We start from the raw sequence: 51,683 nt of genomic DNA on the forward strand, positions 1-51,683 counted from the left end.
TGGGCGAAGCAGATTGGGCTGAGCAATCCGATACGGTTTCAGGGGCAGTATCACGACCGTGAGACTGGGCTGCATTACAACCGGTATCGGTACTATGATCCTGGGGTTGGGAGGTTTGTTGGGCAGGACCCGATTAGATATCTTGGGGGCGTAAACCTCTATCGATATGCCGCGAACTCAATAGGTTGGACGGACCCTTTAGGGCTGGCTAGAGTTAAAGGAGTTACGCCCAACAATAAAGGTGCAAAGACAGTAATTGATTCGGATAATCTGGAAGCGCCGATGAATAGCTATAGCGCCAATGCAGGAGGGAAAGGTATTCATCACCCTGTGGTAGAGGAATACTATGATGACGCTAAAAGGGATGGTGTTGCCTCGCTATTTCATGGGCAATGCGGAGAGGCTGATGGTTTGAGTAAGATAGCTCATGAGCATGATGTGCAAAGTAAAGAGCAATTGAAACGTATTGTGGGTGGTGGTGTTTCAATAACTACGAGGAATGACGGCAAGTCTATGCCATACTGCTCTTCATGTGCTCATGTTATGAACGCTCTCGGTGTAAGGGATGGGTGTCAAAAAAATGAATGAAAAAGATTCGGATAAAATTGATTGCCTAGAACACAGGCTTATTGAAAAAGGCTGCGATGTAACTGAGCTCGCTGTCGCATTTTCTGAATACTTATTTCTCCTCTTGAGGGATGGAAGGGTAAGAGTGGATGGTTCTGTGCGTGATGTCATTGAGTATTCCTTGACTCGATCGGCAAAGCTCCTGGATGTCACGGTGACGGATGAGGAAAAAAGGGAGCTGAGGCAGAAAATGTGGGATCTAGAACTACGTTTTAGACGTTTGGATGATTTGACGTCGAATTTTGCAAGGTGTGCTGGGAATTGTCTTTTTGATCAGGCTGATTGGCAGCAGAATAATGATGGTTCAGATACGCCGCTCTATCATTATCTTCACTTTCTTGAACTCGTTATTCCTGGTGTTACTTCTGAGTTTTTAAACTACTTCAAAGGGCGCTTTGGTATTTTGGATGAGGATTCATGTGTGTGAGCTATTTTGACGGTTTGTTGGCTAGGGAATTCTGAAAAAGACTTCCTGATTTGGCAAAGTCTCCGGATACCAGTCGCCGAGCTTTTCGATGATGAAATAGATGTCCTTCGCCGACGTCGAGTACGCCGGCAAGCGCAAGCAGACCCGCAAGGAGTTGTTCCTGATCGAGATGGATCAGGTGGTGCCCTGGAAGGGTTTGATTGCGCTGATTGAGCCGCATTACCCAAAGGGTGAAGGTGGTCGTCCGGCTTACCCATTGATGGCGATGCTGCGTGTACATCTGATGCAGAACTGGTTCGGCTACATGAAGGCGATACCGGGCGCACGGTGCATTACCTGTATGAGCCCGGCAGTTTCGTACCGGTGGCGCAGGCGCTGCGCAAAGGGCCGGTGCGGCTGCACAAGCAACCTGACTGGAGCCAGCGCAGCTACGACTTCGACCAGGATCCGTTGTGGCAAACGCAAATGGAACCGCAGGCGTTGGATGCGATTGCGTGGTACCAGTGCGATCATCTGGGCACGCCGATGGAGCTGACCGACCACAATGGCGAGGTGGCGTGGACGGCGCAGTACAAGGCGTGGGGTGAGGTAAGAGAAGAGCGGTCGGGCTGGGCGAAGCAGATTGGGCTGAGCAACCCGATACGATTTCAGGGGCAGTATCACGAGCGTGAGACTGGGCTGCACTACAACCGATTCCGATACTACGACCCGAAGACCTTTCGCTATATTTCGAAAGACCCTTCAGGTCTGCGGGGAGGAATTAATTTTTATAATTATGCCTCTGGAAACCCGCTTGGTTATGTTGACCCTCTGGGACTAAACCCTGTTGCAGGATGTGTGCTCGGATCTTGGGCGGGGCCTTTTGGATGTGGAGCTGGAGCTATTGTTGGGGCCGTTGCCGGAGGTGTCGCGGTTGGTGCAGTTCTAACGACTTCAGGCGACTCGGCCAAACAGAGTGGAGAGATACGTGATGATGCAAATTTGAAGGTAAGCCCATTATCAATTGGTATGCCATCGCCGGGAAATTGTACCCCTGGTGAGCGCCGAAATATGCAAGATGACGTTGATAGGGCATGTAAAGGGGAACGTCGTACTTGCAGAGGAGTTACCGACCCTGTGCAAGCTTCAGTTCTGCGTGAAAGGAATTTGGAGTGTGCATTAGCTCGCGACGCCATAAATAATCGATGTTTCGCTGGTGGGGATCAGACTCACCGAAATCAAGCAATCAAAGCGTGGGAGAGTGTAGCGCTATGCGAGAAGAAGATTCGATGAAAATGGAGCAACGCAGAATTCGAGAACAAATAAAGCTCGCTTTTAAGTGCACTGCACCGCCGGAGGCCTCTCAAATTGTGGCGTCTCCTTATCCTGAGCCCCTTCAGATCAGGGATTTTTTCAAGGGTCGAAATTGGTGGGATGTTACGCTTGATTTGCTGGTTGAAGAGTATGTTGGAGATGCGTCTGCATGTTTATCATTTATGACGATCGTCGGGATGAGTTATTATTTACCAGCCTACCTTCTGATCGCATGTGAGCAATATCATGAGGCTGATGTAATTTCCAAAGAGCTGCCGTCAAGTTTGTTGATGTATGCCAGGAATGATGATCTTTATAAAATAAAATCTATGGATGACGCGAAGCAGGCGGCGGTTGCGCAGGTGCTTGAGTTTCTGGTTCAGGCCTATGACGATGAGGATGCATACGAAGCGTTAGAGTTTTTTTGGGGTAAATTTCTATGATAGTTGAGCGTGCCGTTGGTGAAGGTTGGTGGTTTATGATTCTGTTTGTTGAGTTTGGTTAATAGAGAAAACTAATGTGGAGGTGTGCGTTGCTTTAGTTGATCTGGTAGGGTGGGGTGCTTGTATGCATTCTGCTTGGTGGTGTTAGAACGGTAACGTCTGCTGGACTGGGCAATATAAGGTGTGGGGTGAAGTGCGTGAAGAGCGCTCGTCCTGGGCGGCGCAGCATGGCGTGGGCAATCCGATTCGTTTCCAGGGGCAGTACCACGACCCTGAGACGGGATTGCATTACAACCGTTTCCGTTATTACGAACCGCGAATGGCGCGGTATATATCAAGAGACCCGATTGGGATGCTGGGTGGGTTGAATGTGTATAGCTATGTCAGTAATAGGCCCGTTATGCGGGTTGACCCTTTGGGCTTGTTCGGCACGATGCCAGGCCTTGTGAGTAGAGCTTCACAGGGGAGTTGGATGATGCAGAATGGTGCGACGGCTGATGAGGTTTCCAACGCAATGGCACCGCCGCCGCCCAAGGCTATTATGACTGGGGAATGTAGGGCTTCTGCAGCGTTGACAGCAGGAACGGGCGGGGCAATAAGTGTGAGTGCGAACGAAAGGGCAGGTTTGTCGGGACTGGCTTCCATGCCTGTGATGAGCGCCGGTGCCCGTGCAACGGCGAGTTGTGGATTCAAATTTGGCGACCCCGATTCAAAGTCTCTTCCGGCAGCAGCGGGCGTTGGCGTCACTTTAGGTGTTGTGCAAATTGATATCACACAGACATCTACTTGGCCAGAGCTCTATATTGGTCTTGGTGGTGGGGTTGGTCCGGAAATCGAACTTCCTGTAAGTCCTGCTGTATCAGTTCCATTATTCTAGGTGAGCTATGTGCGATACGATTCAGTTTTTCCGAATTTCTTTGTTTGTTTTTTGTGGGGTGTTCATGACGGCGGCGGTGCTCTACGCAAATCAATACTGCAAGAAAAAAGGTGTCAATATGAATACTTTTTCTGGCATGTTTGAAATGTGGGCAATGGTTTTTAAGTTTGAGGAGAAAAAATTCTCATTCATTATGTTGGCAGCTACTTATGGCGGGGCACTTATGGTCGTTGCTATTTTCGTGTTGACGCTTTGGGGGCAGGGCCAGGGGTGTGTATTCCCAATCAATGATCGGTCAATTCGTTGAGTGTCAGAAGGGGCCTGCTATATCAAGGCTGAGTGCACCGCTGTATTGATGAAGTACTGTTATGTGTGCGTGGCTTAGCGTCATCATTAAAATAATGTTCTGGTTCGCGTTTGCAATAAGAACTGTTCAGCGAAGGTCCACCCCCGCCGGCAAGCGCTGGCGGCGAATGTGCAGGCTGGCGACCAGGCCAGGATGGTTGTCCTCAAGACGTAGCTCACCACCATGCAGTTCGGCGATGGCACGCACCAGCGTCAGCCCCAGCCCATGCCCCGGGGTGTGGGTCGGCGCGCCCAGGCGCTGGAAGCGCTCCATGGCGCGCTCGCTGTGGGCCTGGGCAATGCCGCTGCCGTGGTCGCGTACCTGCAGCACGCCATGGCCCTGGCGACCCACCGCCATCAGGGTGATCGGCAGCCCCGGCGGGGCGTACTTGAGGGCGTTGTCGATGAGGTTGGCCAGCGCCTGGAACAGCAACGCGCGGTCGCCAAACAGCTGGCAGTCGGCTTCCACCTGCATGTCCAGCGGGCAGCCACGCTGCTCGGCCAGCGGCAGGTAGTACTCGATCACGTCCTCGAGCAGCGCGGGTATCGGGATCAGTTCGAAATGGCAGGTCATGCGACCCGTCTCCACCTCGGCAATGCGCATCACCGCGCGGAACAGGTTCTGGATGCGCTCGCTGTCCTGCACGGCAGCCAGCAGCTCATCGCGTGCGGGGCCCTCAAGCATTTCGCTGGCGGTGAGCAGGCGGCTTTGCAGGCGCGTGAGCGGGGTGCGCAGTTCGTGGGCGATGTGGCTGGTGATGTGCTTGACCTCTTCCATCAGCTTGTTGATGCGGCGCAGGCCGTGGTTGATCTCAAGACCGAGCTGGTCGAATTCGTCGCCGTGCTGCACGGCCGGCGCCATGGCCGTGTAGTCCCCCCCGGCATAGCGTGCCAGCGCATCGCGGATGCGGTTGATGCGGTACAGGTTGCGCAGGCCGAACGGCAGCGCCGTGGCCAGGATCGACAGCAGCAGCAACAGCAGCCCGGCGCCAGCGGCCAGCGGGATGATGCGCGTGCGTTCGAGCATCGGGCGCAGGTCGTAGGCGCTGAAGTACTGGCCACCGTCGGGCAGCGAAATCGACAGGCCGAGAATCTCGGCCTGGTAGCCGTTGCGGTCGGTGATGCTCAGGTGGCGCCAGCGCGTGGTGCAAGGCGCCAGGCACTCGGTAGGGGGCAGGTAGTCGCGGTTGCCGAACAGCAGGGCACCGGTCTTGTCCAGGACGATGGCATGGCGCTCCTTGCGCACCTCCAGCAGTTGGCGGTGCTGCAGCGTCCAACTCAGTTGCGCGGCGTTGTTGAAGCGCCCCTGCAACTGCTGGCCGCGCACGTCGGTGAGGATCATGTCGCGCACATGGCTGCGCATCACCACCTCGAGCAACTGGTTGCTCAGCACGATGGAGATCAGGGAAAACAACAGGCAAATGAACGCGATGGTAGTGGCTTGGCGCAGGCTGCTGGTATTCAGGAGAGGGCGCAGGCTAGCCCAGGACATAGCCGATCGCCCTGACGGTCTTGATCAGCGGGTGATCGAAGCCTTTTTCCAGTTTGGTGCGCAGCTTGGACAGGTGCACGTCGATGAGGTTGGTCTGCGGGTCGAAGTTGTAGCCCCAGACCTTCTCCAGCAGCATGCCGCGGGTGACAATCTGGCCGTGGTGTTCGGCCAGCACCTGCAGCAGCTTGAACTCCTTGTCGGTCAGGTCGATGCTGCGCGTGCCGCGGCGTACGCTGCGCTTGCCCAGGTCGATGAACAGGTCGTGCACCTGCAACTGGTCGCTGCTGGCCACGTTGTTGTGGCGGCGCGCCAGCAGTTCCAGGCGCAGCAGCAGTTCGGTGAAGTCGAACGGTTTGCCCAGGTAGTCGTCGGCGCCGGCGCGCAGGCCTTCGACGCGGTCGCTGCTCTGGTCGTTGGCAGAAAGGATGAGGATCGGCGGGCGGCTCTGGCCGTGCAGGCGCTGCAGAACTTCGATGCCATCCATCTTTGGCAGGATACGGTCCAGGATCACCACGTCGAAGACTTCGTCGCCGATCATCTGCAGGGCACATTCACCGTTGTCGGTCAGCCGGCAATTGTGCCCGCTGGCGTGCAGTTTGCTGCCAAGCCAATGACTCACCGATGGGTCGTCCTCTACTACAAGTACCCGCATCTGCCGCTCCTCCTGGGTCATGGCGCCTTTCTAACAGCCGTATCACTATTTGGTTAGTTAAGAATTATTAAGGTATGGCAAGTGATAATCATTACCATTCAGTGTGCCATCATTGGTGTACAGTTGTGAACTGTATTTTTTGTGTGGGATTAGGTGGGGAGGTATCTGGGAGGGTGTTTTTGGGGGGGGAGCCACCAGGTGGCAGTCCAATACCTGCCACTTGTCGCAAGGCAGGCGACACGCTGTCGATTGCGCACCGCACAGATCGACTACAGGGACATCCCCCCCACCCGGAGAGCCACCATGTCCTACGTAGATGGCTGTGTCATTGCCGTACCCACCGCTCAACGTGAAGCCTTCAAGAAACACGCCGAAACCGCCGCCGCCGTGTTCAAGGAACACGGTGCACTCAGTGTTGTGGACTGCTGGGGCGACGATGTGCCAGAAGGCAAGCTCACCTCGTTCCCCATGGCGGTAAAGCTCAAGGAGGACGAAACGGTGGTGTTCTCGTGGATCATCTGGCCGTCGCGCGAAATACGCGACGCCGGGATGCAAAAAGCCATGGAAGACCCCCGCCTCAAGCTCGAGACCAACCCGATGCCCTTCGACGGGCAACGGATGATCTATGGCGGCTTCCAGATGCTGGTCAACCGCTAGCGTCAGACCGTGAAGCGCTGCACCAGCGCCGACAACTGCGTAGCCAGGCCCGACAGTGCCTGGCTGGCTGCACGGGTCTGTTGTGCGCCGTCTGCCGAGCGGCTCGACAACTCACGAATGTTGAGCAGGTTGCGGTCGACCTCGCGCGCCACCTGCGCCTGCTCTTCGGCAGCGCTGGCAATCACCAGGTTGCGCTCGTTGATCTCGCCGATGGCGCTGTAGATACCTTCCAGCACCTGCCCCGAAGCCTGGGTGATGCCCAGTGTGGACTGCGCCCGGCTGGTGCTGGCCTGCATCGATTGCACCGCCGCCTGCGTGCCCTGTTGCACGCTGGTCATCATCTGCTCGATTTCCTGGGTCGACTGCTGGGTGCGATACGCCAGGGTACGCACCTCGTCGGCGACCACGGCAAAACCGCGCCCGGCCTCGCCCGCCCGCGCTGCTTCGATGGCCGCATTGAGCGCCAGCAGGTTGGTCTGCTCCGACACCGAGCGGATCACTTCCAGCACCTTGCCGATGTCACGAATCTGCACCGCCAGTTGCTGCAGGCGTTCGCCACTGACCTCGACTTCACGGGCCATGGCCTGGGTGCCGTCGATGTTGTCGTTGACCTGCTGGCGACTCTGTTCGGCCAGTTCGTTGGAGGCGCTGGCCGCTTGCGAGGTGGAGACGGCATTGCGCGCCACTTCTTCCACCGCCGTGGTCATTTCGGTGACGGCGGTGGCGGCCTGTTCCAGCTCCTGGTCCTGCTGGCGCAGGCTTTGGGTGCTCTGCTCGGTAACGCTGTCCAGTGCCAGGGCCGCGTCGGCCAACTGGGTCGCGCAGGCCGTGATCTGGCCAAGGGTGTCACGCTGGCTGTGCTGCATGCGTTGCAGTTCGGCAAACAGCTGGCCGATTTCATTGCTGCTGGCGACCGCCACCGGCAGGCTCAGGTCGCCAGCGGCGATGCGCCGAAAGTGCGCACCGGCCTCCTGCAATGGGCGCAGCACGCGGGCGGCGATAAAGCTCCAGCACAACACCGCCAGCAGCACGGTGATCAGGCCCAGCGCCACACTGAGCAGTTGTGCCGTGCCCAGGCGCTGATCGGAAGCGCTCATGATCTGCTGGCTGCGCTCGGCCAGCGCCGCTACCAGTTGCTGGCGTAGCGCCTGCAATTTGCCCATGGCCTGGCCGGCCTCCACGTTGACGGTGAAGTAGTCGTCCAGCGAGCGTGCAAGGGTGGCCGCGCGCTGCCCGGCGACCGCCTTGGCATAGGCCTCGAAGGTGCGCTGCAGCTCTTCGGCCAGGGCCTTGTGGGCGGGGGCCTGGGTGTGGGCGACGAACTCGGCGACCAGCGTATGGCTGTTGCCGATCAGTGTTTCAGAAAGGGCCAGGCGGGCCTTGGCGCTGTCGGTATGGCCGCCTTGCTGTTCGATAAAGCCCGACGACACGTTGGCGCTGGCGCGGATCGCCATCAGCAGGGCGTTGTTGAGCCGATCGGACTGGTGCGCGGTCTGGTCCAGTTCGCGGATCTGCTGGTCGCTGCCCACCGCAGCGCGCCAGGCACTGACGGTGGAGAACAGCAGGGTGGTGCTGAACAGCAGCAACACCCAGAACATACCGGTGCGAATCTTCAGGTCGGCGAACATGCGGGCAATACTCCAGGCAGCCATGGGCGATCCCACGCTGGGGTGGGTAGCCTGCTATCGGAGTGACTGGGTGGGGACTTGAGGGGGGAAGCGCGGTTGTGTTCGATTATCGAACGGGCTTTGCAGGCGCGGCACTCACTGCCCCGCACACGCCAGTCGATAGGCCCCCGGCGTCACCCCGTACGCCTGCTTGAACTGCCGGTTGAAATGGCTCTGGTCGGAATACCCCAGGGCAAATGCCACGTTGAACGGCAGGCAATCGCTTTTCAGCAACTCGCGCGCGCGGCTCAAACGGCGCTGCTTGAGCCAGGCATGGGGGGGCAGACCGGTGGCTTGACGAAATACCCGGGCAAAGTGGAACGGCGACAAGTTCACCGCCGTGGCCAGCTCTTCCAGCGACGGCGGATACGCCAGGCGGCTGTCCATCAGTTCCTTGGCGCGGGTCACGGCTCCCGGCTCCTGGCCCGGTGCGCGTGCCTCGCGACCACCGGCATGGCGTTGCACCAGCAGCAACACCGCCTCGCGCCAGGCCGTTTGCTGCTCCAGCGCACTGGCGCCGTTTTCCGCCAGGCAATGCAGCCCGCTGAACGCCCGCGCCAGCTGCGGATCGTGCAGCACGCTGGCACGGAACGACGGCACCCCGTGGTGCTTGAGTTCCAGTTCATCCAGCACGCCGGTGATACGCGCCTGCTCGGGGTAGTAGCCGCGATAGCGCCAGCCCTGTTCATGCGCCTTGGCGCCGGTATGCAACTCGTCCGGGTTGATCAGCACCATGCTGCCCACCGGCGCCAGGTGTTCGCTGCCACGGTGCCAGAAACGCTGGGCACCGGACTCGATGATGGTGATCACATAGCCTTCATGCACATGCGGGGCGAAGCGTTGCTGCACATAGCGCGCATGCAGCAGTTCGATATCGCCCAGCGCCGGGGCGTGCCACAGGCGCGTCTGTTCCCGGGGAGGGTTTTTCATGGGGTACCGTCGAGCCACCAGCGCAGCACGAAGAACAACGCCATGCTCGCCAGCATGCTGAACAGCACGCTGCGCGTCCACAGCACCAGCACGATGGCCACCAGCGAGCCCATCAGGTAAGGGTTGCTCAGGCTCAGGTCGAGCTGGTGCTCGGGCAGGAACACGATCGGCCCGCAGATCGCGGTGAGCATGCCCGGTACGGCAAAGCCCAGGAACTGGCGCGCATTCGAACTCAGGCGCAACGGCAGGCGCGGTTCCAGAAAGGCATAGCGGTTGAGAAACACCAGCAGGCCCATGCCCAGGATCAACACAAAGATCATGTCCGCGCCCCCGTCAGTTTCTGGCACACGAACCCTGCGCTCATGCCCAGCAGCCCGGCCAGCACCAGCGCGGTTTCCCACTGCCAGAAGCTGAACAGCACCGAACTGAACAGCGACACGGCCACGCACACCACGGTGGGCAGGTTGCGCACCAGTGGCGCGATCAGCGCGACGAAGGTGGCGACGATCGAGAAGTCCAGGCCCAACTGGTCCAGGTGCGGGATGTTGCGCCCCAGCACGATGCCGGCCAGGGTGAACAGGTTCCAGGCAATGTAGAAGGTCAGGCCCACGCCCAGGGCGTACCAGCGGTTGAACTGCTGGCGGTCGTATTGGCTGGTCAGGGCGAAGAACTCATCGGTCAGCAGAAACCCCAGGCCCAGGCGCCAGCGCAACGGCAGCTCGGAAATCACCGGGCGCATCGACAGGCCATACAGCAGGTGCTGCGAGGTCAGCAGCAGGGTGGTGAGCAGGATCGAGAACAGGTTGGCGCCGCCCTTGAGCATGCCGATCGCCACCAGTTGCGCGGCGCCGGCGAACACGATGGCGGACAGCCCCTGGCCTTCGAGCGCGGTCAGGTTGGCTTCGATGGCCATGGAACCGGCAAGCAGGCCCCACGGCGCGACGGCCAGCGAAAGCGGCAGGATAGCGATGGCGCCCTGGGTAAAGGCGGCGCGGGCAAGGGCAGGGCTGGACATGAACGACACACGCTTGGAATCGGAGCCACAGGATGCCAGAGCCGCTGTCGCTTGCCTTGTACGATCTTGCTGTGGGCGGGCAAATCAGCGCTGGCTGGTCAGGCGTCGCTGCGCGGGCAGGCAGCCATTGATATCGACCGCTTTCTGGTAATAGGCCTGGTCGTGGCTGGGGTCGATGGCGCCGAGCAGGCGGTAGACCTCGGCCTGGAAGTCACGCTGGCGGCCCCACTGCATGTTCAACCCCTGTGGACGCTGGCGGATGCACTCCAGGCGCACCGCCGGCTGCGGGTAGTAGGCCGCATACAGGGTGGTCATCAGCGGCACGCGCTCCATCCCCTGGCGGTAGGCGTTGCTGTTGCCAAAGTCGCTGCACCAGGGCGTGATGCCCAGGGCCGCCGGGGCAAAGCCCTGGCCAATGCTGGCCTCGAGCAGCGGGCAGGCCGCGGCGGCAATGTCTTTTTGCGGCAGGTAGGTGATGTAGAACAACGCCAGGCGGTACTGCGCCACCGGATGCTGGAGTTCGGCGGCCTTGCGCAGCAGCGCCACGGCAGGCTCCAGGGTACGCCCCAGCGCCTCGACCTCGACGATCAGCTCCTGGTCGCCCGGGTCGGGGGCCAGCGGCAAGGCCTGGCTTTGCGCATCGGCCTGCTCCAGGAACGGCAACGCCTGGCGGTACAGCAGGTCGGCATGCGGGTCGATGCGCACCTCGTCGGCCAGCGCCATCAGTGGCAACAGGCACAACAGGCCGAGCAGGCGGCGGTCAGCAGGCACGTTCACGATCCATACGGTTAAAAGGTTTGGCGCTGTTCATGGTGGCAGTGGGGCGATCCATCGGCGTTGAGGGCTCCTGAGCCGGCATTCTAGCGGTTGGTGGCAGTTGGGCAAACAGCCGTTGCTCCATAAAGTCGATGAACACCCGCAGCTTGGGTGACATCTGTCGCCCCGAGGGCCACAACAGGTACAGGCAGCCGCGGTTGTCGAGGTGCTCGTCCAGCACCGTCACCAGTTCGCCCCGCGCCAATTGCGGGAGGATGGTGAAGTCGGGCAGGCAGGCGATCCCGTGGCCGCGCACGGCGAAACAGATTCGGGTTTCCAGGTGGTTGCACACCATCGACACCGGAATTTCGTAGTCCGGCGCGCCTTCGGCGCGGCGCAACGGCCAGCGTTGCAGCTTGCCGGTGGTCAGGAAGCGATAGTGCAGGCCATTGTGGCCGGCCAATTGCCCCGGGTGGTGCGGAGTGCCATGGCGCTCGAAGTAGGCCGGCGAGCCCACCAGCACATGGCGAAAATCAACCAGGCGGCGTGCGTTCAGGCGCGAGTCGGCAGGCTCGCCGGCGCGCAGCACCACGTCGAAACCTTCGCCCACGATATCCACCATGCGGTCGCTGAAGTCCAGGTCCAGCTCGACCTGCGGGTACTGTCCGATGAAGTCGCTGAGCAGCGGCACGATCATGCTGCTGACTTGCGGCAGGCTTACGCGCAGTTTGCCGCGAGGCGCCTGGCTGGCCTGCGAGAGTTCCACTTCGGTGGCCTCGATTTCGGCCAGGATGCGCCGGCTGCGCTCCAGAAACAGCGTGCCCTCGGCGGTCAGGGTGATGCTGCGCGTGCTGCGGTGAAACAGGCGCACCCCAAGCTTGCTCTCCAGCCGCGCCACGCGCTTGCCGATCGCCGAGGCGCTGACACCCAGGGCCTTGCCGGCGGCGACGAAGCTGCGGGTGTCGGCCACTTTCACGAACACCACAAAGCCGCTGAGGCTATCCACTGCCTGATCTCCCATTGCGGACACCGTGGTCCGTAGTGAGCGGAATTCTACCCGTCTTTTTCCGCAGTAGGGCAAGGATTACCGTGCACCCACTTTCTTGCAATCAGGAGCCAGACCATGTCCCAGAGCAGTTGCCCGGCGCAACCCGCTGCCATTCACGATGCCGAGCCGGCCTTCCCCTTGTCCGGCTTGCTGGCGCTGTCGATGGCCGGCTTCATCGCCATTCTCACCGAAACCCTGCCGGCTGGCTTGCTCGGCCATATCGCCAGTGGCCTGCGCATCAGCGAGGCGATGGCCGGGCAACTGGTTACCGCCTATGCACTGGGTTCGTTTGTGGCGGCCATTCCGTTGGTGACCCTGACCCAGGGCTGGCGTCGGCGCACTGTGCTGATGTTGGCGATTGTCGGCTTTGGTGTGTTCAACACGGTCACCGCACTGTCCGAGCACTACACCCTGACCCTGTTGGCGCGCTTCATGTGCGGGGTGGCGGCGGGGCTGGCGTGGGGCGTGATTGCCGGTTACGCACGGCGCATGGTCAGCGTCAGCCAGCAGGGCCGGGCCATGGCCGTGGCGATGATCGGCGCGCCGCTGGCGCTGTCGCTGGGCGTGCCGGCCGGCACCTGGCTGGGTGACCTGCTGGGCTGGCGCAGCACCTTCGTGCTGGTGTCGCTGGCGACCCTGGTGCTGATGGGGTGGGTGCTGCTGAGGGTGCCGGACTTCGACGGTTTGCCCGCCGGCAAGCGCGCGACCATCGCCCAGGTGCTTGGCACGCCGGGGGTAGGTGCGGTGCTGGCAGTGATTTTCACCTGGGTGCTGGCGCACAACATTCTCTACACCTACATCGTGCCCTTCCTGCTGGCGGCGGGCGTGGCCGGCAGCACCGGGCAGGTACTGCTGCTGTTCGGTTGCGCCGGGTTGGGCGGGATCGCAGTGGTGGGTGCGCTGATCGACCGGCACCTGCGCCGGCTGGTGCTGGGCAGCCTGGCCGGCTTTGGCGTGGCGGCGGTGCTGCTGGGCCTGGCTGCCGGCCAGCCGTGGCTGATCTACGTCAGTGTCGCGCTGTGGGGGCTGACCTTCGGCGGGGCTGGCACCTTGCTGCAAACCGCCAGCGCGGATGCGGCGGGCGAGGGCGCGGATGTCGCGCAATCGATGATCGTCACCGTCTGGAACCTGGCCATTGCCGTGGCCGGGCTGGTGGGCGGCGTGTTGCTCAGCCAGGTCGGTGTGACCCGCTTCCCGTGGCTGTTGCTGGCACTGGTGGGCCTGGCGCTGGCCCTGACCTGGCAAGCGCGTGGTCACGGCTTCCCGGTCGGCAAGCGCAATCACGCCTGAGTGTCGCGGGTCAGGTAGAATCCGCCCATTCAGACGGGTTCGAGGTTGCAGCGGTGGAGGTTCAACAGGGCTTTGTGCTCACCCGGCACTGGCGGGATACGCCAGACGGCACGTGCGTGGAGTTCTGGCTGGCGACCGACCAGGGCCCGCGCCAGTTGCGCCTGCCGTTGCAGACCTCGGTGGCGTTCGTCGCCGCCACGCAGCGTGCCCAGGTCGAGGCGCTGATGCGCACCGAGCGTGGCATCGAGCTACGTGAACTGGCGTTGTGCGACTTCCAGCAGCGCCCGGTGCTGGGTGTGTATTGCCGCCATCACCGTCAGCTGATGCAACTGGACAAGCGCCTGCGCGCCGCCGGTGTCGAGTTGCTGGAGGCCGATATCCGCCCGCCGGAGCGCTACCTGATGGAACGTTTCATCACCGCCCCGGTGAGTTTCAGCGGTACACCCGATGCCGACGGCCTGCTGCTCGACGCCCAGCTCAAGCCCGCCCCGGACTATCGCCCGACGTTGCGCCTGGTATCGCTGGACATCGAGACCACCGAGCGTGGCGAGTTGTATTCGATCGCGCTTGAAGGGTGCGGCCAGCGCCAGGTGTACATGCTCGGCCCGGCCAACGGCGACGCCGGTAGCGTGGACTTCGACCTGGCGTATTGCGACAGCCGTGCGCAGTTGCTGGAGTGCCTGAATGACTGGATGGCGCGCCACGACCCCGACGCGATCATCGGCTGGAATCTGGTGCAGTTCGACCTGCGCGTGCTGCACGCGCACGCCCAGCAGTTGCAGGTGCCACTGCGCCTGGGGCGCGGCGGCGAGGTGATGGCGTGGCGCGAGCACGGCAGCCGCACGCATTTTTTCGCGGCGGCGGCGGGGCGCCTGATCATCGATGGCATCGAAGCGCTGCGCTCGGCGACCTGGAGTTTCCCCTCGTTCAGCCTGGAGAACGTCGCGCAGACCCTGCTCGGTGAAGGCAAGGCAATCGACACGCCGTACCAGCGCATGGACGAAATCAACCGCATGTTCGCCGAGGACAAGCCGGCCCTGGCCCGCTACAACCTCAAGGACTGCGAGCTGGTCACGCGCATCTTCGCCAGGACCGAGCTGTTGACGTTCCTGCTCGAGCGCGCCACGGTCACCGGCTTGCCGGCCGACCGCAGCGGCGGCTCGGTGGCGGCGTTCTGTCACCTGTACATTCCGCTGATGCACCGCCAGGGCTTTGTTGCGCCCAGCCTGGGCGGGCGACCGGACGAAGCCAGCCCGGGCGGTTTTGTGATGGACTCGCGGCCCGGCCTGTACGAGTCGGTGCTGGTACTGGACTACAAGAGCCTGTACCCCTCGATCATCCGCACCTTCCTGATCGACCCGATTGGCCTGGTCGAAGGCTTGCGCCAGCCCGACGACGTGCACTCGGTGCCGGGTTTTCGCGGGGCGCGCTTCTCACGCACGCGCCATTGCCTGCCGGCGATCGTGGAGCGCGTATGGCAGGGCCGCGAACAGGCCAAGCGCGAGCGCAACGCGCCGTTGTCGCAGGCGTTGAAAATCATCATGAATGCGTTCTATGGCGTGCTGGGTTCCAACGGCTGTCGATTCTTCGACCCGCGCCTGGCATCGTCGATCACGATGCGTGGGCACGAGATCATGCGCCGTACCCGTGAACTGATAGAGGCCCAGGGGTATGCGGTGATCTATGGCGATACCGACTCCACCTTCGTGTGGCTCAAGGGCCCGCACGATGAGGCGCAGGCCGGCGCCATCGGGCGTGCACTGGTGCAGCAGGTCAACCAGTGGTGGCGCGAGCATCTGCGCGAGGCGTACGGCCTGGACAGCGCGCTGGAGCTGCAGTACGAAACGCACTACAAGCGCTTCCTGATGCCGACCATTCGCGGCGCCGAGGAGGGCAGCAAGAAGCGCTACGCCGGGTTGGTGCAGCGTGCCGACGGCGAGCACGAAATGGTCTACAAGGGGCTGGAGACGGTGCGCACCGACTGGTCGCCGCTGGCCCAGCAGTTTCAGCAGGCGTTGTACCAGCGCATCTTCGAGCGCCAGCCGTATCAGGCGTACATCAAGGACTATGTGCGCCAGATGCTGGCGGGTGAACTGGATGAGCTGCTGGTGTACCGCAAGCGCCTGCGCCGGCCGCTGGGCGATTACCAGCGCAACGTGCCGCCGCATGTGCGTGCGGCGCGGCTGGCCGATGAGTACAACGACACCCAGGGCCGGCCACGGCAGTACCAGAATGGCGGCTGGATCAGTTACCTGATTACCCTGGGCGGGCCCGAGCCACTGGAAAACCTGCGCAGCGGGATCGACTACGACCACTACCTGACGCGGCAGTTGCAGCCGGTGGCGGATGCGATCCTGCCGTTCGTGGGGGATGATTTCAGCACGCTGATCGACCGGCAGATGGGGTTGTTCTAGCCAGTGCCGGCAAAGAGGCCCCTGCAATCACCACACCTGAACACTTCAGCTATCCTCACCCCATGCGCAGCTGTCGCTGAAACCGGAAGTTACTTTTTGTAGCCGCCATCAGCGCCAGCAGTCGTTTAGGCTCCGTCGGATCTTTCGCTTCGATCTGTAGTCTTTGGTGCATGGAAACAAGAAGGAGATGCACATGCTTGTCCGGTCACTGACCCTCGCCACCTTGCTGGCTGCTGCCAGCCCTCTGCTCGCCGACGACGCGCCCCTGGCCGTGGACCTGGGCAAGTCCCGCCCGTTGATCGTGATTGCGCCGAGTACGGCCGACCCGACCTTGCGCACGTTGAACAAGGCGCTGGACGACCCGGCCACCAGGTCCAAGTTCCAGGAACGCAACCTGGTGCTGTACAGCGTGGCGAACATGGTGGGCAAGCGGGAGGACAAGTTCCTTGAGCAGCAGACCACCATGGCGCTGATTCGCGAACTCAACCTGGGGGCGCGCAAGGGGACGCAGGTGGTGCTGGTGGGCAAGGATGGCGAAAAGCATGTCATCGAGCATCACGGCACGGTGGAGCCTGATCAGATTTTTGCGGCGGTCGACCAGTTGCCGGCCAGTGAAAAGGCCATTGTCGCGCCGGCCCCTGCCGAGGCTGCGGCGGCCGAACCTGCGGCACCGGGCAAGGCGGGCAAGCCTGCCAAACCGGTCAAGCCCGCCAAGCCGGCGGCGCCGCCCAAGCCACTGGAAGACTGAGGCGGCATTTCCTCAGATCTGAAGCCAAGCAAGCGGGGCTGACAACGCCTATGGATCAGGCCATGGCGCGTTGCAGCAAATGTGGGAGCAACGCGCCACGGTCTGATCGGTCGGTGTTGTCAGCCTTCGTCTGCTCGTCTGCAGGTCGCGTCGGCGCCAACCCTGTGGGCGCTGGCTTGCCAGCGAAGCTGTTCAGGCCGGCAACTGTTCCAGCAGGTACACCCGCAACCGTTCGATGCTCTCGCGCCACGCACTCCCCACCGGCCACACCAGGTAGTACCCGTCCCCCGTGGCCACCGCGTGCTCGAACGGCAAGGCCAGCCGCCCGGCGCGCACGTCCTCGATCACCAGCGCCAGGTCACCGATCGACACGCCATGCCCGGCCATCGCTGCCGCAATGCCTTGCTCCAGTGTGTCGAACAGCATGCCGCGCCCAAGGTCGACCTGGCCCAGCAGGCCCACGCCACGCAACCAGCGTTGCCAGTCACGCCGGTCGGTCGAAGGGTGCAGCAACGGCGCAGCCGCCAGGCGTGTCGCATCCCACTCGCCATCCCCCAGCAGGCCCGGTGCGCAGATAGGGATCAGCTGTTCATCGAACAACTTGCACGCCTCGACCTGCCTGCCGAACTGCCCGTTGCCCAGCAGTACCGCGCAGTCGTAGGGCTCGTGGGCAAAGTCCACGCTGTCGACGTCCATCCATACGCTCGCCAGTTGCACCGCATCCGCCGCTGTGTAGCGCTGGATACAGCCCAGCAGCCAGCGCATGGTCAGGGTCGAGGGCGCCTTGAGGCGCAACTGTCGCGAGGCGCTGCGAAACGGCTGGCAGGCCTGCTCGATCAACGCGAACCCCGCGCCCAGCTGTTCGGCCAGGCGCTGGCCGGCATCGGTCAGGCGCAGGCGCGGGCCGTGGCGTTCGAACAGACGGCAGCCAAACTGCGCTTCCAGGGTACGGATATGCCGGCTGATGGCGCTCTGGGTCAGTGCCAGCTCTTCCCCGGCGCGGGTAAAGGAGCAACTGCGCGCCGCCACTTCGAACGCGCGCAGGGCATACAGCGGGGGCAGTCGATCAACCATCGGGCGTTCATCCATGATGAGTATTTGTCGTAGTAGGTCAGAGCATTTTGCGTTTTTCAAGTGCGCCGTGGGTGAGCAGAATCCACAACTCACTGCAATCGACACCCGAGGGGACCGTCTTGAACACCGCACTGCTGTTTGCCTACCTGGGCACTGTACTCATATTGATCGCCACCCCGGGCCCGGTCGTGGCACTGGTGATCGGCACCAGCGGGCGCGCCGGCACCTGGGCGGCAGTACGCACCGCGCTGGGCGCCAATGCGGCGTCGCTGGTGCTGGTGGGGGCGGCCGCGCTGATCCTTGCCGGCAGCCTTGCGCTCAGCCCGCAGGTGCTCAATGGCGTGGCGCTGCTGGGCTGTGCATTCATGGCCTGGCTGGGCTGGGATACGCTGCGCGCACCGGTGCAGGCGCAGGCCACACCGGGCAGGGCCGGGGGCTGGTGGCACGGTTTCATGGTGGGTATCGCCAACCCCAAGGACATCCTGTTCTTTGTGGCGTTCTTCCCACAGTTCATCCACGTCACGGCGTCATTCGGCAGCAGCATCGGCGTGCTCGCGCTGGTGTGGGTGGTGGTCGACCTGGGGGTGCTGGCGCTGTACATCGGGCTGATTCGCGGCGCCGTGGCGCAGCGACACCGGGCGCTGGTGGCCCGGTTCTCGGGGGCGGTACTGCTGCTGGTGGCCGTGGCCGGCGCGGTGTATTCCACGCAGGCGCTATTGTCGGCCTAGGCGCTGAGGCGCTTGCCTGGCGCCTGCACCTGCTGCAACAGCAGGTTCAATTGCGCGACTTGCTGCTGCAGCTGGTCGCGCTCGTCCTTCAGGCGGCGCAGCTCATCGCGGCGTACGCTGACGTAAAGGGTCTGGGGAGGGCTGGCTGGCAGAAAGGTTCCCATTGCACACCTCGCAAATGGTTTGATACATGGTTTAAAGCGTAGACGCTCGATCGGCCGCGATTCTGAATTCTTTTTCCCCGCAAGGGAACTTTTTTGTTTATCGCTGTCGTGCCGTTGGTCGATGAAACCAACGCCGGCCGGTCTGGACTAACCTTGAAGGCCTGAGCAGGCTATTTACACTTTACGGAGCATCGGCACATGCAACTGGGAATCGTGGGGCTGGGCCGCATGGGCGGCAATATTGCACGGCGCCTGATGCGCGAAGGGCACCACACGGTGGTGCACGACCGCAACGGGCCGGCTATCGACACACTGGTGGCCGAAGGCGCCAAGGGTGCCAACGACCTGGCGGCGCTGGTGCAGCAGTTGGATAAGCCACGCGCGGTGTGGGTGATGCTGCCGGCCGGCGAGCCGACCGAGCAGACCATCGCGCAACTGGCCGACCTGCTGGAGCCCGACGATGTGATCATCGACGGCGGCAACACCTTCTACAAGGACGACATCCGCCGCGCCCAGCACCTGGCCGAGCGCCAGTTGCACTACGTCGACGTCGGCACCTCGGGTGGCGTATGGGGGCTGGAGCGCGGCTACTGCATGATGATCGGGGGCGAGCAGGCCATCTTCGAACGCCTTGAGCCGCTGTTCGCCACGCTGGCCCCGGGCGAGGGTGACATCCCGCGTACGCGTGGCCGCAGCGGCCCCAGCGAGCGCGCCGAGAAGGGCTACATTCACGCCGGGCCGCCTGGCGCCGGGCATTACGTGAAGATGGTGCACAACGGTATCGAGTACGGCCTCATGCAGGCCTACGCCGAAGGCTTCGATATCCTCAAGACCAAGGCCAGCGAAAGCCTGCCGGTCGATCAGCGCTTCGACCTCAACCTGACCGAGATCGCCGAGGTGTGGCGTCGCGGCAGTGTGGTCACCTCGTGGTTGCTGGACCTCACCGCCGACGCCCTGGTGGCCGATCCGCAACTGGGCAGCTACAGCGGCTCGGTGTCCGACAGCGGCGAAGGGCGCTGGACCATCGATGCGGCCGTGGAACAGGCCGTACCGGTACCGGTGCTGTCCAGCGCGCTGTTCGCCCGCTTTCGCTCGCGCCAGCAGCAGGGCACCTACGGTGACAAGCTGTTGTCGGCGATGCGTTTCGGTTTTGGTGGCCATGTCGAGAAGTCCGAATGAGTACACACGACGTAGAAGCGGCACCGGCCTGTACCCTGTTTCTGTTTGGCGCCAATGGCGACCTGGTCAAACGCCTGTTGATGCCCGCGCTGTACAACCTCAGTCGCGATGGCCTGCTGGACAAGGGCCTGCGCATTGTCGGGGTGGACCACAACCCGGCCACCGACAGCGAATTCGCCGAGCGCCTGGAAGCCTTCATGCGTGAGCGTGACAAGGGCGAGGGCGCCACCCGGCACCTGGATGACAAGGTGTGGAAGCGCCTGGCCAAGGGCATCGGCTACCTGACCGGGGATTTTCTGGAGCCGGCCACCTACCAGGCCATCGCCGAGCGCATCGAAAAGAACCGCACCGGCAATGCGATTTTCTACCTGGCCACCTCGCCGCGCTTTTTCAGCGGGGTGGTGCAGCAACTGGGGGCCGCCGGGCTGCTGGACGAGGCCAACGGGTTTCGCCGTGTGGTGGTGGAAAAGCCCTTCGGCTCGGACCTGGCCAGCGCCGAGGCGCTCAACGCCTGTCTGCTCAAGGTGATGAACGAAAAGCAGATCTATCGCATCGACCATTACCTGGGCAAGGAAACCGTGCAGAACATCCTGGTCAGCCGTTTCTCCAACGGGCTGTTCGAAGCGTTCTGGAACAACCACTACATCGACCATGTGCAGATCACCGCCGCCGAAACGGTGGGCGTGGAAACCCGCGGCGCGTTCTACGACACCACCGGCGCGCTGCGAGACATGGTGCCCAACCACCTGTTCCAGCTGTTGGCGATGGTGGCGATGGAGCCGCCGGCCGCCTTCGGCGCCGATGCGGTACGCAGCGAAAAGGCCAAGGTGATCGGCGCCATTCGGCCCTGGTCAAAAGCCATGGCGCTGAAGAACTCGGTGCGCGGGCAATACACGGCGGGCAAGCAGGGGCGCAAGAAGCTTGCAGGCTATCGTGAAGAGCCACGGGTCGATCCCGAGAGCCAGACCGAAACCTATGTGGCGCTCAAGGTGATGATCGACAACTGGCGTTGGGTCGGTGTGCCGTTCTACCTGCGCACCGGCAAGCGCATGAGCGTGCGCGACACCGAGATCGCCATCTGCTTCAAGCCGGCGCCCTACGCGCAGTTTCGCGACAGCGATGCCGAGCGGCCCAAGCCCAACTACCTGAAGATCCAGATCCAGCCCAATGAGGGCATGTGGTTCGATCTGCAGGCCAAGCGGCCGGGGCCCACGCTTGCAATGGAGAATGTCGAGCTGGGCTTCGCCTACAAGGACTTCTTCAAGATGCAGCCCTCCACGGGCTACGAAACCCTGATCTACGACTGCCTCACGGGCGACCAGACCCTGTTCCAGCGCGCCGACAATATCGAGAACGGCTGGCGTGCCGTACAGCCGTTCCTGGATGCCTGGGCGCAGGGTGGCGAGGTACAGCCCTATGCTGCCGGCGAAGATGGCCCGCAGGCGGCCGACGAACTGCTGGCCCGTGATCGGCGGGTCTGGCACAGCATTGGTTGAATGGGAGGTTCATGGCGGGCGCAATCGAAGACTACGCATTGTTGGGCAATTGTCGCAGCGCAGCGCTGGTGGGCCGGGACGGCTCGCTGGACTGGCTGTGTTTTCCACGGTTCGACTCGCCGGCCTGCTTTGCCGCGTTGCTGGGCGATGAAGAAAACGGTCGCTGGCAGATCGCACCGCAGGCACCGGTGCTGGAGGTGAGGCGCGAGTACCGCGAGGACACGCTGATCCTGCACACCACCTTTGTTACCGACGGGGGGCGTGCGCGCCTGATCGACTGCATGCCCCTCGACGATGCGCACCACAGTGTGGTGCGCATCGTCGAGGGGCTGGAGGGCGAAGTCGGGTTCGACATGGATCTGGTGATGCGTTTCGACTACGGCAGCAGCGTACCCTGGGTCGAGAAGATCGACCCGCTGACCCTCACAGCCGTGGCCGGGCCGGACCGCCTCACGCTGCGCAGCACGGTCGCGACCAAGGCGCGTGACCACCATACCGGCAGCAGCTTTACGGTGCGCCCAGGCGAGCGGCATACCTTCAGCCTGACCCACCAGCCGTCGCACTTGCCGCTGCGGCCGGCGTTCGACCCTGACGAGGCGGTGGGCGAAACGGTGCGACAGTGGCGTGAGTTCGCCGCGCGTTGCCCTGATGTCGGGACCAGCACCGCGCGGGTCAAACGTTCGCTGATCACCCTCAAGGCCCTGACCTATGCCCCCACGGGCGGCATCGTGGCGGCGCCGACCACCTCGTTGCCTGAACACCTGGGCGGTGAGCGCAACTGGGATTACCGCTACTGCTGGTTGCGCGATGCGACCATGACCCTGCTGGCGTTCATGAACCTGGGCTATTTCGAGGAAGCCCAGGCATGGCGCGAGTGGTTGCTGCGCTCGGTGGCCGGCAACCCGGAGCAGATGCAGATCATGTACGGCCTGGCCGGCGAGCGTCGCCTGCCCGAGTACGACCTGCCGTGGCTGGCGGGCTACGAGGGCTCGCAGCCGGTGCGGGTGGGCAATGCCGCTGCAGTGCAGCATCAGCTGGATATCTACGGCGAGGTGGCCGATGCGCTCTGCCAGGCCATGCGGGGGGGGGTTGCCACGCCTGCCGCGCAGTGCAGCGGTGGGGCGGGTGATCATGCCGTACCTGGAGACCATCTGGCGCAAACCGGACGAAGGCATCTGGGAGGTGCGCGGGCCGCAGCAGCACTTCACCCATTCCAAGGTCATGGCCTGGGTCGCGTTCGACCGGGCGGCCAGCCTCAGCGAGCCGACCGAGGAGGGCAAGGCGCAGGCGGCGCACTACCGTGAGGTGGCGGCCCAAATACATCGCGAGGTGTGCGAACAGGGCGTGGATGCGCAACTGGGCTGCTTTGTGCAGGCCTATGGCTCGCAGGAGATGGATGCGAGCCTGTTGCAGATTGCCCTGACCGGGTTTCTGCCGGCCGAGGATCCGCGCTTTCTGGCGACCCTGGCTCAGATCGAGAAGCGTCTGTTGCACGATGGGCTGGTGCGTCGCTATGACAGCGACAGCGGGTGCGATGGGTTGAGCCCGGGGGAGGGGACGTTTCTGGTGTGTTCGTTCTGGCTGGCGGACGTGTATGTGCTGCTGGGGCGTGAAGCGCAGGCGCAGGCGTTGTTCGAGCGCCTGTGCGGGTTGTGCAACGATGTCGGCCTGCTGGCCGAGCAGTACGACCCGCGCGGTGGGCGCATGCTGGGCAACTTCCCGCAGGCGTTCAGCCATATCGGCATCATCAATACGGCGTTGAACCTGCACCGGGCGCAGTGCCCGGTGCGCGACAGGGCCAATTGCGGCTGACCAGGACGGCCTCTTCGCTGGCAAGCCCAGCTCCCACAGGTACAGTGGTGATCCCGAGTGCACCGCGGTCCTTGTGGGAGCTGGCTTGCCAGCGAAGGGGGCATGCCTGCCAGCCCAGCCTTTGGCACAAGCGCCCTCTGCCGTCTGCGATATAGTCCCCCGACACCATCCCGCGTCAGCCCAAGGAGTGCCACCGTGACCGAGTACAGCGCGTTCAAGGTCGAACTGTCGAACAACATCGCCCATGTGCAGATCAACCGTCCGGAAAAGATCAACGCCATGAACGCCGCGTTCTGGAGCGAGATCATCGATATTTTCCAGTGGATCGACGAGACCGATGCCGTGCGCGTGGTGGTGCTCAGTGGCGCCGGCAAGCACTTTTCGTCTGGCATCGACCTGATGCTGCTGGCCTCGGTGGCCAGCGAGCTGGGCAAGGACGTTGGCCGCAATGCGCGCCTGCTGCGACGCAAGATCCTGCAGATGCAGGCTTCGTTCAATGCCGTCGACAACTGCCGCAAGCCGGTACTGGCCGCCATCCAGGGCTACTGCCTGGGCGGCGCGATCGACCTGATCGCCGCCTGTGACCTGCGCTACGCGGCCGCCGATGCGCAGTTCGCGATCAAGGAAATCGACATGGGCATGGCCGCCGATGTCGGCACCCTGCAGCGCCTGCCGCGCATCATCGGTGACGGTATCCTGCGTGAACTGGCCTACACCGGTCGCCCGGTAGGCGCCGAGGAGGCGCGTCAGATCGGCCTGGTCAACCGTACCTTCGACGACACCGCGGGCCTGCTCGACGGGGTCTTTGCGATTGCCGCCGACATTGCGGCAAAATCCCCGATTGCCGTGGCCGGCACCAAGCAAATGCTCGGCTACATGCGCGACCACCGTATCGACGACGGGCTGGAATACATTGCCACCTGGAATGCCGCCATGTTGCAATCGACCGACCTGCGGGTGGCCATGGCCGCCAGCATGAGCAAACAGAAACCGCAGTTCGACGACTGAGCCCGGTCGCGAACCTTCAAGGAACGCAACATGTCAGCGCGCTGGACCACCGCAGTACTGGACACCAACATCACTGGCGGCCTGGCCGTCGCCCGCTGTGCCGAGGGTTTTCTGGTGGACGCCAACGGCGCCCTGTTCCCGCGTGACTGGCTCAAGCGCCAGGGCCTGGAGGTGCTGTGCGAGCACGGCATCGGCCACTTCGATGGCCAACCGGTGTTCCTGCTGGAGCTGCGCGGCGTGCAGGCGGTGGACGGCTGCAGTTGGCGCGGCCTGCGCCAGTTCATGCTGGAAGGCGACTTCGATACCTACACGATGCTCGGCTATGCCGCGCAAATCGCCACCTGGGCCCGCGAGCACCGTTTCTGCGGCAGTTGCGGGCAGCCCATGACGCAGATCCACTGGGAGCGTGCGATGCACTGCGCGGCGTGCGAGCTGCGCAGCTACCCGCGCATTTCGCCAAGCATGATCGTGCTGATCACCCGTGGCGACGAGATGCTGCTGGCACGTTCGCCGCGCTTCGTGACCGGGGTGTACAGCACCCTGGCCGGCTTTGCCGAGCCGGGCGAGTCGGCCGAGGACTGCCTGGTGCGCGAGGTGCGCGAAGAGGTGGCGCTGCAGGTGAAGAACATCCAGTACGTGGGTAGCCAGTGCTGGCCGTTCCCGCATTCGATGATGCTGGGCTTCCATGCCGAGTACGCCGGTGGCGAGATCGTCATGCAGGCCGACGAGATCGAGGATGCGCAGTGGTTCAACGTCAATGCGCTACCGCCGTTGCCGGCGGGGCGCTCGATTGCACGCTACCTGATCGACCTGTATGTGGCGCGTCGCCTAGGCCTGGCCGAACCAGTGCTGCCACGCTAGGCGCACGGTCAGCGCCAGCACCACGGTGATGAACACCGGGCGGATGAACTTGCTGCCGCCGCTGATGGCGGTGCGTGCGCCGAAGAACGCGCCGACCATCAGTGCCGAGCCCATCGACAGGCCCACCAGCCAGTCGACCTGGCCGGAGAAGATGAACACCGACAGGGCCGCGGCGTTGCTGACGAAGTTCATGCTGCGCGCCACGCCGCTGGCCTTGACCAGGTCGATGGGGTAGATCAGCAGCGTACTCACGGTCCAGAACGCGCCGGTCCCCGGGCCGGCTACACCGTCGTAGAAGCCCAGGGTGAAGCCCTGCGGCCACTGCCATTTCTTCTTGATCGGCGCATCGGCGTCCAGCGGCGCCTTGGGCGTACCGCCGAACAGCAGGTACACGCCACAGGCGAATACCACGACCGGGAGCATCTTGTTCAGCCATTCGGCGGGCAGGTAGTGCGCCACGATCGCGCCGATGAAGGCGCCGACCAGGGTGCCGAGCAGGGCGTGGCGCCATTGCGCGGGGTGGAACAGCTTGCGTCGGTAGTAGGTGAAACCGGCGGTGGCCGAGCCGAAGGTGGAGCTGAGCTTGTTGGTGCCCAGCACCAGGTGCGGCGGCATGCCGGCGGTGAGCAGGGCGGGCGTGGTGAGCAGGCCGCCACCGCCGGCGATGGCGTCGATGAAACCGGCGACGAAGGCGACTGCCGCCAGGATGGCAAGGGTAGTGAGGTCTACGCTGAGTTCGAAGGGCATGGTGTTGGGCTTATTCGACTGGGGCGCAGAAGGTAGGGCTGCGCCTGAGGGGCGCTATGGTAATGGAGATGGTGCTTGCCTGTCAGGGCCTCTTCGCTGGCAAGCCAGCTCCCACAGTTGAGCAGCGGCCTTTCAGGCAGTGGGGTTCCAGTGGGAGCTGGCTTGCCAGCGAAAGAATTCAACACCGAGTCAGGAAAGGAACCCCCCATCCACATTCAACGCCGTACCGGTGGTATAGCTCGACGCATCGCTGGCCAGGTACAGCACCGCACCCGCCATCTCCTTGGGGTCGGCCACGCGCTTGAGCGGGATCTGTTGCAGCGCGGTGTTGAGGATCGCATCGTTCTTCACCAGCGCCGAGGCAAATCGGGTATCGGTCAGCCCCGGCAGCAACGCATTGCAGCGGATTGCGAACGGCGCGCATTCCTTGGCGAACACCTTGGTCATGTTGATCACCGCCGCCTTGGTCACCGAATAGATGCCCTGGAACACCCCCGGCGACACGCCATTGATCGACGCCACGTTGATGATGCTGCCGCCGCCGTTGTCGCGCATCAGCTTGCCGGCCTCGACCGACATGAAGAAGTAGCCGCGGATGTTGACGTCCACGGTCTTCTGGAACGCGCCCAGGTCGGTGTCCAGCACGTTGCAGAACTGCGGGTTGGTCGCCGCATTGTTGACCAGGATGTCCAGGCGCCCGAACTGCTCGCGAATGCCGGCGAACACTGCCCCGATCTGCTCCATCTCGCCGATATGGCACGCCACTGCGGTGGCCTTGCCGCCCGCGGCAATGATCGCGTCAGCCACCTGCTGGCAACCGTCGAGCTTGCGGCTGGAAACGATCACATGGGCACCCTGCTGGGCCAGCAGGTGCGCGATCGCCTCACCGATGCCACGGCTGGCACCGGAGACGAAGGCGATCTTGCCGTCGAGGTCGAACAACTGCGTCTTGGACATGGGGCGGTTTCCTTGTTGTTGTGGGGCGTCAGAGCGCGGATGTGCCGATGACTTGCAGGCTCATGCGCTCCAGCAGCGTGTTCATGTGGATGAACTGGGCAAAGCGCTTGTCCTGGGTCTGGCCGTGGAAGAAACGGTAGTAGATCTGCTGCACGATACCGGCCAGGCGGAACAGACCGTAGGTGTAATAGAAGTCGAAATTGTCGATGCGGATGCCGGCGCGTTCGGCGTAGTAGTCCACGAACTGGCGCCGGGTCAGCATGCCGGGTGCATTGCTCGGTTGGCGCCGCATCCGTTGCACCGGCGCCGGGTCGGCGGCTTCGATCCAGTACGCCAGGGTGTTGCCCAGGTCCATCAGCGGGTCGCCGATCGTGGTCATTTCCCAGTCGAGCACGCCGATGATGCGCATGGGGTTGTCGGCGTCGAGGATCACGTTGTCGAAACGGTAGTCGTTGTGCACGATGGCAGGCCGTGGATGATCGGCCGGCATTTTCTCGCGCAGCCATGCGATCACCGCTTCCCAGCGGGGCGCATCGGGTGTCAGGGCTTTTTCATAGCGTGCGCTCCAGCCTTCGACCTGGCGCTGCACATAGCCGTCGGGCCTGCCCAGGTCGGCCAGGCCGCAGGCGCTGTAGTCGACCTGGTGCAGCTCTACCAGGCGGTCGATGAAACTCTTGCACAGGGCTTCGGTGCGCGTGCTGTCCAGGCCCAGTTCGGGCGGCAGGTCCGAGCGCAGGATGATGCCCTCGACCCGCTCCATCACGTAGAACTCGCCACCGATCAGGGTGTCGTCGGTGCAGTGCACGTAGGCCTTGGGGCAGTAGGGGAAGCCGCTGTTGAGCTGGTTGAGGATGCGAAATTCACGGCCCATGTCATGCGCCGACCTGGCCTTGTGCCCGAAGGGCGGGCGGCGCAGCACCAGCTCGCGGTCCGGGTAGCTGAGCAGGTAGGTCAGGTTGGACGCACCGCCCGGGAACTGGCTGATCACCGGGGTGCCGCTCAGGCCGCGAATGTGGGCCTTGAGGTACGGATCGATGAGGGCGGCATCGAGTTCTTCGCCGGGGCGGACCTGGGTCGACTGATCGGTGAGGGTCATGCTTTTCCCTTATTCTGAATGCCGCTGATTATTGGTTAATCTAATTCTCGTCACAAAGCCGAACAAGTGTTTGACTGCCTTATAGGTCAGCGTGTTGCCGCACGATCACCCCCCCTGATGCCGGGCGAAAAAAAACCGAAGCACACAAGGGCTTCGGTTTTTTGTCGGCATCAGCGCAAGGCTCAGGCCGGGAACAGCTCGCTGAGCTTCATCGACAGCATCATGTCGCCCTCGACGCGCAGCTTGCCGCCCATGAAGGCCTGCATGCCGTCGGTTTCGCCGCTGACGATGCCCTTGAGGGTTTCGGTGTCCATCACCAGGGTGCAGTTGGCATCAGGGTTTTCGCCTTCCTGCAGTTCGCAGGTGCCATCCTTGACGATCAGGGCAAAGTTCTTGGTTTCATCGATACGGAAACCGAACACCAGGTCCAGGCCAGCGGCGGCGGCAGGATTGAATTTGGCTTTCATCGCTTCAACGGCTTTTGCTACGTCGGTCATGGTGCATTCCTTATTAAGTGATGTAAGCGACCCGAAGGTCGCAACAGGCCGGGTCTCATCGATAGGTGACGAGCTCCGGCGCCTTCAGCAGCTGCACATGGGCCTGGCTGTTGAAGGAAGCCAGCGTCACCTCGCTGCCCCTGAACTTCAGATGGCTGAGCGAGGTGTTGATGATCTGCCAGTTCAGCGTGAACGCCTGGCTGGGGGTGATGCCGGTAATCAGGTGAAGCAGGGCGGTGATGGTGCCGCCGGAGGTGAACAGGGCAATGTGGTCGCCTTGCGCGGCCTGTTGCAGCAGCCGCTGCAGGCCGGCGTTCACCTGCTCGACGAAGCCGCTCCAGCTTTGCAGGCCGTCGACCGGGTGCGCACCGCTGTGCCAACGCTGTACCAGCAGCGCGAACAGGCGCTGGAACTCATTGCGGTTGTCAGCCGCGTTGCGCAGTACGTGCAGGGCTTCGGGCTCATCGGGCAGCAGGCCCGGGAGCAGCGCGCGGATCACGCCGTCGGCATCGAATTCGTTGAACGCAGGGTCGGTTTCCAGTGCCGGCACATCACCGCCTGCGGCCTGCAGGCGTGTCAAGACCAGACGCCCGGTGTCCTGCTGACGGCGCAGGTCACCGGCCACGCACCGGTCAATGTGCAGGCCCAGGCTGGCCATATGGTCACCGAGCGCTTCGCTCTGGGCAATGCCGGTGGGCGACAACACATCGTAGTTGTCTGCACCAAAGGAGGCCTGGCCATGTCGAATCAGGTAGATGCTGCCCACGGGTTATGCCTGGGTAGAAGGTTGAGGCGAGGTTAGGTCGCCACCGGCAGCCTGTCAACGAAAAAACATACAAGCGTTTGAAAAGAGCGTTTGAACTGTATTGCCAGCGCTTTCCTGCGCTGGCAGGGGCGCACCGGCGCCGGTATGCTGGGGCATTGGTACGCGCCGCATGGGCGCAGGCATGTTAAGGAGTTACTGTGGAGTTTCTTGCTGAGTACGCAAGTTTTCTGGCCAAGACCGCGACCCTGGTGATCGCGTTCCTGGTGGTGCTGTCGGCGATTGCCGGGTTGCGTGGCAAGGGCCGACGCAAGGCCGGTGGGCAATTGCAGGTCACCCGCCTGAACGACTTCTACAAGGAGCTGCGCGAGCGCCTGGAGTCAGGCCTGCTCGACAAGGCCCAGCTCAAGGCCCTGCGCAAGCAGCAGGCCAAGAGCGACAAGCAACTGAAGAAAAAACCCGAAGACAAGCCGCGCGTGTTCGTGCTGGATTTCGACGGCGACATCAAAGCCTCGGCGACCGAGAGCCTGCGCCATGAGATCAGCGCGCTGCTGACCCTGGCCACGCCCCGTGACGAGGTGGTACTGCGCCTGGAAAGCGGCGGCGGCATGGTGCACAGCTACGGCCTGGCCGCCTCCCAGCTGGCGCGTATCCGCCAGGCCGGCGTGCCGCTGACGGTGTGCATCGACAAGGTCGCGGCCAGTGGCGGCTACATGATGGCCTGCATCGGAGAAAAAATCGTCAGTGCGCCGTTTGCCATCCTGGGCTCCATTGGCGTGGTGGCGCAGTTGCCCAACGTCAACCGCCTGTTGAAAAAGCACGATGTCGACTTCGAGGTGTTCACTGCCGGTGAATACAAGCGCACCGTGACCGTGTTCGGCGAAAACACCGAGAAGGGCCGCGAGAAATTTCAGGAAGACCTGGACGTGACCCATCAGTTGTTCAAGGATTTTGTCTCGCGTTATCGCCCGCAATTGCATATCGATGAAGTGGCCACTGGCGAAGTGTGGCTGGGGGTCGCGGCGTTGAACAAGCAACTGGTGGACGAGTTGCGCACCAGTGACGAGTACCTGAGCGAGCGCGCGCGCGATTCGAACCTGTATCACCTGCACTTTGCCGAACGCAAGAGCCTGCAGGAACGCGTAGGCCTGGCCGCCAGCGCGTCCATCGAGAACACGCTGGTGGGGTTGTGGAGCCGTCTGGGCCGCTGGCGCTGAGCAATATGTAGCACTTCACCCACGTCATGATGGGGTCTGCTTGGGGGCTCAACCCACCCCGAGTACCATCATGACCACATCCACCGATACCTACGTCACGCCGGGGCCGCATGGCCCCTTCATTCACCAGCGCCTGCCCGACTGGCTCAAGCACTCCACTCCTGAAAGCTTCGCGGCGCTCAGCCGGCCATGGGGCGCCGAACAGCACCAGGGCGGGGCGGATGTGCCGGCGCGCTGGTTCAGCAGTGCCCGCGACGATCAGCGCCAGGCCCTGCTTGCTTACCAGCAGCGCAGCCAGGCCTCTGCTGCGGTGCTGGCGCGCACGTTGACGCCACTCAGGGGTATCGTCGAGTTTGCCGAGCCTTTGCTCAAGGCCAGGCTCAAGCGTGAGTTGCAGTGCGATGACGAGGTCAATACTCACGAGTTCGTGCACGTTACCCATGACACCGAGCTGCTGGGTGCACTGGTGCGCGTGGTGCCACGGCGCCAGAGCCTGCTGCAGGCAGCCTTGCAGAACTTTGCCAAGGACGCCGAGTTCGATGCTGGCACGGCGTTGGCGGCCAAGGGCGCGTTCTCCATGGAGCTGGTACCTGGCAGCGAGAAGGCACCGCGTTATCGCTACGTCTACAGCAGCAAGCTGCAGGTGAGCCCGGGCGACTTTGCCCGCGTGTGCCATGAACTGGACCTGGGGCAGCAGTATCAGGACCATCTGGCTGCGGTGTACGAAGCGCCGGCCACCCGCGAAGCAGTACGGCGCCATTCCATTGCAGCCTACAAGGACCGCCTGCGCGTGCATACCCAGCTTGCGGTGATCAAGGGCGAGGTCGGCGACGCCGCGCGCAGTGCCCTGCTGGGCTGGCTCGATGGGGTTGACGTGCCGCTGTACCACGGCAAGCCGCTGGTGTTCAGCACCCTGGAAATGTTCGGCATTGGCCTGTCCGATATCTGGGTGGCCAGTGCCGACCGGCTGCTCAGCGAGCAGACCGAGCCGGTGCTGGTCTATGTGCCGGGGGCGCCGCTGTACCCGCTCAAGGAGTACCCGAGCATCGAGGCGTTCAAGCACGATCTGCGTGTCAACCTGATCTCGCCGACCTACCAGCAGGCCCTGCGTGGCTGCGTCGCCAGAGCCGATCAGGAACGCTTCTTCCGGCTGCTGGAAAGCAACCTGTTTCATCTGGCCGACAGCGCCTCTGGCCTGCTGGAGCGCCAGCCCAACCTGGACGCCGACCTGCACCTGCGTGAACACCGCGTGAATGAAGACCTGTTCGCGCTGCTGCATCGGCGCTTGATCGAGAAGGCCAAGGCCGACGCGCGGCACTTGGCAGTGCCCAGTGCCGATGCTGATGAAGCGGCCCGTGAGGCGCGCCTGGCCTATTGGGAAAGCATCGGCATGAATGTGCTCAACACGGCCGCATTCTTCGTGCCTGGGCTTGGCGAGGTGATGGCGGTGGTGGCGGCCCATCAACTGGTCGGGGAAGTGATCGAGGGGATCGAGGACTGGAAAGTGGGCGACCGCGAGCTGGCCATGGCTCACCTGCAGTCGGTGGCGCTGAACATCGCGTTTGCCGTAGGGCTTGGGCTGGTGCTCAAGCCGGGTGCCGTCGGGCCGGGCAGTGAACTGCTTGAGGGGACGATCCAGATCAAGCTGGCTAACGGGCATTACCGCCTGTGGAAGCCCGACCTCGAGCCCTATGCCGTGGATGTCGATCTGTCGGGTATCACGCCGGACACTCAGGGGCGCTACAGCGTCGCCGGCAAGACCTATATCCGCGTGCAGGGCCGTGCTCATGAACTGGTCAGCACCGAAGCAGGCCTGTACCAGCTCAGGCACCCGCGCGGCGGCGAAGCCTATCAGCCCCAGGTGGTGCATAACGGCGCTGGCGCCTGGCGGCTCGAGGCCGAAGACCCCCTGCAGTGGCAGGGTCTGACGCTGTGGCGGCGCCTGGGACATCTGGTGGACGGCATGGGCGACGAAGAGCTGCTGCAGATGGCGGCGATCACCGGCGTCGACGACGCCCGCCTGCGCCGACTGCACAGCAACAATGAGCCGTTGCCAGCGTTGCTGGGCGACAGCCTGGTGCGCTGGCAGATGAGCCGCAAGGTGGTCGATGTGATTGGTGCCATGCGCGAAGGGCAACCTCTCGCAGCCGGGCTCGACGCGCTGCCCCTGGCCTTGCTGACCCGCATGAACGCCTGGCCGAACGGCCTGCTGGTACGGGTGATGGAGGATGGACAGCTGCTCAAGGAGTACGGTACGCCGTTGCACGCCGACAACCGTACCCTGTCGATCACCCGTCAGGAGCTGGCCGACGGGCGCTTCCTGAACACGTTGCTGCAGGGGCTGACGGAACAGGAGGAGAAAGCACTGTTCGGCCCGTACCTGGCCAAGAGCGATGCGGGTCGCCTGAAGCAGTTGCGCGAGGTGTATGCCAATTACGCGAACGCCAACCGCAGCCAGGTGTTCGACAGCCTCTACCGGGCCGATCCGATCGAGCAGGTGGCAGGCATCGCCGTGCTGCGCAGACAGTTTGCCGGGCTGGCCTGGCGACAGGCCAGGGAGCTGGTCGAGAGCGCTAGCGTCAGCGAACACGCGCAGCTCCTCGCCACCCCGCCCAGGGTAGCGCTGCGCCTGGTCGAGCAGGCCCGCTGGCTGGTGGAGCAAGCGCGTGTGGTACGTGCCCGCGAAGGCCTGTACCTGGGTTACACCGGCCGCCTGGACAGCCTGAAGGTTGCACTGGACCAGTTGCAGGCCCTGCCAGGATGGTCTGGCGAGGTGGGGTTGCACGTGCGCGATGGCAGCCCGTGGGGGGAGGCACTGAAGATCACCAGCGACAATAAGGCAATCGGCACCAGGCGCATTCTCGTGCGTCTGGACGAGGGTTATCAGGCCTATGACAGCGAACACAATGTACTGGGAGGGGTAGAAACCTTGTGCGCCGCCCTATTGCATGCCCTGCCCGACAGTGAACGCGTGCTGCTGGGTCTGGACATCGATCAGGCCGAGGCGCTGCGCCTGATGTTGGCCGAGAATGCCGCCAAGGACCCGGCTGCCGTGCGTCGCAGCCTGGGCGTGCGCCCACGTACGCGCTGGTTCAAGCCGCCACTGCGCATGCCGGACGGGGAAATTGGCTATCCGCTCAGCGGTCGACGCCCGTTCGGCAGGCCGCAAACGCCCTTGCAAAGAGCCCGCTCGCTGTTTCCCGACCTCTCTGCAGAGCAGGCGCAGCGTTTTTTGCAGGAACTGGGCGAGGGGCTCAGCGAGGAAGAGCTGCTGGTCAGGCTGGAGACCCGGCGTCAGGAGCTGTACAGGTTGATCGATGATCTGGGCCGCTGGCGCAATGACCAGGCCGCCAGTGCCGAGGCGCGTATCCAGCGGGAGGTCGCGGCCGACCGTATCGAGCGTTGCTGGCGTCGCCAGACCAGCGAAGTGGTCACTGCCGAAGGGCGAGTCGTCGGTTACTCGCTGGACCTGTCGGGGGCGGTCGTGGAGGGGCTGCCAGCGCTCAGTGCCGATTTCAGTCATGTGGCCTCGCTGCTCATGCGTGACATGGCATTGGCTGAGTTGCCCGAACCGTTTATCGAGCTTTTCGACAATATTCGCTGGCTCAACCTGTCCAACAACCGATTCAGTAGCCTGCCTGCCAGGCTGGGAAACATGCCAAGGCTTACCCGGCTCATGTTGAGCCACAACCAGGTAGTGATCGACGCCGCCGCCAATGCCACGCTGGCCGGGCTGGTACGGTTGAGAATGCTCAGCCTGGATCACAATCCGCTCGGGGTGGCTCCCGACGTATCACCCCTGGCCGACCTGCGTATCCTCAGGCTCCAGCACAGTGGTATCAGCGGCTGGCCGAATGGCTTGATGGACCTGCCCTATCTCGTGGAGGTCGACCTGCGCGCCAACAATATCGAGGTGGTTGGGCAGGAGGTGCTGGCGCCTGACGTCGAACGTGCCGAGCGTGTATTGCGCATCAACCGAGTCACCCATCTGCATGGCAACCCGATCAATGCAGACAGCCAGGTCAGGCTGACGGTTTACCGTCAGCGCACGCGCATCAGTTTTGGCGTGACGCCGAACCTGCGCGTGCATTTTGCGCCCGAGCCGATGACCGCCGGCGCCACTGCCTGGCTGAGGGGGGGCTGATGCGCTGAAGACTGCCGAGCTCAACGGGCTGTGGGATGCGCTCAAGGCCGAACCGGGAACCGGCGAACTGTTCAGGTTGCTGGATGACCTGGGTGAGACGTCGGACTTTCGCGAAACCTATGACGACCTGAAGCGACGGGTATGGGAACTGATCAAGGCGATCAGCGCCAACACGGCGCTGCGTGAGCAGGTGCTGCAGACCCTGGACAGCGTACGCAACTGCGGCGATGCGGTGATCCTGGTGTTCAGCCAGCTTGAGGTGCAGGTGCTGATCAACCAGGCCCTGGCGCTGGGCACCCAACTGGGTGCCGAGTGGTCGCTGATGAAACTGGCGCGTGGGCTGTACCGCCTGGAGCAGGTTGAGCTGATTGCCGGGCGCGTGATCGATGCACGCCTCAAGGCCGGCAGGGAGGTAGACGACATCGAGGTGCGGTTGGCCTATCGTACCGGTCTGGCCGAGCCGCTCGAGCTGCCCGGGCAGCCCAACACCATGCGCTACCGAGCTAGCGCACAGGTCACCGACGCCGATATCCAGGCGGCACAAAAGGAGATCGAAAGCACTGAGACCCCAGCGGTGCTCAAGGCTTCGATTGCCCAGCGCGACTTTTGGGTCAGCTACTTGAAGGAGCAGTACGCCGAACGCTACCAGCAGGTTGCCAAGCCGTTGCACGCTCGCATGGAGGCCCTGCAGGCGGATGCGGACGCCGGCCATATCACTGAAGCGGCCTACCTGCGCCAGAGCCATGTGCTGCAGGGCCACCTGGCCAAGGAGCAGAAGCGGCTGCTGGAGGCGTTGACGGCAGAGATCTGGAACAGCGTGCCCGACCAGGTCACCCGGCTGTGATTGCAACCCGATAAAAAAAGGCCCTGTGACAGGGCCTTTTTCATGGGGCGGCGCTTAGCGGCGGCGGAACAGCGGCTGCGGCTCGTCGGTGGCTGCCTGGTAGGTCACCGAGAAGTCCTGCAGGCCTTCCAGCGCTTCGACCGGGTCCTTGTCGGCCCGTACGGCGAAGGCGTCGAACCCGCAGCGCTTCATGTAGAACAGCTGATCGCGCAGCACGTCGCCAATGGCGCGCAGCTCGCCGGTGAACTTGTAGCGGTCACGCAGCAGGCGCGCATTGGAGTAGTTGCGCCCGTCGGTGAAGGCCGGGAAGTTCAGTGCGATCACCTGGAAGCTGGCGACCTGGTCGCCGATTTCCTCGGCTTCCTCGTCGGCGTCCAGCCACACGCCCAGGCCACCGTCGCGGGCCTTGAGGGCATGGGCGTGCTCGCGCCACAGTTGCAGCGGCACGATGTAGTCGTCGCAGTTGGTCAACTCGTCGAGGGTCACGTCCTTGGGCAGCAGGTGCCAGGTTTCGTCGACGATCTGGTTGCCCTTAATGATTCGCTGCATACACGCGCTCCTTGAAAGGGTCGATGCCAATACGTTGGTAGGTGTCGATGAAGCGCTCGTCGGCATGACGTTGCTCCACGTACACCGTGATCAGCTTCTGGATCACATCCGGCATGGCGTCCTGGGCGAACGAAGGGCCGAGGATCTTGCCCAGGCTGGCGTCGCGGCTGGCGCTGCCACCCAGCGAAACCTGATAGAACTCTTCGCCTTTCTTGTCCACCCCGAGGATGCCGATGTGGCCGACGTGGTGGTGACCACAGGCGTTCATGCAGCCGGAGATGTTCAGGTCCAGTTCACCGATGTCGAACAGGTAGTCCAGGTCGTCGAAACGGCGCTGGATGGATTCGGCGATCGGGATCGACTTGGCGTTGGCCAGCGAGCAGAAGTCGCCACCCGGGCAGCAGATGATGTCGGTCAGCAGGCCGATGTTGGGCGTGGCAAAACCGTTTTCACGCAGCTCCAGCCACAGTGCGTGCAACTGGCGCTGCTCGACGTCGGCCAGGATGATGTTCTGTTCGTGGGAGGTGCGCAACTGGCCGAAGCTGTAGCGTTCGGCCAGGTCCGCCACGGCGTCCAGCTGCTTGTCGGTCAGGTCGCCTGGGGCGACGCCGGTGGGCTTGAGCGACAGGGTCACGGCCACGTAGCCCGGCTTCTTGTGCGCCAGGGTGTTGCGCGTGCGCCAGCGGGCAAAGCCCGGGTGCTGCTGCTCGAGCTCGGCCAGCTGGGCGTCGAGGTTGTCCAGTGCCAGGTAGTCGGGGTCGACGAAGTGCTTGGCCACACGGTGCACTTCGGCTTCGGTCAGCGTGGTGCTGCCGCCGCGCAGGTGTTCCATTTCGGCGTCGACCTTCTGGGCGAACACTTCAGGGGTCAGGGCCTTGACCAGGATCTTGATGCGCGCCTTGTACTTGTTGTCACGGCGACCGTAACGGTTGTACACGCGCAGGATCGCGTCCAGGTAGCTCAACAGGTCCTGCCATGGCAGGAACTCGTTGATGAAGGCGCCGACCACCGGGGTACGGCCCAGGCCGCCACCGACCAGCACACGGAAGCCCAGCTCGCCGGCCGCGTTGTGCACCGGCTCCAGGCCGATGTCGTGCACTTCGATGGCGGCGCGGTCGCTGGTGGAGCCGTTGATGGCGATCTTGAACTTGCGCGGCAGGTAGGCGAACTCGGGGTGGAAGGTGGTCCACTGGCGCACGATCTCGCACCAGGGGCGCGGGTCGATCAGCTCATCGGCGGCCACGCCGGCAAACTGGTCGGTGGTGACGTTGCGCAGGCAGTTGCCGCTGGTCTGGATCGCGTGCATCTGCACGGTGGCCAGCTCGGCCAGAATGTCCGGGATGTCTTCCAGGGCAGGCCAGTTGTACTGAACGTTCTGCCGGGTACTGATGTGCGCGTAGCCCTTGTCGTAGTCGCGAGCGATCCTGGCCAGCATCCGGGTCTGGCGCGACGTCAGCTGGCCGTACGGCACGGCTACCCGCAACATCGGGGCAAAACGTTGAATATAGAGGCCATTTTGCAGGCGCAGGGGGCGGAACTCTTCTTCGCTCAGCTCACCGGCCAGATAGCGTCGGGTCTGATCTCGGAACTGCTTGACGCGGTCCTCGATGATCCGCTGATCGTACTCGTCGTATACGTACATAGGGGTCCTGTTCTCAAGCTGCTTGCAGCTAATCGCGCGCACGGCCGCGCACTCCGGGGCGGAGCCGAGGAAAGATAGCAGTTTGCGGTTATGCGCAAAAGTGATGTTTTTGCATATGAAAAGAACCGTTTGGTCTAAGTGAGACTGGCTAGCGTTTAGCACGGGCTGGGCGCCGTTGTAAGCGGGTAGGGGTATACTCGGCGGTTTTTTACAGAAGGAGCGTACCCGCATGCTCAAGGCCTTGTGCCGATCGGTCTGTCTGAGTTTGCCGCTGGCGGCCAGCGCCCAGGCAGCCTCGGTGGTTTTCCTCAACCCGGGCAATGCCAACGAGACGTTCTGGATGAGCTATTCGCGGTTCATGCAGTCGGCTGCGCAGGACCTGGGCATGCAGTTGCGCATCGAGTACAGCGGGCGGGAGCCGACCCGTACCCTGCGTCAGGCGCGCCAGCTCCTGGAGGGACCGCAGCGTCCTGACTACCTGGTGTTCGTCAACGAGCAGTATGTGGCGCCGGAGATCATCCGGCTGTCGCGTGGCAGCGGGGTCAAGCTGTTCATGGTCAACAACGGCTTGACCGATGACCAGGCGCGCCAGGTCAGTGCCCACCCCGAGCGCTACCCGAGCGTGCTGGGCAGCTTGATCAGCAACGATGAAGAGGCGGGCTACCGCATGCTCAAGGCGCTGGTCGAGCAGTTGCCCGAGGGGGCGCTGGCGCAGGGTGTGGAGTTGCTGGCGTTTTCCGGGCTCAAGCACACGCCGGCGGCGCAGTTGCGCGAGCAGGGTCTGCACAGGGCTCTGGCCGAGACCCCGGGTGTGCGTTTGCGCCAGCTGGTGCAGGGTGGTTGGAGCCGGGAGCGTGCCTATGAGCAGGCGCAGCAGTTGCGTGAACGCTACCCGCAGGTGCAGTTGGTGTGGTCGGCCAATGACGAGATGGCGTTCGGTGCCATGCAGGCGTTCGAGCACGCGGGGCGCGTGCCGGGCAAGGACGTGTTGTTCAGTGCCGTGAACAGTTCGTCGCAGGCATTGCAGGCGCGCATCGACGGGCGCTTGAGCGTGCTGGTGGGTGGGCATTTCTCGTTGGGTGGGTGGGCCATGGTGCTGTTGCATGACGACGCGCTGGGGCTGCCGGTGAGGTTGCAGGAGGCGTCCCCGGTGCCGGTGTTGGAGTTGATCGATGTGGCCAAGGCGCGGCGGTGGTTGAAGCTTGCCCAGCAGCCGGACTACGGGTTGGATTTCAACCAGTTCAGTGCCGATGGCAAGAGGGCGGGTTATCGCTACCCGTTTCTGCAGGGGCCGGTGGCGTATTAACCGACGAGCTGCGTAAAAACCCTGCTTGAGCAAAGGGCATTGCTGAGCTTAACTGCAACGGGTGAAGTGCATTCCGACAATCACTACAAGAGGCAATGCAATGGGCAATTCAACCAAGGCAGGCAAGACCGATAGCAGTGTGGATGCGTGGGCGATACTTTGTTTGATTGTGTTGGTGGTTGTGACGGCGGTTTATTGGGTGAGTCATCAGTAGCGCGGAACTTCGCCGTGCAAACAAGGCCGACAACACATCGCGGTGGGGCTTTCAGGCTCACCGCGCCGTAAGGTGCATCGCCAACTGTACCAACCCCACCAGCACCAGGATGAACACCAACGTGAACGCCGTGCCCAGCGCAATGAAATGCGCCGGCTTGCCATGGGTGAAGTCACGTGCGCGGTTCTTGCCGCTCTGCACGCCAAACGCGGCAGCCAGCACGCTGTGCAGCATCTGCCAGAAGGTTGGGGGCTTGTGGTCGGCCGGGTCGTCCATGATCTGCTCCTGTAGAAGACTCGACCGTCAGTGTAGACCCTGACGCACCGGTTCACCGTCCCCCGGCACCTGGCTGCGAGCCTCCCACTTGGCAATCACCACCGGCGCCAACGCATTGCCCAGCACATTCAACGCAGTGGTCGGCATCTCCATCAGGCGATACACCCCAGCAATGAACGCAATGCCTTCCAACGGCAAACCCGCACTGGCCAGGGTCGCGGACAGAATCACGAACATGAACCCCGGCACCCCGGCCGCCCCCTTGGAGGTGAGCACCATGGTCACCACCAGCAGCGCCTGATCACCCAGGCTCAGCTCGATGCCATACAACTGCGCGACGAACAGCGTGCCGATCCCCAGGAACAGCGAAGCACCATCGAGGTTGAACGAATACCCCACCGGCACCACAAAGCTCACCAGCGGACGCGGCACACCATAGGTCTCCAGCTTCTTCATCAGTTGCGGCATCACCGCCGCCGAGCTGGCGCTGGAAAACGCCAGCACCAGTTCATCCTTGATATGACGCATCAGGCCGAACAGGTTGATGCCGGCAAAGCGCGCCACACCCCCCAGCACCACCAGGGTGAAGAAGATGATCGCCACATAGCTGACCATGATCAGTTTGGCCAGCGGCAGCAGCGAGCTGAAACCGAAGTTGGCCACCGTTACCGCGATCATGCCGAACACCCCGATCGGCGAGTAGGCCATGATCATCGAGGTCACCTTGAACATCGCCTCGGACACCGAACGCAGTACGTCGATGATCGGGGTACGCCGTTCTTCGCTCAGGCGAGATACCCCCAGGCCGAACATCACCGCAAAGAACAGCACCGACAGCAGGCTGCCCTGGGCCATGGCATTGACCACGTTGTCGGGGATGATGCCGACGATGATCTGGCCCAGGCTGTGGTTGCCGGCACCGGCCGTGGGCAGGGTGATGGCGGCGGCCTTGAGGCTGGCCAGGTCGGTGCCGGCACCCGGCTGCAGCAGGTTGCCGATCACCAGCCCGACGATGATCGCCGTGGTGGTGATGCAGAAGAAGTACAGCAGCGAGCGTACGCCGATGCGTCCCAGGGCCTTGCCGTCACCATGGCCGGCGATGCCCACCACCATGCACGAGAAGACGATGGGTACGACGATCATCTTCATCAGCTTGATGAAGATGTCGCCTGCCGGTTGCAGCACGTTGCTGACCATCCAGCCGCGCGAGTCGGGAAAGCTGTGCAGCAGGGCGCCGATCAGGATGCCGGCGACCAGCCCGAGCATGATTTGCCAGACCAGAGAAATACGGGGCGTATGCATGAAGTGCCTCATTTTGACGATTGTTATGGGTATTGGCAGTCAATGAGCAGCCGGTCCCTGGCTGTCGGGTGCAGCGGTATCGTCAGCGCAACGTCTCGCACGCTTTCTTCAGGCGACGACAGCCTTCTTCGATGATCTCCAGGGAACTGGCGAACGACAGGCGCACATACGGCGACATGCCGTAGGCGGCGCCGGCGACGGTGGCCAGCCCGTGCTCGCGCAGCAGGTACGCCACCAGGTCGCTGTCGCTATCAATGCGCGTGCCCTCTGCGCTGTGCTTGCCGATCAGGCCCTGCACATTGGCAAACACATAGAACGCACCAGCGGGCGGGGTGCAGCGTAGGCCGGGGACCGCCTGCAGCAACGCAAGCATGTGCCCGCGTCGCTGTTCGTAGACCTCGCGCATGCCGGCAATCGGCGCCTGGTCGCCGGCGAAGGCTGCCACTGCCGCCGCCTGGCTGATGGAACTGGGGCAGGTGGTGGTCTGCGACAGCAGCTTGCCGATGGCCAGTACCAGCCACTTGGGCCCGGCACCGAAGCCCAGCCGCCAGCCGGTCATGGCATAGCCCTTGGAGGCGCCGTTGACGATCAGCGTGCGTTGCTTGAGGTCTGGTGCCACGTTGAGCAACGAGACATGCCGGGCATCGGCATAGACGAATTGCTCGTAGATCTCGTCGGCCATCACCAGCACGTACGGGTGTCGGCGCAGTACTTCGGCGAGCGCTGACAGTTCCTGCGCGCTGTATACCGCGCCGCTGGGGTTGTTGGGGCTGTTGAGGATGACCCACTTGGTGCGCGCGGTGATGGCCTGTTCCAGCTCGGCCGCGCTCAGCTTGAAACCGCTGGCTTCGTTGCCCGGGATGATCACCGGCGTGGCATCGTTGAGCCGCGCGATATCCGGGTACGACACCCAGTAGGGCGTGTGCACGATCACCTCGTCGCCAGGGTTCAGCGTCGCGGCCAGGGCGTGGTAGATGATGTGCTTGCCGCCGCAGCCGGCCACCACTTCATCGGTGCTGTAGGCCAGGTCGTTGTCGCGCAGCAGCTTGGTGCAGATGGCCTGGCGCAGCGCAGGTGTACCCAGGGTGCCGGTGTAATGGGTGTCGCCACTGTGCATGGCCGCGCTGGCAGCCTGGAGGATGTGCGCCGGGGTATCGAAGTCCGGCTCGCCGACGGTGAAGTTGACGATATCGCGGCCCTGCGCGCGCAGCTCGCTGACCAGGGCGTTGGCGGCGATGCTGGGCGAAGGCTGGATGCTCAGTACCCGTTGCGAGAGAAAGACGTCGCTCATGTGGGGCTCCTCAGCCGGCCAGGCCGTGTTGTTGCAGCACGTTGTCCATCCAGCTCTGGCTGACTGCACCGGTGGCGATCTCGGCCTTGACCGCTTCTTCGTGGTCGGCGTGACGGGCGGCCAGGCGCAATACCTCGGGGGCATCGGCCTGGGCGAAGGCCACCAGGCCATCCTCGTCACCCACTACAAGGTCGCCTGGCTGGATCAGCATGCCGCCGATCGAGACCGGCACGTTGATCTCGCCCGGGCCGCTCTTGTACGGGCCGCAGTGCACCACGGCGCGGGCATAGCAGGGGGTGTCTTCGAAGCTTGCGACATCGCGGATCGCGCCGTCGATGACAAAGCCCACGCACCCGCGTTGCTGGGCATACAACTTGACCAGCTCGCCGATCACCGCGTTGTGGGTATCGCCCTGGGCGTCCACCACCAGCACATGGCCGGGCTGGAGCAGGGTCATGGCCTTGTAGATCAGCAGGTTGTCGCCGGGGCGCACCTTGACGGTAAGGGCGGTGCCTACCAGTTTGCCGGTGCGGTTGTAGCGCGTCAGGCCGCGAGCGCCGATGTGGCGGCCCAGGTTGTCGCTGATGTGCGGGGTGACCACGTGCTCAAAGGCGCGCAGCAGGTCGGCCGGGGCCAGGGGTGGGCAGGGGAGGATGCGCGAACCGGGCAAGGACATGGGAGTCTCCTGATGATCGGGGGTGGTCATGGCTCGATCTTAGGGCGACCAAACAAAGAGTTTTAGCGATATTAATGGATGCGATAGCATCGCTTTTTTTCATGTTGAAATGCTCATGATTACCTTCAAGCAGATCGAGGCGTTGTACTGGATTGCCGAGCTTGGCAGTTTCGAGGCGGCGGCCAGCAAGCTGAACATGTCGCAATCGGCGATTTCCAAGCGTATCCAGGAGCTGGAGGAGACCTTCGAGGTGGCGTTGTTCGACCGCAGCAAGCGCAATGCGCGGCTGACCGAGAAGGGCGGCGAGCTGCTCGATTACGCCAAGGACCTGCTCGAACGGCGTGACTACCTGCTGGAGCGGGTGAGCGCGCGGGAGGTGCTGGTGCGACGGTTTCGTCTCGGGGTGACCGAGCTGACGGCGTTGACCTGGTTGCCGGCGCTGGTCGAGGCGATGCGTCAGGCGTACCCCAAGGTGCAGATCGAGCCCTCGGTGGAGTTGAGCAGCGAGCTGTACCACAAGCTGGAGAACGACCAGCTGGACCTGATCGTGGTGCCGGACGTGTACAGCGATGCACGCTTTGTGGCAACGCCGCTCAAGAGCGTGGAGAACGCCTGGATGTGTGCTCCTGGGCTGGTGCCGGAGGCCGACCCGGTGAGCCTGGAACGATTGGCTGGGTGCACGGTGCTGACCCAGGGCTCGCAGTCGGGTACGGGGCTGATCTATGAGCGTTGGCTGGCCACGCACAATGTGCAGATGCCGCGCACCCTCACCAGCCACAACCTGCTGGTGCAGGTGGGGTTGACGTTGTCGGGGGTGGGGGTGAGCTATTTGCCCAAGGCGTGCCTGTCGCATTTGATCGAGCGCGGGGCATTGCGCGCGATCGTGACTACGCCGGGGTTGCCGCGTATTCGCTATGCGGCGTTGCACCGGGCTGATCGGCAGTTCGGGTTGAACCCGGATGTGGCTGCACTGGCGGTGCGCTGCTGCGATTTTTCGCGGTTGTTGCTTTAGAGGCGGTTGGCTGTGCTGGCCTCTTCGCTGGCAAGCCAGCTCCCACAGGTTCTGTGAACACCACTGAACCCTGTGGGAGCTGGCTCGCCAGCGAAGGCGTCACCGCCGCTTAGTTGTCGTACCCAAGGTTGGGCGCCAGCCAGCGCTCGGTCACCGCCAGGTCCTGCTTTTTACGTGCGGTGTAGCTCTGGATCTGGTCCTTGTCGACCTTGCCCACGGCAAAGTACTGCGCCTGCGGGTGCGCAAAATACCAGCCGCTGACTGCCGCTGCCGGGAACATCGCAAAGTGCTCGGTCAAGAACACGCCACTCGGTCCGGTCTCGCCAATCGCAGTGCCGTCGAGCAGGCGGAACAGGGTCTCCTTTTCGGTATGGTCCGGGCACGCCGGGTAGCCCGGGGCAGGGCGGATACCCGCGTACTGCTCCTTGATCAGCGCCTCGTTGTCCAGGTGCTCGTCCTTGGCATAACCCCAGTACTCTTTACGCACCTGCTCATGCAGCCACTCGGCACACGCCTCGGCCAGGCGGTCGGCCAGGGCCTTGACCATGATCGAGCTGTAGTCGTCGCCCTTGTCCTGGTAGGCCTTGGCCACTTCCTCGGCGCCGATGCCGGCAGTGGTGATGAAGCCGCCCACATAGTCGGTAATGCCGCTGTCCCTGGGCGCAACAAAGTCGGCCAGCGAGAAGTTCGGCTTGCTGTCCGGCTTGATCGTCTGCTGGCGCAGGTGGTGCAGCAGGGCCAGCGGCTCACCGTCCGCGCCGTACACCTCGATGTCGTCATGCGCCACCTGGTTGGCCGGCCAGAAGCCGAACACCGCACGGGCACTGATCAGCTTCTCGTCGATCAGCTTGGCCAGCATCTCCTGTGCATCGGCGAACAGCGCGGTGGCCGCTTCACCCACCACTTCGTCGGTGAGAATGCGCGGGTACTTGCCGGCCAGGTCCCAGGAGATGAAGAACGGGGTCCAGTCGATGTACTCGGCCAGCACCTTGAGGTCGATGTTCTCCAGCACCTTGGCACCGGTGAACGTCGGTACCACCGGCTGATAGCCGGCCCAGTCGTACTTGGGCTTGGCCTCGACCGACTGCGCATAGCTCAGGCGTTCGGTGCGTGCGCTGCGGTTGGCGGTGCGTTCGCGCACCTCGATGTAGTCCAGGCGGGTCTTCTCGACGAAGCCCGGCTTGAGTTCCTTGGACAGCAGCTGCGTGGCCACGCCCACCGCGCGCGAGGCGTCGGTCACGTAGATCACCGCATCGTTGCTGTACTTGGGCTCGATCTTCACCGCCGTGTGCGCCTTGGAGGTGGTCGCGCCGCCGATCATCAGCGGCAGGTGGAAGTCCTGGCGCTGCATCTCGCGGGCCACGTGCACCATCTCGTCCAGCGACGGGGTGATCAGCCCGGACAGGCCGATGATGTCGCACTTCTGCTCGCGTGCCACCTGCAGGATCTTCTCGGCCGGCACCATCACGCCCAGGTCGACGATGTCATAGCCGTTGCAGCCCAGTACCACGCCGACGATGTTCTTGCCGATGTCGTGCACATCGCCCTTGACCGTGGCCATCAGGATCTTGCCCTTGGCTTCGGGCTTGTCGCCTTTTTCCAGTTCGATGAACGGGATCAGGTGGGCTACCGCCTGCTTCATCACCCGCGCCGACTTGACCACCTGGGGCAGGAACATCTTGCCCGCGCCGAACAGGTCGCCAACGATGTTCATGCCGCTCATCAGCGGCCCCTCGATCACTTCGATCGGGCGTGCGCAGTGCTGGCGGCACTCCTCGGTGTCTTCGACGATGAAGGCGGTGATGCCCTTGACCAGCGCGTGTTCCAGGCGCTTGTCGACCGGCAGCGAACGCCATTCTTCGTTCTCGACTTCCTTGACCGCGCCGCCGCCCTTGTAGTCGTCGGCAATCGCCAGCAGGGCGTCGGTGCCCTCAGGGGTGCGGTTGAGCACCACGTCCTCGACCTTCTCGCGCAGCAGCGCCGGGATCTCGTCGTAGATCTCCAGCTGGCCGGCGTTGACGATACCCATGGTCAGGCCATTCTGGATCGCGTGGTAGAGGAACACCGAGTGGATCGCCTCGCGCACCGGGTTGTTGCCACGGAACGAGAACGACACGTTGGACACCCCGCCCGAGGTCAGCGCGTAGGGCAGGTGGTCGCGGATGTAGGCGCAGGCCTCGATGAAGTCGACCGCGTAGTTGTTGTGTTCTTCGATGCCGGTGGCCACGGCGAAGATGTTCGGGTCGAAAATGATGTCTTCGGGCGGGAAGCCCACTTCATCGACCAGGATGTCGTAGCTGCGCTTGCAGATCTCGCGCTTGCGCGCGGCGGTGTCGGCCTGGCCGACCTCGTCGAACGCCATCACCACCACGGCGGCGCCGTAGCGCTTGCACAGGCGTGCATGATGCTTGAAGGCCTCGACGCCTTCCTTCATCGAGATCGAGTTGACGATACCCTTGCCCTGGATGCACTTGAGGCCGGCTTCGATCACTTCCCACTTGGAGGAGTCGATCATGATCGGCACGCGGGAGATGTCCGGCTCGCCGGCGATCAGGTTGAGGAACTTGACCATGGCCGCCTGGGAATCGAGCATCCCCTCGTCCATGTTGATGTCGATCACCTGGGCGCCGGCCTCCACTTGCTGCAGGGCCACTTCAAGGGCTTCGGTGTAGTTCTCTTCACGGATCAGGCGGGCGAAGCGGGCAGAACCGGTAATGTTGGTACGCTCACCGACGTTGACGAACAGCGAGCTGCGGTCGATGGTGAACGGCTCAAGGCCCGACAGGCGACACGCCTTGGGAATCTCGGGGATCACGCGTGGCGGGTACTTGGCCACGGCTTCGGCAATCGCCTGGATATGCCCTGGGGTGGTACCGCAGCAACCGCCGATGATGTTGAGAAAGCCGCTGGCGGCGAACTCTTCGATCACGGCCGCGGTTTGGGCCGGGGTCTCGTCGTATTCACCAAAGGCGTTGGGCAGGCCGGCGTTGGGGTGCGCCGACACGTGGGTGCCGGCCTTGTTCGACAGCTCTTCGAGGTAGGGCCGCAGGTCGGCGGCGCCCAGTGCACAGTTCAGGCCCACCGAGATCGGGTTGGCGTGGCGCACCGAGTTCCAGAACGCTTCGGTGGTCTGCCCCGAGAGGGTACGCCCCGAGGCGTCGGTGATGGTGCCGGAAATCATGATCGGCAACTCGATGCCGTCATCCTCGAACACCTGCTGCACGGCGAAGATCGCCGCCTTGGCGTTGAGGGTGTCGAAGATGGTCTCGATCAGGATCAGGTCGGCGCCGCCCTCGATCAGGCCACGGGTCGCCTCGATGTAGTTCTCTACCAGCAGGTCGAAGGTGACGTTGCGATAGCCCGGGTCGTTGACGTCGGGGGAAATCGAGCAGGTGCGGCTGGTAGGGCCCAGCACGCCGGCGACGAAGCGCGGCTTGTCGGGGGTTTCGAGGGTCTTGGCGTCGGCGACCTGGCGGGCGATGCGCGCGCCCTCGACGTTGAGCTCGTACACCAGCGCTTCCATGCCGTAGTCGGCCTGGGACACCTGGGTGGCGTTGAAGGTGTTGGTCTCCAGAATGTCGGCGCCGGCATCCAGGTAGGCCTTCTCGATGGCAGCGATCACGTCGGGGCGCGACAGCAGCAACAGGTCGTTGTTGCCCTTGACGTCGCTTGGCCAGTCGGCGAAGCGCGTGCCACGATAGTCGTGTTCCTCCAGGCGGTAGCTCTGGATCATAGTACCCATGCCGCCATCGAGGATCAGTATGCGCTCTTTGAGGGCGTGCTGAAGTGCTTGGGAACGAGCGCTGCGGTCAGACATAGGACTACCTGGTCGGGCAAATACAAAAGTTGCGGAATAATAACAAACCTGCGCGGTTTTTAGGCGTGTCGCTGGTTTGCATGAATTTCATTCATGTTGGCGCGCTGCTGTCACCGGTAGAATCGTGAAGCTATCAATACCAGGACATTTGGCACATGGTGCATCGTTTACTTGCCGGCGTTCTTGCGCTGCTCATCAGCGGCGTTGCGTTCGGGCAAGCCCCCGCCACCGGCACGGCTATTTCGTATACCCGGGACATTCAACCGATCTTCACCGAGAAGTGCGTGGCCTGTCATGCCTGCAACGACGCGGCCTGCCAACTGAACCTGGGCAGCGCCGAAGGCGTCGAGCGCGGCGCCTCGAAGGTGCCTGTCTACCAGGGCGACCGCAGCACCGCCGTAGCACCGACACGGCTGTTCTATGACGCGCAGAGTGTCGAGGGGTGGCAGCGCAAGGGCTTCAGCTCGGTGCTCGACAACCAGGGCAGTCAGGCTGCGCTGATGGCGCGCATGCTCGAACTGGGCCACAGTGCGCCGCTGACGCCCAATGCCAAGCTGCCTGAAGAGATCGTGCTGGGCCTGAACCGCAACAACATGTGCCCGCTGCCCGGCGAGTTCGACGCCTATGCCGGCGCGCACCCCAAAGAGGGCATGCCGCTGGCGGTGACCGGCCTGACCGACGCCGAGTACCAGACCCTGCAGCGCTGGCTGGCTGCCGGTGCGCCGGTGGAGCACAACCCGATCCAGCCGAGCGCGACGGAAGCAGCGCAGATTGGCGAGTGGGAAGCACTACTCAACCGTCCAGGCTCCACCGAGGCTTTGGTGGGGCGCTGGCTGTACGAGCACCTGTTCCTGGCCCATGTGCACTTTGTCGGCGGTGAACCGGGCCACTTCTTCCAGTGGGTACGCTCACGCACGCCAAGCGGCCAGCCGATCGACCTGATCGCCACGCGTCGCCCCAACGACCCGCCGGGCACCGACTTCTATTACCGCCTGCTGCCGGTGCAGGGCGTGATCGTGCACAAGACCCACATCACCTACCCGATGGGGCCCAACAAGCTCAAGCGCGTGAAGCAGCTGTTCTACAGCGGTGACTGGCACGCCAACGCCTTGCCCGGCTATGGCCCGCGCCACCGTGCCAACCCGTTCGAGACCTTCGAGGCGATCCCGGCCGTGGCGCGCTACCAGTTCATGCTGGATAACGCCGAATACTTCGTGCGCACCTTCATTCGCGGGCCCGTATGCCGCGGGCAGATCGCCACCGATGTGATCCGCGACAACTTCTGGACCCTGTTCCAGGAGCCGGCCCACGACCGTTACCTGACCGACGCCGACTACCGCGGCAGGGCCACGCCGCTGCTGGCCATGCCCGGTCAGATCGATGACGTGGGCAGCATCCTGACCCTGTGGCATGCCTACCGCGACAAGCGCAACGACTACGAGAAGCTGCGCCGCGATGCCTATGCCGAAATGCCGCCGCCCAGCTGGTCGAGCCTGTGGGCCGGCAACGACAACGCGCTGCTGACCATCTTCCGCCACTTCGACAGTGCCTCGGTGACCAAGGGCCTGATCGGCGATGTGCCCAAGACGATGTGGCTGTTCGACTACCCGCTGTTCGAACGCACCTATTACCAGTTGGCAGTGAACTTCGACGTGTACGGCAACGTCTCGCACCAGGCGCAGACGCGGCTGTACTTCGACCTGATCCGCAACGGTGCCGAGGTCAACTTTCTGCGCCTGATGCCGGCCGAACAGCGGGGCGACATTCTCGGCGACTGGTACCAGAACAGCGGCAAGGTGAAGATGTGGATGGACTACGAGGACATCGACACCGACACCCCGAGCGCGCTCACGCTCGACCCCAAAGACCCCAAGCGTGACTTCGGCCTCAAGCTGGTGCAGCGCACCGGCAGCCTCAACGCCTCGCCCGACCCGATCAACCGGTGCCAGGGCGCGTACTGCTCGCTGCCCGGCAGCACCGAGCAGTTGCGTGACGTGGAGCAGGCCCTGAGCCGTCTGACCTCCCGCCCGGCAGCGGGCCTGAAAGTGATCGGCCAGTTGCCCGAAGCCACGATGCTGCGCATCGAAGGGCAGGGCGGCACGCGCAAGGTCTACAGCCTGCTGCGCAACCGTGCGCACAGCAACGTGGCGTTCATGCTCGGCGAGGCCTACCGCTATCAGCCGGGGCTGGACACCCTGACGATCTACCCCGGGGTGATGAGCAGCTACCCCAACTTCATCTTCAACATCCCCGCCGAGGATGTACCGGAGTGGGTCGAAGACATGGAAGCCGCCCGCGACGACCCGGCGAAATTCGAGCGCATCGTCATGCGCTGGGGCGTGCGGCGCAGCCATCCGCAGTTCTGGCAGTACTTCCATGACCTGAACAGCTACATCAAGGACACCGATCCGCTGGAGGCCGGGGTGCTGGACATGAACCGCTACGAGAACCTCTGAGACGACCGCCGGGCAGATCGGGCTGATCTTTCCCGGCCTTTCGTAGTCCCACCCGCAAGCGGTCCCGATTTGTCCGGGGCCAGGGTAGGGTAACGAGAGACAGGTATCCGGATGTTGTTTTCGCTTCAGGCACTGCGGGCGTTCGCCGCCTGGGTGGTGGTGTGTCACCACTTCATACAGATCTTTTTCGACTTCAACGCCGAGGGCCCGGTAGGCCAGTTGCTGGCGGACCGCGGCGCGGTAGGGGTCGATATCTTCTTCGTCATCAGCGGGTTGGTGATCTACCTGTCGACCCGTGACAAACCCATTGAGCCCACGCGCTTTCTGCTCAACCGGGTGCTGCGCATCGTGCCGGCCTACTGGTTCTATACGGGCTTGATGGCGTTGCTGCTGGTGGTGGCCAGCCAGTGGATGCCGCACCAGACCCTCAAGCTTCAGCACCTGCTGCTGTCGTTGCTGTTCATCCCGGCAGAGAACCCGGGTGGCTACGGGCTGTACCCGACGCTGAACGTGGGCTGGACGCTGAACTACGAGATGTTCTTCTACCTGCTGTTCTCGCTGGTATTCCTGGTGCGCCAGCGTCATCACCTGTGGCTGGTGGCGCTGGCGCTGTTCGTGGTCAGCGAAGTGCTGACCGGGCTGGGCGTGCTGGGGCGTTTCTACAGCAACAACATCATCTACGAGTTCCTGCTGGGGGTGGCCATCGGTGTGGTGTACCGGCGTGGCTGGATCGTCCAGGGCTTGTGGCTGCCGCTGCTGACCATCGCCGCCGCGGCCGTGGCGATCTACCGGCTCGATGCGTCGTCACGCCTGCTGCACTGGGGCCTGCCGAGCGCGTTGATCGTGCTGTCGTGCATCTCGCTGGAGCCCTATTTCCGGGGCAACCGCCTGCTCAAGGCGCTGGGTGACTGCTCCTATTCGGTGTACCTGATCCATGTGCTGGTGCTGTATGGCGGCTGGTTCGCCAGCGAGCGCCTGGGGTTGAGCCCGTACCTGGTCTTTGCGCTGTGCGTGCCGGTGATTGCCGCAGCCTCGTGGGCCAGTTACCAGTGGCTGGAAAAGCGCCTGTACCGGCGCATGCACGGCTGGTTCGAGGCGCGCCTGGGGCCGGCGGTGCCGGTTGCACATTCCTGACAGGTTTACTAGGACTTTGTTCGCAGGCCGTGTTGGCGTAAACTGCGGGCAAGTCTGTGAGGAACTTACATGAGCGCCATAACTATTACCGACGCCGCGCACGATTACCTGGCCGATCTGCTGGAAAAGCAGAATACCCCAGGCATTGGCATTCGCGTTTTCATTACCCAACCGGGTACGACCTACGCTGAAACCTGCATCGCCTACTGCAAGCCGGGCGAAGAAAAACAGGAGGATGAAGCCGTAGGCCTGAAGAGCTTCACCGCCTACCTGGACGCGGTGAGCATTCCCTTTCTCGAGGATGCAGTGGTCGACTACGCCACCGACCGCATGGGTGGCCAGCTGACCATCAAGGCGCCGAACGCCAAGGTGCCGATGGTCAACGCCGACAGTCCGATCAACGAGCGCATCAACTATTACCTGCAAACCGAGATCAACCCGGGGCTGGCCAGCCATGGCGGCCAGGTGAACCTGATCGAAGTGGTTGAAGACGGCATTGCCGTGCTGCAGTTCGGTGGTGGTTGCCAGGGCTGTGGCCAGGCCGACGTGACCCTGCGCGAAGGCATCGAGCGCACCTTGCTCGAGCGCATTCCGGAGCTCAAGGGCGTGCGTGACGTGACTGACCATACGCAGAAAGAGAACGCCTACTACTAAACCTTTCGGGCCCCTTCGCTGGCAAGCCAGCTCCCACAGGTACCGCGCAATGTTGAGATTACCCGTAACCCTGTGGGAGCTGGCTT

43 protein-coding genes and 5 pseudogenes are annotated in these 51,683 nt (G+C 63.2%); 26 read left to right on the plus strand and 22 right to left on the minus strand.

From position 1 onward, the window contains the following. The 8 genes and pseudogenes from KUO17_RS06735 to KUO17_RS06765 all read left to right on the plus strand — a co-directional run. Positions 1-588, plus strand: a 588-nt coding sequence (locus KUO17_RS06735; protein ID WP_217974468.1) for an RHS repeat-associated core domain-containing protein, incomplete at its 5' end; no start/stop codon positions are given. After that, positions 581-1,054, plus strand: a complete 474-nt coding sequence (locus tag KUO17_RS06740; protein ID WP_217974469.1) for a hypothetical protein — start codon at positions 581-583, stop codon at positions 1,052-1,054. The genes KUO17_RS06735 and KUO17_RS06740, both read left to right, overlap by 8 nt. Positions 1,055-1,154: 100 nt before the next feature. Then, positions 1,155-1,358 (plus strand): annotated as a pseudogene (locus tag KUO17_RS06745) (transposase); the annotation flags it as partial. 2 nt (positions 1,359-1,360) lie between these two features. Then, a pseudogene (locus KUO17_RS06750) lies at positions 1,361-1,873 on the plus strand (RHS repeat-associated core domain-containing protein); the annotation flags it as partial. A 258-nt stretch (positions 1,874-2,131) separates the two neighbouring features. Continuing rightward, positions 2,132-2,326, plus strand: a pseudogene (locus tag KUO17_RS27090) (hypothetical protein); the annotation flags it as partial. Further along, positions 2,305-2,790 carry a DUF6714 family protein gene (locus tag KUO17_RS06755; RefSeq protein ID WP_217974532.1) on the plus strand — a complete coding sequence of 162 codons (486 nt, stop codon included), beginning with the start codon at positions 2,305-2,307 and terminating at the stop codon, positions 2,788-2,790. The pseudogene KUO17_RS27090 and the gene KUO17_RS06755, both read left to right, overlap by 22 nt. A gap of 181 nt (positions 2,791-2,971) precedes the next feature. Beyond that, the gene (locus tag KUO17_RS26920) at positions 2,972-3,667 is read left to right on the plus strand and encodes an RHS repeat-associated core domain-containing protein (RefSeq protein WP_217974470.1); all 696 of its coding nucleotides are present in this window, start codon (positions 2,972-2,974) and stop codon (positions 3,665-3,667) included. Positions 3,668-3,674: 7 nt separating this feature from the next. Next, complete coding sequence (locus KUO17_RS06765; protein WP_217974472.1) at positions 3,675-3,974, plus strand: hypothetical protein; 300 nt, start codon at positions 3,675-3,677, stop codon at positions 3,972-3,974. A gap of 126 nt (positions 3,975-4,100) precedes the next feature. Here KUO17_RS06765 and KUO17_RS06770 read toward each other — a convergent pair whose 3' ends face one another. Together KUO17_RS06770 and KUO17_RS06775 are read right to left on the minus strand one after the other, a co-directional pair. Beyond that, positions 4,101-5,504 (minus strand): sensor histidine kinase, encoded by a 1,404-nt coding sequence (locus KUO17_RS06770; RefSeq protein WP_217974473.1) that lies wholly within the window; start codon positions 5,502-5,504, stop codon positions 4,101-4,103. Then, the gene (locus KUO17_RS06775) at positions 5,491-6,156 is read right to left on the minus strand and encodes a response regulator transcription factor (protein WP_217974474.1); all 666 of its coding nucleotides are present in this window, start codon (positions 6,154-6,156) and stop codon (positions 5,491-5,493) included. The genes KUO17_RS06770 and KUO17_RS06775 overlap by 14 nt, the downstream gene beginning before the upstream one ends. 303 nt (positions 6,157-6,459) lie before the next feature. Between KUO17_RS06775 and KUO17_RS06780 the strand changes: the two genes are divergently transcribed. Then, positions 6,460-6,813 carry a DUF1428 domain-containing protein gene (locus KUO17_RS06780; RefSeq protein WP_217974475.1) on the plus strand — a complete coding sequence of 118 codons (354 nt, stop codon included), beginning with the start codon at positions 6,460-6,462 and terminating at the stop codon, positions 6,811-6,813. Positions 6,814-6,815: 2 nt separating this feature from the next. Here KUO17_RS06780 and KUO17_RS06785 read toward each other — a convergent pair whose 3' ends face one another. The 6 genes from KUO17_RS06785 to KUO17_RS06810 all read right to left on the minus strand — a co-directional run bounded on the left by KUO17_RS06785 (position 6,816) and on the right by KUO17_RS06810 (position 12,187). Beyond that, positions 6,816-8,441, minus strand: a complete 1,626-nt coding sequence (locus tag KUO17_RS06785; RefSeq protein ID WP_217974528.1) for a methyl-accepting chemotaxis protein — start codon at positions 8,439-8,441, stop codon at positions 6,816-6,818. Between the two features lie 135 nt (positions 8,442-8,576). Beyond that, on the minus strand, positions 8,577-9,410 hold the full coding sequence (locus tag KUO17_RS06790; RefSeq protein ID WP_217974476.1) for a helix-turn-helix transcriptional regulator: 834 nt from the start codon (positions 9,408-9,410) through the stop codon (positions 8,577-8,579). Continuing rightward, positions 9,407-9,730, minus strand: coding sequence for an AzlD domain-containing protein (locus KUO17_RS06795; RefSeq protein WP_217974477.1), 324 nt, complete (start codon positions 9,728-9,730; stop codon positions 9,407-9,409). The genes KUO17_RS06790 and KUO17_RS06795 overlap by 4 nt, the downstream gene beginning before the upstream one ends. Further along, positions 9,727-10,425 carry an AzlC family ABC transporter permease gene (locus KUO17_RS06800; RefSeq protein ID WP_217974478.1) on the minus strand — a complete coding sequence of 233 codons (699 nt, stop codon included), beginning with the start codon at positions 10,423-10,425 and terminating at the stop codon, positions 9,727-9,729. Before KUO17_RS06800 ends, KUO17_RS06795 begins: the two co-directional genes overlap by 4 nt. 84 nt (positions 10,426-10,509) lie before the next feature. After that, a complete protein-coding gene (locus KUO17_RS06805) occupies positions 10,510-11,148 on the minus strand; it encodes a sel1 repeat family protein (protein WP_255263453.1) in 639 nt (212 codons plus the stop codon). A gap of 37 nt (positions 11,149-11,185) precedes the next feature. Continuing rightward, positions 11,186-12,187 carry a LysR family transcriptional regulator gene (locus tag KUO17_RS06810; RefSeq protein WP_217974480.1) on the minus strand — a complete coding sequence of 334 codons (1,002 nt, stop codon included), beginning with the start codon at positions 12,185-12,187 and terminating at the stop codon, positions 11,186-11,188. A 117-nt stretch (positions 12,188-12,304) separates the two neighbouring features. Between KUO17_RS06810 and KUO17_RS06815 the strand changes: the two genes are divergently transcribed. The 3 genes from KUO17_RS06815 (at position 12,305) to KUO17_RS06825 (ending at position 16,681) form a co-directional block, all read left to right on the plus strand. Next, positions 12,305-13,519, plus strand: a complete 1,215-nt coding sequence (locus KUO17_RS06815) for an MFS transporter (protein WP_217974482.1) — start codon at positions 12,305-12,307, stop codon at positions 13,517-13,519. Positions 13,520-13,572: 53 nt separating this feature from the next. Next, positions 13,573-15,933 carry a DNA polymerase II gene (locus tag KUO17_RS06820; RefSeq protein ID WP_217974483.1) on the plus strand — a complete coding sequence of 787 codons (2,361 nt, stop codon included), beginning with the start codon at positions 13,573-13,575 and terminating at the stop codon, positions 15,931-15,933. Between the two features lie 193 nt (positions 15,934-16,126). Next, on the plus strand, positions 16,127-16,681 hold the full coding sequence (locus KUO17_RS06825; protein ID WP_217974485.1) for a DUF4174 domain-containing protein: 555 nt from the start codon (positions 16,127-16,129) through the stop codon (positions 16,679-16,681). A gap of 192 nt (positions 16,682-16,873) precedes the next feature. On the opposite strand, the gene KUO17_RS06830 is transcribed toward KUO17_RS06825, so the two are convergent. Continuing rightward, entirely contained in the window at positions 16,874-17,755 is an 882-nt protein-coding gene (locus tag KUO17_RS06830; RefSeq protein WP_217974487.1) for a LysR family transcriptional regulator, read from the minus strand. Between the two features lie 119 nt (positions 17,756-17,874). Between KUO17_RS06830 and KUO17_RS06835 the strand changes: the two genes are divergently transcribed. Further along, complete coding sequence (locus KUO17_RS06835) at positions 17,875-18,483, plus strand: LysE family translocator (protein WP_217974489.1); 609 nt, start codon at positions 17,875-17,877, stop codon at positions 18,481-18,483. Here KUO17_RS06835 and KUO17_RS06840 read toward each other — a convergent pair. Then, positions 18,480-18,647 carry a DUF6026 family protein gene (locus KUO17_RS06840; protein WP_217974491.1) on the minus strand — a complete coding sequence of 56 codons (168 nt, stop codon included), beginning with the start codon at positions 18,645-18,647 and terminating at the stop codon, positions 18,480-18,482. The genes KUO17_RS06835 and KUO17_RS06840 overlap by 4 nt on opposite strands. Positions 18,648-18,839: 192 nt before the next feature. Between KUO17_RS06840 and gnd the strand changes: the two are divergent. From gnd to nudC, 5 genes and pseudogenes are all read left to right on the plus strand, one after another. Continuing rightward, positions 18,840-19,826 (plus strand): annotated as a pseudogene (gene gnd, locus KUO17_RS06845) (phosphogluconate dehydrogenase (NAD(+)-dependent, decarboxylating)); the annotation flags it as partial. After that, positions 19,823-21,322: a glucose-6-phosphate dehydrogenase gene (gene zwf / locus KUO17_RS06850; protein WP_217974495.1), complete on the plus strand. Its 1,500-nt coding sequence runs from the start codon at positions 19,823-19,825 to the stop codon at positions 21,320-21,322. The pseudogene gnd and the gene zwf, both read left to right, overlap by 4 nt. A gap of 11 nt (positions 21,323-21,333) precedes the next feature. Then, positions 21,334-23,134: pseudogene (locus KUO17_RS06855) on the plus strand (glycoside hydrolase family 15 protein). A 195-nt stretch (positions 23,135-23,329) separates the two neighbouring features. Then, positions 23,330-24,142: a crotonase/enoyl-CoA hydratase family protein gene (locus KUO17_RS06860; protein WP_217974496.1), complete on the plus strand. Its 813-nt coding sequence runs from the start codon at positions 23,330-23,332 to the stop codon at positions 24,140-24,142. A gap of 30 nt (positions 24,143-24,172) precedes the next feature. Continuing rightward, positions 24,173-25,003 (plus strand): NAD(+) diphosphatase, encoded by an 831-nt coding sequence (nudC, locus tag KUO17_RS06865; RefSeq protein ID WP_217974497.1) that lies wholly within the window; start codon positions 24,173-24,175, stop codon positions 25,001-25,003. On the opposite strand, the gene KUO17_RS06870 is transcribed toward nudC, so the two are convergent. The 5 genes from KUO17_RS06870 to KUO17_RS06890 all read right to left on the minus strand — a co-directional run bounded on the left by KUO17_RS06870 (position 24,971) and on the right by KUO17_RS06890 (position 29,066). Continuing rightward, entirely contained in the window at positions 24,971-25,750 is a 780-nt protein-coding gene (locus KUO17_RS06870; RefSeq protein WP_217974498.1) for a TSUP family transporter, read from the minus strand. The genes nudC and KUO17_RS06870 overlap by 33 nt on opposite strands. A gap of 189 nt (positions 25,751-25,939) precedes the next feature. Further along, positions 25,940-26,707: an SDR family oxidoreductase gene (locus tag KUO17_RS06875; protein ID WP_217974499.1), complete on the minus strand. Its 768-nt coding sequence runs from the start codon at positions 26,705-26,707 to the stop codon at positions 25,940-25,942. A 28-nt stretch (positions 26,708-26,735) separates the two neighbouring features. After that, positions 26,736-27,803 (minus strand): phosphotransferase family protein, encoded by a 1,068-nt coding sequence (locus KUO17_RS06880; RefSeq protein ID WP_217974500.1) that lies wholly within the window; start codon positions 27,801-27,803, stop codon positions 26,736-26,738. A gap of 182 nt (positions 27,804-27,985) precedes the next feature. Beyond that, a complete protein-coding gene (locus tag KUO17_RS06885; RefSeq protein ID WP_163948350.1) occupies positions 27,986-28,300 on the minus strand; it encodes an SCP2 sterol-binding domain-containing protein in 315 nt (104 codons plus the stop codon). 55 nt (positions 28,301-28,355) lie between these two features. Further along, complete coding sequence (locus tag KUO17_RS06890) at positions 28,356-29,066, minus strand: histidine phosphatase family protein (RefSeq protein WP_217974501.1); 711 nt, start codon at positions 29,064-29,066, stop codon at positions 28,356-28,358. A gap of 197 nt (positions 29,067-29,263) precedes the next feature. Here KUO17_RS06890 and sohB point away from each other — a divergent pair, with 197 nt between their 5' ends. From sohB to KUO17_RS06905, 3 genes are all read left to right on the plus strand, one after another. Then, positions 29,264-30,280: a protease SohB gene (gene sohB, locus KUO17_RS06895; protein WP_217974502.1), complete on the plus strand. Its 1,017-nt coding sequence runs from the start codon at positions 29,264-29,266 to the stop codon at positions 30,278-30,280. A gap of 70 nt (positions 30,281-30,350) precedes the next feature. After that, positions 30,351-34,424: a leucine-rich repeat domain-containing protein gene (locus KUO17_RS06900; RefSeq protein ID WP_217974503.1), complete on the plus strand. Its 4,074-nt coding sequence runs from the start codon at positions 30,351-30,353 to the stop codon at positions 34,422-34,424. A 4-nt stretch (positions 34,425-34,428) separates the two neighbouring features. Continuing rightward, positions 34,429-35,268: an NEL domain-containing protein gene (locus KUO17_RS06905; RefSeq protein ID WP_217974530.1), complete on the plus strand. Its 840-nt coding sequence runs from the start codon at positions 34,429-34,431 to the stop codon at positions 35,266-35,268. 54 nt (positions 35,269-35,322) lie between these two features. On the opposite strand, the gene KUO17_RS06910 is transcribed toward KUO17_RS06905, so the two are convergent. Beyond that, on the minus strand, positions 35,323-35,817 hold the full coding sequence (locus KUO17_RS06910) for a DUF934 domain-containing protein (RefSeq protein ID WP_217974505.1): 495 nt from the start codon (positions 35,815-35,817) through the stop codon (positions 35,323-35,325). Next, positions 35,801-37,459, minus strand: coding sequence for a nitrite/sulfite reductase (locus KUO17_RS06915; RefSeq protein WP_217974507.1), 1,659 nt, complete (start codon positions 37,457-37,459; stop codon positions 35,801-35,803). Before KUO17_RS06915 ends, KUO17_RS06910 begins: the two co-directional genes overlap by 17 nt. A gap of 229 nt (positions 37,460-37,688) precedes the next feature. Between KUO17_RS06915 and KUO17_RS06920 the strand changes: the two genes are divergently transcribed. Next, complete coding sequence (locus KUO17_RS06920) at positions 37,689-38,765, plus strand: ABC transporter substrate-binding protein (RefSeq protein ID WP_217974509.1); 1,077 nt, start codon at positions 37,689-37,691, stop codon at positions 38,763-38,765. A 271-nt stretch (positions 38,766-39,036) separates the two neighbouring features. Here the strand turns inward: KUO17_RS06920 and KUO17_RS06925 are convergent, their stop codons facing one another. From KUO17_RS06925 to KUO17_RS06940, 4 genes are all read right to left on the minus strand, one after another. Beyond that, positions 39,037-39,255, minus strand: coding sequence for a DUF2970 domain-containing protein (locus KUO17_RS06925; RefSeq protein WP_217974511.1), 219 nt, complete (start codon positions 39,253-39,255; stop codon positions 39,037-39,039). A gap of 27 nt (positions 39,256-39,282) precedes the next feature. Continuing rightward, positions 39,283-40,557 carry a cation:dicarboxylate symporter family transporter gene (locus KUO17_RS06930; protein WP_217974512.1) on the minus strand — a complete coding sequence of 425 codons (1,275 nt, stop codon included), beginning with the start codon at positions 40,555-40,557 and terminating at the stop codon, positions 39,283-39,285. Positions 40,558-40,639: 82 nt separating this feature from the next. Continuing rightward, positions 40,640-41,848: a pyridoxal phosphate-dependent aminotransferase gene (locus KUO17_RS06935; protein ID WP_217974515.1), complete on the minus strand. Its 1,209-nt coding sequence runs from the start codon at positions 41,846-41,848 to the stop codon at positions 40,640-40,642. Positions 41,849-41,858: 10 nt separating this feature from the next. Further along, complete coding sequence (locus KUO17_RS06940; protein WP_217974517.1) at positions 41,859-42,524, minus strand: RraA family protein; 666 nt, start codon at positions 42,522-42,524, stop codon at positions 41,859-41,861. A gap of 115 nt (positions 42,525-42,639) precedes the next feature. Between KUO17_RS06940 and KUO17_RS06945 the strand changes: the two genes are divergently transcribed. After that, a complete protein-coding gene (locus tag KUO17_RS06945) occupies positions 42,640-43,536 on the plus strand; it encodes a LysR family transcriptional regulator (RefSeq protein ID WP_217974519.1) in 897 nt (298 codons plus the stop codon). Positions 43,537-43,645: 109 nt separating this feature from the next. Here KUO17_RS06945 and metH read toward each other — a convergent pair whose 3' ends face one another. Next, entirely contained in the window at positions 43,646-47,353 is a 3,708-nt protein-coding gene (gene metH / locus KUO17_RS06950; RefSeq protein WP_217974521.1) for a methionine synthase, read from the minus strand. A gap of 155 nt (positions 47,354-47,508) precedes the next feature. Between metH and KUO17_RS06955 the strand changes: the two genes are divergently transcribed. From KUO17_RS06955 to nfuA, 3 genes are all read left to right on the plus strand, one after another. After that, complete coding sequence (locus KUO17_RS06955) at positions 47,509-49,809, plus strand: fatty acid cis/trans isomerase (protein ID WP_217974523.1); 2,301 nt, start codon at positions 47,509-47,511, stop codon at positions 49,807-49,809. 111 nt (positions 49,810-49,920) lie between these two features. Next, positions 49,921-50,943, plus strand: coding sequence for an acyltransferase family protein (locus tag KUO17_RS06960; RefSeq protein ID WP_217974524.1), 1,023 nt, complete (start codon positions 49,921-49,923; stop codon positions 50,941-50,943). Between the two features lie 69 nt (positions 50,944-51,012). Beyond that, positions 51,013-51,597, plus strand: a complete 585-nt coding sequence (nfuA, locus tag KUO17_RS06965; protein WP_217974526.1) for a Fe-S biogenesis protein NfuA — start codon at positions 51,013-51,015, stop codon at positions 51,595-51,597. Positions 51,598-51,683 lie beyond the last annotated feature (86 nt).

The sequence above is a fragment of the Pseudomonas aegrilactucae genome, assembly GCF_019168305.1.
Classification (GTDB): domain Bacteria; phylum Pseudomonadota; class Gammaproteobacteria; order Pseudomonadales; family Pseudomonadaceae; genus Aquipseudomonas; species Aquipseudomonas aegrilactucae.

Bases quoted from the DNA above. Each gene is read 5' to 3' on its own strand.
- KUO17_RS06780 (WP_217974475.1), top strand. From the start codon at position 6,460: ATGTCCTACGTAGATGGCTGTGTCATTGCCGTACCCACCGCTCAACGT.
- KUO17_RS06880 (WP_217974500.1), bottom strand. From the start codon at position 27,803: ATGACCCTCACCGATCAGTCGACCCAGGTCCGCCCCGGCGAAGAACTC.
- KUO17_RS06930 (WP_217974512.1), bottom strand. From the start codon at position 40,557: ATGCATACGCCCCGTATTTCTCTGGTCTGGCAAATCATGCTCGGGCTG.
- KUO17_RS06825 (WP_217974485.1), top strand. From the start codon at position 16,127: ATGCTTGTCCGGTCACTGACCCTCGCCACCTTGCTGGCTGCTGCCAGC.
- metH (WP_217974521.1), bottom strand. From the start codon at position 47,353: ATGTCTGACCGCAGCGCTCGTTCCCAAGCACTTCAGCACGCCCTCAAA.
- KUO17_RS06755 (WP_217974532.1), top strand. From the start codon at position 2,305: ATGCGAGAAGAAGATTCGATGAAAATGGAGCAACGCAGAATTCGAGAA.
- KUO17_RS06795 (WP_217974477.1), bottom strand. From the start codon at position 9,730: ATGATCTTTGTGTTGATCCTGGGCATGGGCCTGCTGGTGTTTCTCAAC.
- KUO17_RS06955 (WP_217974523.1), top strand. From the start codon at position 47,509: ATGGTGCATCGTTTACTTGCCGGCGTTCTTGCGCTGCTCATCAGCGGC.
- KUO17_RS06940 (WP_217974517.1), bottom strand. From the start codon at position 42,524: ATGTCCTTGCCCGGTTCGCGCATCCTCCCCTGCCCACCCCTGGCCCCG.
- KUO17_RS06840 (WP_217974491.1), bottom strand. From the start codon at position 18,647: ATGGGAACCTTTCTGCCAGCCAGCCCTCCCCAGACCCTTTACGTCAGC.
- zwf (WP_217974495.1), top strand. From the start codon at position 19,823: ATGAGTACACACGACGTAGAAGCGGCACCGGCCTGTACCCTGTTTCTG.
- nfuA (WP_217974526.1), top strand. From the start codon at position 51,013: ATGAGCGCCATAACTATTACCGACGCCGCGCACGATTACCTGGCCGAT.
- KUO17_RS06785 (WP_217974528.1), bottom strand. From the start codon at position 8,441: ATGTTCGCCGACCTGAAGATTCGCACCGGTATGTTCTGGGTGTTGCTG.
- KUO17_RS06815 (WP_217974482.1), top strand. From the start codon at position 12,305: ATGTCCCAGAGCAGTTGCCCGGCGCAACCCGCTGCCATTCACGATGCC.
- KUO17_RS06945 (WP_217974519.1), top strand. From the start codon at position 42,640: ATGATTACCTTCAAGCAGATCGAGGCGTTGTACTGGATTGCCGAGCTT.
- KUO17_RS06910 (WP_217974505.1), bottom strand. From the start codon at position 35,817: ATGCAGCGAATCATTAAGGGCAACCAGATCGTCGACGAAACCTGGCAC.
- KUO17_RS06775 (WP_217974474.1), bottom strand. From the start codon at position 6,156: ATGCGGGTACTTGTAGTAGAGGACGACCCATCGGTGAGTCATTGGCTT.
- KUO17_RS06790 (WP_217974476.1), bottom strand. From the start codon at position 9,410: ATGAAAAACCCTCCCCGGGAACAGACGCGCCTGTGGCACGCCCCGGCG.
- KUO17_RS06765 (WP_217974472.1), top strand. From the start codon at position 3,675: ATGTGCGATACGATTCAGTTTTTCCGAATTTCTTTGTTTGTTTTTTGT.
- KUO17_RS06885 (WP_163948350.1), bottom strand. From the start codon at position 28,300: ATGACCGACGTAGCAAAAGCCGTTGAAGCGATGAAAGCCAAATTCAAT.
- KUO17_RS06875 (WP_217974499.1), bottom strand. From the start codon at position 26,707: ATGTCCAAGACGCAGTTGTTCGACCTCGACGGCAAGATCGCCTTCGTC.
- KUO17_RS06870 (WP_217974498.1), bottom strand. From the start codon at position 25,750: ATGCCCTTCGAACTCAGCGTAGACCTCACTACCCTTGCCATCCTGGCG.
- KUO17_RS06830 (WP_217974487.1), bottom strand. From the start codon at position 17,755: ATGGTTGATCGACTGCCCCCGCTGTATGCCCTGCGCGCGTTCGAAGTG.
- KUO17_RS06925 (WP_217974511.1), bottom strand. From the start codon at position 39,255: ATGGACGACCCGGCCGACCACAAGCCCCCAACCTTCTGGCAGATGCTG.
- KUO17_RS06935 (WP_217974515.1), bottom strand. From the start codon at position 41,848: ATGAGCGACGTCTTTCTCTCGCAACGGGTACTGAGCATCCAGCCTTCG.
- KUO17_RS06900 (WP_217974503.1), top strand. From the start codon at position 30,351: ATGACCACATCCACCGATACCTACGTCACGCCGGGGCCGCATGGCCCC.
- KUO17_RS06920 (WP_217974509.1), top strand. From the start codon at position 37,689: ATGCTCAAGGCCTTGTGCCGATCGGTCTGTCTGAGTTTGCCGCTGGCG.
- KUO17_RS06740 (WP_217974469.1), top strand. From the start codon at position 581: ATGAATGAAAAAGATTCGGATAAAATTGATTGCCTAGAACACAGGCTT.
- KUO17_RS06800 (WP_217974478.1), bottom strand. From the start codon at position 10,425: ATGTCCAGCCCTGCCCTTGCCCGCGCCGCCTTTACCCAGGGCGCCATC.
- nudC (WP_217974497.1), top strand. From the start codon at position 24,173: ATGTCAGCGCGCTGGACCACCGCAGTACTGGACACCAACATCACTGGC.
- KUO17_RS06960 (WP_217974524.1), top strand. From the start codon at position 49,921: ATGTTGTTTTCGCTTCAGGCACTGCGGGCGTTCGCCGCCTGGGTGGTG.
- KUO17_RS06915 (WP_217974507.1), bottom strand. From the start codon at position 37,459: ATGTACGTATACGACGAGTACGATCAGCGGATCATCGAGGACCGCGTC.
- KUO17_RS06770 (WP_217974473.1), bottom strand. From the start codon at position 5,504: ATGTCCTGGGCTAGCCTGCGCCCTCTCCTGAATACCAGCAGCCTGCGC.
- KUO17_RS06805 (WP_255263453.1), bottom strand. From the start codon at position 11,148: ATGGCGCTGGCCGACGAGGTGCGCATCGACCCGCATGCCGACCTGCTG.